At 62.3% G+C, this 54362-nt stretch carries 53 protein-coding genes and 3 pseudogenes; 17 read left to right on the forward strand and 39 right to left on the reverse strand.

Features of this window, described 5'->3' with window-relative positions; all coding sequences use genetic code 11:
- Positions 1-205: 205 nt before the first annotated feature.
- The 11 genes from AruPA_RS17390 to AruPA_RS17440 all read right to left on the reverse strand — a co-directional run bounded on the left by AruPA_RS17390 (position 206) and on the right by AruPA_RS17440 (position 15409).
- Positions 206-565 carry a DUF2726 domain-containing protein gene (locus AruPA_RS17390; protein ID WP_265638025.1) on the reverse strand — a complete coding sequence of 120 codons (360 nt, stop codon included), beginning with the start codon at positions 563-565 and terminating at the stop codon, positions 206-208.
- 71 nt (positions 566-636) lie between these two features.
- Entirely contained in the window at positions 637-1128 is a 492-nt protein-coding gene (locus tag AruPA_RS17395; RefSeq protein ID WP_265638026.1) for a MarR family winged helix-turn-helix transcriptional regulator, read from the reverse strand.
- On the reverse strand, positions 1125-4319 hold the full coding sequence (locus AruPA_RS17400; protein WP_265638027.1) for an efflux RND transporter permease subunit: 3195 nt from the start codon (positions 4317-4319) through the stop codon (positions 1125-1127). Before AruPA_RS17400 ends, AruPA_RS17395 begins: the two co-directional genes overlap by 4 nt.
- Positions 4316-5455 carry an efflux RND transporter periplasmic adaptor subunit gene (locus AruPA_RS17405; protein WP_265638028.1) on the reverse strand — a complete coding sequence of 380 codons (1140 nt, stop codon included), beginning with the start codon at positions 5453-5455 and terminating at the stop codon, positions 4316-4318. Before AruPA_RS17405 ends, AruPA_RS17400 begins: the two co-directional genes overlap by 4 nt.
- Positions 5456-5697: 242 nt before the next feature.
- A complete protein-coding gene (locus tag AruPA_RS17410) occupies positions 5698-6048 on the reverse strand; it encodes a DUF2958 domain-containing protein (RefSeq protein ID WP_265638029.1) in 351 nt (116 codons plus the stop codon).
- A gap of 59 nt (positions 6049-6107) precedes the next feature.
- Positions 6108-7958, reverse strand: coding sequence for a ParB N-terminal domain-containing protein (locus AruPA_RS17415; RefSeq protein ID WP_265638030.1), 1851 nt, complete (start codon positions 7956-7958; stop codon positions 6108-6110).
- A gap of 234 nt (positions 7959-8192) precedes the next feature.
- Entirely contained in the window at positions 8193-8819 is a 627-nt protein-coding gene (locus AruPA_RS17420) for a hypothetical protein (RefSeq protein WP_265638031.1), read from the reverse strand.
- 72 nt (positions 8820-8891) lie between these two features.
- On the reverse strand, positions 8892-14135 hold the full coding sequence (locus AruPA_RS17425) for a helicase-related protein (protein WP_265638032.1): 5244 nt from the start codon (positions 14133-14135) through the stop codon (positions 8892-8894).
- 138 nt (positions 14136-14273) lie between these two features.
- Positions 14274-14609 carry a hypothetical protein gene (locus AruPA_RS17430; RefSeq protein ID WP_265638033.1) on the reverse strand — a complete coding sequence of 112 codons (336 nt, stop codon included), beginning with the start codon at positions 14607-14609 and terminating at the stop codon, positions 14274-14276.
- Complete coding sequence (locus AruPA_RS17435) at positions 14584-15000, reverse strand: hypothetical protein (protein ID WP_265638034.1); 417 nt, start codon at positions 14998-15000, stop codon at positions 14584-14586. Before AruPA_RS17435 ends, AruPA_RS17430 begins: the two co-directional genes overlap by 26 nt.
- A gap of 10 nt (positions 15001-15010) precedes the next feature.
- A complete protein-coding gene (locus AruPA_RS17440) occupies positions 15011-15409 on the reverse strand; it encodes a hypothetical protein (protein WP_265638035.1) in 399 nt (132 codons plus the stop codon).
- A gap of 370 nt (positions 15410-15779) precedes the next feature.
- Here AruPA_RS17440 and AruPA_RS17445 point away from each other — a divergent pair, with 370 nt between their 5' ends.
- From AruPA_RS17445 to AruPA_RS17455, 3 genes are all read left to right on the forward strand, one after another.
- Positions 15780-16055 (forward strand): plasmid mobilization protein, encoded by a 276-nt coding sequence (locus AruPA_RS17445; protein WP_265638036.1) that lies wholly within the window; start codon positions 15780-15782, stop codon positions 16053-16055.
- Positions 16052-16258, forward strand: a complete 207-nt coding sequence (locus AruPA_RS17450; protein ID WP_265638037.1) for a hypothetical protein — start codon at positions 16052-16054, stop codon at positions 16256-16258. The genes AruPA_RS17445 and AruPA_RS17450 overlap by 4 nt, the downstream gene beginning before the upstream one ends.
- A gap of 132 nt (positions 16259-16390) precedes the next feature.
- Positions 16391-16924, forward strand: coding sequence for a hypothetical protein (locus tag AruPA_RS17455; protein WP_265638038.1), 534 nt, complete (start codon positions 16391-16393; stop codon positions 16922-16924).
- A 1079-nt stretch (positions 16925-18003) separates the two neighbouring features.
- Here the strand turns inward: AruPA_RS17455 and AruPA_RS17460 are convergent.
- Together AruPA_RS17460 and AruPA_RS17465 are read right to left on the reverse strand one after the other, a co-directional pair.
- The gene (locus AruPA_RS17460; protein WP_265638039.1) at positions 18004-19053 is read right to left on the reverse strand and encodes a phosphoadenosine phosphosulfate reductase family protein; all 1050 of its coding nucleotides are present in this window, start codon (positions 19051-19053) and stop codon (positions 18004-18006) included.
- 167 nt (positions 19054-19220) lie between these two features.
- A pseudogene (locus tag AruPA_RS17465) lies at positions 19221-19754 on the reverse strand (zincin-like metallopeptidase domain-containing protein).
- A gap of 43 nt (positions 19755-19797) precedes the next feature.
- On the opposite strand from AruPA_RS17465, the pseudogene AruPA_RS21845 reads away from it, so the two are divergent.
- Positions 19798-20046: pseudogene (locus tag AruPA_RS21845) on the forward strand (transposase); the annotation flags it as partial.
- Here the strand turns inward: AruPA_RS21845 and AruPA_RS17470 are convergent.
- Positions 20006-20209: a hypothetical protein gene (locus AruPA_RS17470; protein WP_265638040.1), complete on the reverse strand. Its 204-nt coding sequence runs from the start codon at positions 20207-20209 to the stop codon at positions 20006-20008. The pseudogene AruPA_RS21845 and the gene AruPA_RS17470 overlap by 41 nt on opposite strands.
- A gap of 188 nt (positions 20210-20397) precedes the next feature.
- Between AruPA_RS17470 and AruPA_RS17475 the strand changes: the two genes are divergently transcribed.
- On the forward strand, positions 20398-21216 hold the full coding sequence (locus tag AruPA_RS17475) for a tetratricopeptide repeat protein (RefSeq protein WP_265638041.1): 819 nt from the start codon (positions 20398-20400) through the stop codon (positions 21214-21216).
- A gap of 4 nt (positions 21217-21220) precedes the next feature.
- On the opposite strand, the gene AruPA_RS17480 is transcribed toward AruPA_RS17475, so the two are convergent.
- Positions 21221-22291 (reverse strand): LysM peptidoglycan-binding domain-containing protein, encoded by a 1071-nt coding sequence (locus AruPA_RS17480; protein WP_265638042.1) that lies wholly within the window; start codon positions 22289-22291, stop codon positions 21221-21223.
- A gap of 65 nt (positions 22292-22356) precedes the next feature.
- Between AruPA_RS17480 and AruPA_RS17485 the strand changes: the two genes are divergently transcribed.
- Positions 22357-22575, forward strand: coding sequence for a hypothetical protein (locus tag AruPA_RS17485; protein ID WP_265638043.1), 219 nt, complete (start codon positions 22357-22359; stop codon positions 22573-22575).
- A gap of 51 nt (positions 22576-22626) precedes the next feature.
- Here the strand turns inward: AruPA_RS17485 and AruPA_RS17490 are convergent, their stop codons facing one another.
- The 20 genes from AruPA_RS17490 to AruPA_RS17585 all read right to left on the reverse strand — a co-directional run bounded on the left by AruPA_RS17490 (position 22627) and on the right by AruPA_RS17585 (position 34455).
- Positions 22627-22935 (reverse strand): hypothetical protein, encoded by a 309-nt coding sequence (locus AruPA_RS17490; RefSeq protein ID WP_265638044.1) that lies wholly within the window; start codon positions 22933-22935, stop codon positions 22627-22629.
- Positions 22936-22949: 14 nt separating this feature from the next.
- Positions 22950-23291 carry a hypothetical protein gene (locus tag AruPA_RS17495; protein ID WP_265638045.1) on the reverse strand — a complete coding sequence of 114 codons (342 nt, stop codon included), beginning with the start codon at positions 23289-23291 and terminating at the stop codon, positions 22950-22952.
- A 54-nt stretch (positions 23292-23345) separates the two neighbouring features.
- Positions 23346-24569: a phosphoadenosine phosphosulfate reductase family protein gene (locus tag AruPA_RS17500; RefSeq protein WP_265638046.1), complete on the reverse strand. Its 1224-nt coding sequence runs from the start codon at positions 24567-24569 to the stop codon at positions 23346-23348.
- Positions 24569-25624, reverse strand: a complete 1056-nt coding sequence (locus AruPA_RS17505) for an ArdC family protein (protein WP_265638047.1) — start codon at positions 25622-25624, stop codon at positions 24569-24571. The genes AruPA_RS17500 and AruPA_RS17505 overlap by 1 nt, the downstream gene beginning before the upstream one ends.
- Positions 25625-25843: 219 nt before the next feature.
- Positions 25844-26551 (reverse strand): hypothetical protein, encoded by a 708-nt coding sequence (locus tag AruPA_RS17510; protein ID WP_265638048.1) that lies wholly within the window; start codon positions 26549-26551, stop codon positions 25844-25846.
- A gap of 3 nt (positions 26552-26554) precedes the next feature.
- Positions 26555-27160 (reverse strand): hypothetical protein, encoded by a 606-nt coding sequence (locus tag AruPA_RS17515; RefSeq protein WP_265638049.1) that lies wholly within the window; start codon positions 27158-27160, stop codon positions 26555-26557.
- A 1-nt stretch (position 27161) separates the two neighbouring features.
- Positions 27162-28523 carry a type IV secretory system conjugative DNA transfer family protein gene (locus AruPA_RS17520; protein ID WP_265638050.1) on the reverse strand — a complete coding sequence of 454 codons (1362 nt, stop codon included), beginning with the start codon at positions 28521-28523 and terminating at the stop codon, positions 27162-27164.
- Between the two features lie 155 nt (positions 28524-28678).
- Positions 28679-29173 carry a hypothetical protein gene (locus AruPA_RS17525; RefSeq protein WP_265638051.1) on the reverse strand — a complete coding sequence of 165 codons (495 nt, stop codon included), beginning with the start codon at positions 29171-29173 and terminating at the stop codon, positions 28679-28681.
- Positions 29170-29826, reverse strand: a complete 657-nt coding sequence (locus AruPA_RS17530; RefSeq protein WP_265638052.1) for a hypothetical protein — start codon at positions 29824-29826, stop codon at positions 29170-29172. The genes AruPA_RS17525 and AruPA_RS17530 overlap by 4 nt, the downstream gene beginning before the upstream one ends.
- A 72-nt stretch (positions 29827-29898) precedes the next feature.
- Complete coding sequence (locus AruPA_RS17535) at positions 29899-30171, reverse strand: hypothetical protein (RefSeq protein ID WP_265638053.1); 273 nt, start codon at positions 30169-30171, stop codon at positions 29899-29901.
- On the reverse strand, positions 30168-30527 hold the full coding sequence (locus AruPA_RS17540; protein ID WP_265638054.1) for a DUF6915 family protein: 360 nt from the start codon (positions 30525-30527) through the stop codon (positions 30168-30170). The genes AruPA_RS17535 and AruPA_RS17540 overlap by 4 nt, the downstream gene beginning before the upstream one ends.
- 7 nt (positions 30528-30534) lie before the next feature.
- Positions 30535-31092, reverse strand: a complete 558-nt coding sequence (locus tag AruPA_RS17545) for a DUF6878 family protein (RefSeq protein WP_265638055.1) — start codon at positions 31090-31092, stop codon at positions 30535-30537.
- Positions 31089-31244, reverse strand: a complete 156-nt coding sequence (locus AruPA_RS17550; RefSeq protein WP_156038168.1) for a hypothetical protein — start codon at positions 31242-31244, stop codon at positions 31089-31091. Before AruPA_RS17550 ends, AruPA_RS17545 begins: the two co-directional genes overlap by 4 nt.
- A 207-nt stretch (positions 31245-31451) precedes the next feature.
- Positions 31452-32123, reverse strand: a complete 672-nt coding sequence (locus AruPA_RS17555; protein WP_265638056.1) for a DUF6927 domain-containing protein — start codon at positions 32121-32123, stop codon at positions 31452-31454.
- Positions 32124-32237: 114 nt separating this feature from the next.
- Entirely contained in the window at positions 32238-32633 is a 396-nt protein-coding gene (locus AruPA_RS17560) for a hypothetical protein (RefSeq protein ID WP_029313349.1), read from the reverse strand.
- Positions 32630-32791: a hypothetical protein gene (locus AruPA_RS17565; protein ID WP_265638057.1), complete on the reverse strand. Its 162-nt coding sequence runs from the start codon at positions 32789-32791 to the stop codon at positions 32630-32632. The genes AruPA_RS17560 and AruPA_RS17565 overlap by 4 nt, the downstream gene beginning before the upstream one ends.
- Positions 32792-33057: 266 nt before the next feature.
- Complete coding sequence (locus AruPA_RS17570) at positions 33058-33210, reverse strand: hypothetical protein (RefSeq protein ID WP_265638058.1); 153 nt, start codon at positions 33208-33210, stop codon at positions 33058-33060.
- Between the two features lie 3 nt (positions 33211-33213).
- The gene (locus tag AruPA_RS17575; RefSeq protein WP_265638059.1) at positions 33214-33540 is read right to left on the reverse strand and encodes a hypothetical protein; all 327 of its coding nucleotides are present in this window, start codon (positions 33538-33540) and stop codon (positions 33214-33216) included.
- Between the two features lie 36 nt (positions 33541-33576).
- Complete coding sequence (locus tag AruPA_RS17580; RefSeq protein WP_265638060.1) at positions 33577-33867, reverse strand: hypothetical protein; 291 nt, start codon at positions 33865-33867, stop codon at positions 33577-33579.
- 168 nt (positions 33868-34035) lie between these two features.
- Positions 34036-34455 carry a HEAT repeat domain-containing protein gene (locus AruPA_RS17585; RefSeq protein ID WP_265638061.1) on the reverse strand — a complete coding sequence of 140 codons (420 nt, stop codon included), beginning with the start codon at positions 34453-34455 and terminating at the stop codon, positions 34036-34038.
- A 60-nt stretch (positions 34456-34515) separates the two neighbouring features.
- On the opposite strand from AruPA_RS17585, the gene AruPA_RS17590 reads away from it, so the two are divergent.
- From AruPA_RS17590 to AruPA_RS17605, 4 genes are all read left to right on the forward strand, one after another.
- Complete coding sequence (locus tag AruPA_RS17590) at positions 34516-34707, forward strand: hypothetical protein (protein WP_265638062.1); 192 nt, start codon at positions 34516-34518, stop codon at positions 34705-34707.
- 473 nt (positions 34708-35180) lie between these two features.
- Positions 35181-35516 (forward strand): WGR domain-containing protein, encoded by a 336-nt coding sequence (locus tag AruPA_RS17595; protein WP_265638063.1) that lies wholly within the window; start codon positions 35181-35183, stop codon positions 35514-35516.
- A gap of 8 nt (positions 35517-35524) precedes the next feature.
- On the forward strand, positions 35525-39688 hold the full coding sequence (locus AruPA_RS17600; RefSeq protein WP_265638064.1) for a DEAD/DEAH box helicase: 4164 nt from the start codon (positions 35525-35527) through the stop codon (positions 39686-39688).
- A 259-nt stretch (positions 39689-39947) separates the two neighbouring features.
- A complete protein-coding gene (locus AruPA_RS17605) occupies positions 39948-40886 on the forward strand; it encodes an ISL3 family transposase (RefSeq protein ID WP_408858918.1) in 939 nt (312 codons plus the stop codon).
- A 69-nt stretch (positions 40887-40955) separates the two neighbouring features.
- Here AruPA_RS17605 and AruPA_RS17610 read toward each other — a convergent pair whose 3' ends face one another.
- A complete protein-coding gene (locus AruPA_RS17610) occupies positions 40956-41801 on the reverse strand; it encodes a reverse transcriptase domain-containing protein (RefSeq protein WP_265638065.1) in 846 nt (281 codons plus the stop codon).
- Positions 41802-42137: 336 nt separating this feature from the next.
- Here AruPA_RS17610 and AruPA_RS17615 point away from each other — a divergent pair, with 336 nt between their 5' ends.
- Positions 42138-42308, forward strand: a complete 171-nt coding sequence (locus AruPA_RS17615; RefSeq protein WP_265638066.1) for a hypothetical protein — start codon at positions 42138-42140, stop codon at positions 42306-42308.
- Positions 42301-44508 (forward strand): recombinase family protein, encoded by a 2208-nt coding sequence (locus AruPA_RS17620; protein WP_265638067.1) that lies wholly within the window; start codon positions 42301-42303, stop codon positions 44506-44508. Before AruPA_RS17615 ends, AruPA_RS17620 begins: the two co-directional genes overlap by 8 nt.
- Before the next feature lie 359 nt (positions 44509-44867).
- Here the strand turns inward: AruPA_RS17620 and AruPA_RS17625 are convergent, their stop codons facing one another.
- On the reverse strand, positions 44868-45347 hold the full coding sequence (locus AruPA_RS17625; protein ID WP_265638068.1) for a reverse transcriptase domain-containing protein: 480 nt from the start codon (positions 45345-45347) through the stop codon (positions 44868-44870).
- 687 nt (positions 45348-46034) lie between these two features.
- Here AruPA_RS17625 and AruPA_RS17630 point away from each other — a divergent pair.
- The 3 genes from AruPA_RS17630 (at position 46035) to AruPA_RS17640 (ending at position 48913) form a co-directional block, all read left to right on the forward strand.
- Positions 46035-47243 carry an IS256 family transposase gene (locus AruPA_RS17630; RefSeq protein WP_265638069.1) on the forward strand — a complete coding sequence of 403 codons (1209 nt, stop codon included), beginning with the start codon at positions 46035-46037 and terminating at the stop codon, positions 47241-47243.
- A complete protein-coding gene (locus AruPA_RS17635; RefSeq protein WP_408858920.1) occupies positions 47240-48052 on the forward strand; it encodes a transposase in 813 nt (270 codons plus the stop codon). The genes AruPA_RS17630 and AruPA_RS17635 overlap by 4 nt, the downstream gene beginning before the upstream one ends.
- Positions 48053-48205: 153 nt before the next feature.
- Positions 48206-48913, forward strand: a complete 708-nt coding sequence (locus AruPA_RS17640; protein ID WP_265638070.1) for an MFS transporter — start codon at positions 48206-48208, stop codon at positions 48911-48913.
- On the opposite strand, the gene AruPA_RS17645 is transcribed toward AruPA_RS17640, so the two are convergent.
- Complete coding sequence (locus AruPA_RS17645) at positions 48802-49974, reverse strand: IS4 family transposase (protein WP_265638071.1); 1173 nt, start codon at positions 49972-49974, stop codon at positions 48802-48804. The two genes, AruPA_RS17640 and AruPA_RS17645, sit on opposite strands and share 112 nt — an antisense overlap.
- Positions 49975-50094: 120 nt before the next feature.
- On the opposite strand from AruPA_RS17645, the gene AruPA_RS17650 reads away from it, so the two are divergent.
- Entirely contained in the window at positions 50095-52563 is a 2469-nt protein-coding gene (locus AruPA_RS17650; RefSeq protein WP_265638072.1) for a right-handed parallel beta-helix repeat-containing protein, read from the forward strand.
- Between the two features lie 44 nt (positions 52564-52607).
- Positions 52608-54245 (forward strand): collagen-like protein, encoded by a 1638-nt coding sequence (locus AruPA_RS17655; RefSeq protein ID WP_265638073.1) that lies wholly within the window; start codon positions 52608-52610, stop codon positions 54243-54245.
- On the opposite strand, the pseudogene AruPA_RS17660 reads toward AruPA_RS17655, so the two are convergent.
- Positions 54242-54362: pseudogene (locus AruPA_RS17660) on the reverse strand (IS1595 family transposase); the annotation flags it as partial. The gene AruPA_RS17655 and the pseudogene AruPA_RS17660 sit on opposite strands and share 4 nt — an antisense overlap.

Below are 54362 nucleotides of genomic sequence, written 5' to 3' on the forward strand. Positions count from 1 at the left end.
AGGGGTTCAGACCGGTCGCCCCGCCCAAATCACTACTGGCACTAAAAAATATAGGGGACCGCGCCCGCCGATGGATGAACCGTCGGCTATTCGGTGACTGTCGCGAGAGTGCGGCAGTTCTTGCGACGTGCAAATCAGACGACACTACGTTCGTCAAAATCGTGACCAGCTAAAGATCGCAGAAGATATCTTATGGAAACTCGTATCAATATTCGATGCTATTTTCAGCGTTATTTGCAATATGGGGCATGAGAGCCATCTGTATTTTTGTCTCGATGGCTGGTTTCATATCGTTGGCGTTAATCTCTACCGTCGGTACGCCTGGCTTGCGCAATGCCTCTTTTTTCACTGCGTCGCGCATGGGTGCATTATTCTGATAGTGTCCGTCGCCCTGATACTCGATGGCAAGGATACTCACGCTGACCGCGTCGACGATGAAGATGTCGACCCGCTTGCTGTTAATCGCGCGAAATGCGTTGCGGTCCGGAGACCGCAGCACCTCGCCTAGGCTTGTCTGCGTGCAGACAACACCTCCCCCGCCCTCAGGAGGCTTACGGTGCGCCATCCCGCCTGCGAGATGTCATGAAACCCGACTGGAAAAACCGCCGCATCGTCGCCTCAAGGAACGCGCCAGAGCTAACGCTCGATCTGACGGTCCAACCCCGTCAGATTAGCCCTGATGGTCACCAGCGTGTCGAGAAACTGCTCGGTCGCCGTCTCGGATAACCCACGCACGGCCTCACGGCGCACCGCGCCACGGATCAGGTCGATCGCCTTCAGCACCGGATAAGCCGCCGGGGTCGGCCAGATCGTACGCACCCGCCGGTCGGTCTCGTGGCTGCGCCGCTCGATCAATCCTTGCTGCTGCAAGCTGTCGAGCAGGCGCACCACCATGATCGGTTCGACATCGAGCCGGCCGGCCAGCGTCACCTGATGCAGCCCCGGCTCATGGGCGATATGCACCAGCGTCGTTGCCTCGGACTGGTTGAGCGGCAATCCCGCCTCGCGCGCGAGCTGAATGAACCGGCGCCGCATCAGCCGTGCCGAATCGCGCATCAGAAACCCCAGCCTGCGGCGCAGCGCATCGGCATCCTCCGGCACCACCGCTGGGCTTGGCCGATCGTTCATGCGCCGGCCACCGGCACAGCAACCCGGCGGCGCCACGCGAGCCGATGCGACAGCCGATCCAGATACAGGTAGATCACCGGCGTGGTGTAGAGTGTCAGCACCTGCGAAACGAGCAACCCGCCGACGATCGCGATGCCGAGCGGCTGGCGTAGATCAGACCCGGCGCCCTGCCCCAGCGCCAACGGCAGGCCACCGAAAATCGCCGCCATCGTCGTCATCATGATCGGGCGAAACCGCATCAGACACGCTTCATGGATCGCCTCGAGCGAGGATTTACCGCGCGTGCGCTCGGCCTCCAGCGCGAAGTCGATCATCATGATCGCGTTTTTCTTGACGATGCCGATCAGCAGAATGATGCCGATGATCGCAATCACCGTCAGCTGATCGCCCACCACCATCAGCATGATCAGCGCGCCGACCCCTGCCGATGGCAGCGCTGATAAAATGGTGATCGGGTGGATATAACTCTCATAGAGCATGCCGAGCACGATATAGACCGCCAGAATCGCCGCCCCGATCAGCAGCGGCATCGAGGCCAGCGAGGATTGAAACGCCTGTGCGGTGCCTTGGAAAGAGCCCGCCAATGTGATCGGTGTCCGCATCCGGCTTTGCAACTGATCGATCAGATTGACCGCAGTACCCAGCGACACGCCGGGAGCCAGGTTGAACGACAGGGTGACCGAGGGAAACTGCCCCTGGTGATTGACGGTCAGCGGCTCGACCTTGCTGACGTAATGCGCGACCGCGCTGAGCGGAATCGCCCCGACCGCCGCGGCAGGACTTGAGCTCCCACTGTTACCGCTTGCGGCGCTTATCGTTGCGGCACTGGTACCGTTCGTGGCGCTCGCCCCCGCCGTGCCGGTGCCGGCGGCCGGAATATAGATATCCTGCAACGCCGCCGGCCCGGTCTGGAACTGCGGCTCAACCTCCAGGATAACCTTGTCCTGCGTGGTCGAGGTATACACCGTCGCGATCTGGCGCTCGCCGAACGCATCGTAAATCGTATTGTCGATCGTCGCCATCGACAGACCGAGCCGGTACGCCGCATTCCGGTCGACCTCGATCGCGATATGCGGCGACGCGACCAGCTGATCCGTCGCGACATCCTGCAACTGCGCCAGCTTGCTCATCGCCGCCTGCAAAATCGGCGCCCAGTGGTTCAACTCATCCGAGTTGGGGTCGGTCAGCGTGTATTGATACTGATCCTGCGTCAGCTTGCCGCCGACGCTGATGTCCTGCTGCGCCTGCATGAAGAATTTCGCCCCGACCACCTGCGCCACTTTTGGCCGCAGGCGCTGGATGATCGCCTGGGCCGAGGCGCGCGTGCCGAACGGCTTGAGCTGGATGAACATGCGCGCGGTGTTCTCGCTCGCATTACCCCCGGTCGCACCGGCGAACCCGACCACGCCGGCAACGCCTGGATCGGCCAGCACGATTTTGGAAAATTCCTGTTCGATCTTCGACATCGCCGCGAAGGAAATGCTCTGCTTCGCCTGCGCCTGACCGAACAGAAACCCGGTATCCTGCTCGGGGAAAAACCCTTTCGGAATGATGACATATAAAAACACCGTCACCCCGATCAACCCGAGCGTGGCTGCCAGCATCAGCGGCTGATGGCGAAATACCCAGATCAGTCCACGATCGTACCGCGCGATGACCCGCGCGAAAAATGCCTCCGCAGCCCGGCTGAACCGGCCCGGATTGTCGTGCCGCTCACGGGTCAGAAACTGCGCGCACATCATCGGCGTTAGCGTCAGCGACACGAAGGCCGAAATCACCACCGCAACCGTCACCGTCACCGCGAATTCCTGAAACAGGCGCCCGACGATGCCGCCCATGAACAACAGCGGAATGAACACGGCGATCAGCGAAAACGTGATCGAGACGATGGTAAAGCCGATCTGCCCGGCGCCCTTGATCGCGGCATCATGCGGCGTATCGCCCGCCTCGATATAGCGCACGATATTCTCGATCATCACGATCGCGTCGTCCACCACGAAGCCCACCGCAATGGTCAGCCCCATCAGCGACAAATTATCGATACTGTAGCCGAACAGATACATGATCCCGAACGTGCCGATCAGCGCGAGCGGCACCGTCACGCTCGGAATGATGGTCGCCCACATCCGCCGCAGGAACAAAAAGATCACCATCACCACCAGTGCGATGGTGATCAGCAACGTCAGCGTCACGTCATTGACCGAGGAGCGGATCGCCTGACTGCGATCCGACACCAGCACGACATGTACCGAAGGCGGCAGCGACGCCTGCAGCCCGGGCATCAGTTTCTTGATCTGGTTCACCACATCGATCGTGTTCGCGCCATCCGCCCGCTTGACCAGCAGCAACTCGCCCCGATGATTGTCGAACCAGGCCCCGGTGCGCGGGCTGACCGAAGAATTGATCACGTCGCCGACATCGCCCACCCGGACTGGCGCGCCATTGCGATAGGCGATGATCACCCGGCGGAACGCGCGCGCGCTGAACAACTGGTCGTTGGTATCGAGCGTGGTGGTCTGCTTCGGCCCCTCCAGCGTGCCCTTGGGCGAATCCAGCGTCGCGTTGGTCAACGCGGTATCGACATCGGCAAGCCCGATCCCCTTTGCCGCCAGCAGCAACGGATTGACCTGGACATGCGCCGCATATTGCTGCTGCCCCGCAACGATGACCTGAGAAACCCCGTTCACCTGCGACAGGCGCTGCGCCATCATCGTGTAGGCGTAATTGTCGAGCTGATACAGCGGCATCGCGTTGGAATAGACCGCATAGATCAGGATCGCCCGATCAGCCGGATTATCCTTGCGATAGGTCGGCGGGCTCGGCAGGTCCTTCGGCAGCAGCCCGCTCGCCGCGTTGATGGCGGTCTGCACGTCGCCGGCCGCCCCGTCGATGCTGCGGTTCAGCACGAATTGCAACGTGATATTGGTCGAGCCGAGGCCGCTGGTCGAACTCATCGAGGCAAGCCCCGGGATCGCGGCAAACTGCTGTTCAAGCGGTGCCGCCACCGACGATGCCATCGTATCCGGGCTGGCACCCGGCAGCGAGGCGGTGACCTCGATGGTCGGAAAATCGACATTCGGCAGCGCCGCCACCGGCAGTTTGGTATAGGCGATGATGCCCGCCACCAGAATGCCTGCCATCAGCAGCGAGGTTGCGATCGGCCGACGGATGAACCCTGCCGAAATATTCATGACGCCGGCGCCGGCGTCGGCGAAGGCCTATCGATCCTGACCTTCGCGCCATTAGCCAGGCGGAACTGGCCTTCGCGCACCACACGCTCACCGGCGGCGAGGCCTTTGGCAATGATGGCACGACCATCCTGCAGCCGCGCCACCGTCACCGCCCGCCGCACCACCGTATCATCCGGCTGGATCACATAGGCGTAATAACCGCTCGGCCCCTCCACCACCGCCGTCGCCGGCACCGTCAACGCCCTGGGCTGCACCGACAGCACCAGCCGCGCTGTTACATACTCGCCGGGCCACAATGTCTCGTGGGCATTGTCAAACTGCCCCATCAAACCGATCGTACCGGTGGTGGTGTCAATCAGATTATTGACGAATCGCAGATGCCCGCGGGCCAGCAGCGTGTGCCCGTCCTCGCCATACGCATCCACGGTGAGGCCATTTTGCGTCTGATGGCGCCGGATTGCGGCGAGACTGGCCTGGGTGACCGCGAAACCCACATAGATCGGCTTGGTCTGAGCGATCGTGACCAGCGTCGTTGCCTGCGTCGTCTGCACGACGTTACCGAGATTGACCAGAATGGCCCCGGTCCGCCCAGCGATCGGGGCGCGAATGAGCGTATAGCCCAGGTTGAGCCGGGCGGTTTCGACCGCGGCGGCATCGATCTTCACCGCCGCCTGCAGTTCCGCGACCGTGGCGCGCTGATCCTGATAGATCTTGGCCGAGGTATAATTCTGCCGCACCAGCGGACCATAACGCGCGAGATCACCCTCGGCACCGTTCAGCGTCGCCTGATCCTTCGCTTCTGTCGCAACCGCCTGATCCAGCGCCGCCTGGTACGGCCGTGGATCGATCAAAAACAGCCGCGCCCCGGCCTTCACCGCCTGCCCCTGGGTGAAAAACACCTTGGTGATCTGCCCATCGACCTGCGGCTTGACGGAAACGGTGTTGAACGCCTGCACCGTGCCCAGCCCCTGCACCTCATCGCGCACCGGCCCTGCCGTCACCGTGCTGGCCAGCACCGGCACCATGGCGTGAACCACCGGCCGCGACGCCGCCGCCCGCATCGTCAGGGCCCGCACCCCGAACCCGATCGCCACCAGTGCCGCCAACCCAAGCCCCAGGCGCCCTAGCCGTGCCATCAGGCGTCGCCTGTCCGGATCGATCGAAACAATGTCATATGGAACCCTTATCGTAGATAAACACTACGATAAGCCGCGCCTCGCCGGCCGACAATTCGCGAAAACCGCTCGAAATGTATCCGCCGGCGCGGGCTAACCCGCCAGTTTCCCCGCAATCGCCTCCAGGCACGACATACACGCTCCATTCGATTTGGAATTTCGTTCCTGCGCTGCGCAAAACCGGGACCGCCTCACGCTCGGCGTCACCCTGAAATCCGCTGATTCCGGCGGGCCTCGTCGGCGTATTCAGAGATTGTCATACTCGGCCTGAAAAACCGGTCCCATTCAATCCCGATCCCGCCACGGTTCGGCAGCGTCCTGATCGCCTCCAGTTCAGAGAGCCTGACGCTTCCCAGTTCGGGATACCCCATGCCGAGATCGCACAGTCCCGATGCAATATCTGGCTCGTCGGGATCAAGATCTGTGAGTAGCCAGGTTGCCCCGCCAAGGGGATCGAACAGTTTCACCACTGGCTGCGGGTTGAAATGCGGATTGCGGGCATAGTCGCGGCCGTTGGCGAGCATCGTCGCGCGTTGTTCTTCGGTGACCAGCATCGGTGCCTCCTTGTGCCGGGCTTTGCAGCCCGGCACGATCTCTTGAGAGTGGGTACGGATTATTCCGCTGCGATCTGCTCGAATTCGGCCGGCATTCCGCGCGGCGGTGCCGCCGGCTTGGACAGATCCTCCTCCGGATCGGCAGCGTCGGCGCCTTCGGCCGGATCAGCGTCATCGGGCGATGCATCGTCAGCGCCATGCTCTGTCTCCGCGCCGTTCGGATCATCGTCGCCTGGACCCTGATTGCCGTTGTGCCGGGCGTGGCTTTCGGCGAGCTTCGCGGCCTCGTCCGCCGTCAGCGCGAACGCCGCGCCGGGGTAGATGAACCGCTCCGTCTTGAACCGATCCACCACCGCGGCGCGGGTTGCCTTGCCGGTCTGGCGGGGCAGCACGCCGCTCGCGCTGCCGATCCGCTCGATCTCGGGCTTGGACAGGCAGGAGAGGAATTCCTGCGTGGCCATGTTCGGCAGGAACTGGCGGGCATCGACGGTCGCGCCGGCGATCCGTGCGACCGGCCCCGACTGCATCCCGAAGCCGTCGCGCAGGCAGAGTGCGTGCTTCAGCATCGCCCGCGCTCCGGTGCGGATTGTCTCTGGATCGTAGGTCAGGAGCCCCCCGGAGATCAGCGGATAGGCGATGGCGCTACGTCGGCGGTAGATTTGGCCGGGTTCGATCTTCTCGCCGGTCCGGACCTGGACATTGTCGCCGGCGAAGGCGACCACAAGCAAGGCGATCAGGGTCTGATCGTCGATCTCGACCTTATCCAGCGCCTCATGCAGCGCATCGGTCTGGAAGTCGCCGATCATCTTGAGCCCTTCCTTGGTGACCGGCGGGCGAGAGCTCGCTTGCACGAATTCAGCCGCGGTCTCGATCTCGCCGGTATCACCGGTATCTCTGGCTTCGTCGGTTACACCCCCTGCCCCGGCGCCGGCAGTGGTCGCCGGGTTGCCCTTCGCCTTCGCCTTCGATTTCGCGACCGGCTTGGGTTCGGGCAGGCGGTAGATCACGGTCTCGATCTTGCCCGTGCGCTCATTGATGAAGCGTCCGGCGGTCTCACCCTTCCCCGGCTTCTCGCCATAGACCTTCACCGCCTTGGCGGGCAGCTTCGGTTCGCCATGCTCGTTCACCGGCAGGATGACCTGGCCCTTCGGCAGCTTCTTGCTCAGATACTCGTGCTGGGCGTTGAGATAGGCCTCGGCCTGGGTGGTGTAGCGGTTGTCCACCCCGTCCTGGCCAAACAGATCCTCTTCCCAGATGATGCCGTTCGCCGTGGCGATCTTCGCATCGAACGAGGCATCCCGGGCATAGAACCGGGTTTTGGTCAGCGCCCGCGCCAGATCCCACCACATGACCCGCTCGGTCTTCTTCGGCTTATGCTTCTTCCAGGCTTCCGCCTGATCTTCGCGTGAGGCGCTGGCGATGGTGCGCAGATCACGCTCGTTCGGTTCATCCCCCTTGGCCATCTGGTCGAGGAGGGCGGGATGGATCGAACCGCACAGTTTGAGCCGCTTGATCACGCGGGGTGGCAGCGCGAGCGCGGTGGCGATGCCGTCCTCGGTCCAGCCACCCCCGCAGAGCGCTTCGATGGCGCGCCACATATCGACCGTGCCGAGGCCGGCGCGGACGATGTTCTCGCTGAAGGCGCGCATGCTGTCGTGATTGGCGTCATCGCCGTCAAGCACCAGCACCGGGATGGTGTCGAGCCCGGCTGCGATGCAGGCGCGGGTGCGACGATCACCGGCCTTGATCACCAGTCTGCCGTCGATCTCGCGCACGATCGGTGGCTGGATCAAGCCGATCTCGCGGATGTTAGCCGCAAGCTGGGCCTCGTAGGCTTCGTCCGGTTTGACGCGGCGGGGGTTGGCGGGGTTGGGCACGAGTGTCTTGGGATCAACCTGTCTCAGGTCCATCGGTAGCTCCATTGTGGTTGGGTTGGGTTGGGTTTTGTGTGGTTTGGTTTCCCTTCCAGTTTCTTCTGGAAGTAACTTCCGCGGCGCATGGCGACGGGACCGGCACCATTGCCGGCGAGCCGCCCTGCCCTGCGGCGCGCCGGAACGGCGCCGACGCGGGGCCGGGTGGCGCAGGCGGCAATGGAGCGCAGCGGTGCCGGGCACGACACCATGCGATCGGGAACGGATTACCGGCTACAGACCGGCGAACAGGTCCGGCTGGGCGACCGGGGTCTTGAGCGAGCTCTGGCCGGTCGATGGAACACGTGGTTGCGTAAAGACCCGATCGGCCTGCGTGATCTCCCCCGGAAAACACTCGCACGCGGTAGCTTTTGTGTCCGCCGGATTGGAGATGTTGGTGTCAGTCGGTCTTTGGGAGAATTTCTGGGCCAGTCGCTGGTACTCAGAGCGTTCGCGTGCCTCGCTCTCCTGCGCCAGCAATCGCCGGTGCCAGTCGATCACGCCCGATTGTTTCAACCGGGCGCGGATGACCTGCTCGACGTCGCTGTAGGTCCAGGCGGGGTCACCGTAGCAGGGGTGGCGGATCGTCTGGTCGAGGAAGTCGATCTTCGTGGCGCGGCTCATGAAGAATTCGCTCCAGAAACCATGTCGGTCGTACCAGGCGATATGGCCGAAAGTGTTCGACAGCCGTCCGTAGAATTTCTGGGTGAACATGGTCCCCGGGAAATCCTCCGCGATGAACCGGAGCAGATGGTTGCCGAATTTCGCTTTGGTCGGCGCGTCATCCCATTTCGTGGGGGTGAATTGCTCCGGGGTCAGCAGGGGCAGACGGATGGCGCGGGCGAGCGCGGTGGGGAGCATGGCGATCTCCTTTCGGGTCTCGGTGTCGGTGGAAAGGAATGGGAGGGGCGGGAGGGGGTCGTTCCCCCTCCTTTATTCGTCCTGGTCGGCACCAGACGACGCCGCACCGACATCATCGGTCGGATTGTCATCGAGAGAGGAACGTCGTGCGAACATGGCGGGGAATTCCGGGGGTTGGTCCCCTGCCCCGCTCGCGTTCGGACCCGCGCCGGTGTTGGCCTCGCTCTCCGTGGCGGCCAACGCCTTGTCGATCGCGGCCAGTTCCGCCAGTTTGGCATCGAGTTCGCCTTGCAGCTCGAACGGCACCCCGAGCCGCGACTGGTATTCGCTGATGCGATACTCGGCGTTGTGCAGGTCCTCCGAGGCGCGGTCGCGCTGGAGCTCGAACCGGCTGATCACTGATTCGATTCGGGCGATCACCCCGAGGGCGTTCATCTCATCCGGCATTTCGATCGTGAGGCGCTGGTCGGTCAGATGCAGGATCACCTTCGCGTCGTCGATCCCGCCCTGCCTGGAGCGCATCACCCGCAGGCTGAATTCGAACCCGCCGATCTCACCGGCAATCGCCTCCTTCTGCTCCCACGCGCTCTCCATGATCGTGCGGATCAGCGCCGATCCGGCATGCTTGCGCTCGGTAAACCGGGTCTCGCCAATGGTCATCGCGAAGGCATCGCCGGTGGTGTCGATCCGCCGCGCGATGTCCTTCTCAAACCCCGCGATCCGCTTGGTGGCGGTCTCGATCGACCAGCGTGCCTCGTTCAGCGTCCGGCGGATCGAGATCTGCCCGTCGATATGTGCGTCACTCAGACGACGGAGCCTTGCAAGCTCGGCTTCGAGCCCGGCCTTCTGCATCAGCCGCTGATCGCCCGAGGCAATCGCCTTGGCCATGGCGAACTGGTTGGACTGACTGTCGGCGTCCTCCAGCCGGCGGATCGTGCGATCACCCGACAGCGACGCCTCGATGAACCGCTGCTTGCGTTCGTTGTTCTGCCACATCGTCGCATCCATGCTGGTCTGCGTCGCATAGGCGTAGATCGCGATTTCCTCGTTCTGGTTGCCCTGCCGCTCGATCCGGCCTTCGCGCTGCTCGATGTCCGAGGGCAGCCACGGCACGTCGAGATGGTGCAACGCCACCAGTCGCTTCTGGCCGTTCACGCCGGTGCCCATGGTCTGCGATGATCCGATCAGGATCCGCACCCGCCCGGCGTTGAAGTCGGAGACCACCCGCTGCTTGTCCGCCGCCTTGCGGTAATCCTGCATGAAGGCGATCTCTGCGGCGGGCACGCCGCGGGCGACCAGCTGATCCCTGATCCAGCGATAGGCCGAGAAGCCGCGGGTTTTCTCGACGTTCAGCGTGCCGAGATCGGAGAAGATCATCTGACCCGCGCCGCGATTGGGGTATTCCTCGCCATCAGGCTGGAGGTATCGCCGCTCCGCCGTGTCGCGCCAGGTCTCGAATACCTTGTCGATCAGGGCGTTCAGCTTGCTGTCGGGGTCCGGCATCCCGCCCTGGGTCACCAGCCGCAGATCGATCGCGGCGTGGCGGCCATCGGTGATAACCGAGAGCAGGATGTCATCACCCTTCTGCGGCTTACCCTTACGGGCCTCGATCTCCTTGATCCGCTGGTCGAGGAAGCGCTGGTACATCCGGAAATGTGTGCTGGGTTCGACCGTGACCAACTGGCGCTTGCCGGTGGCGATGCGGGGGAGTTTCAGATACTCGCGCAGATCGGCCTTCTGGACGACGTCGGCAAAGCTGCGGAAGATGTCGATCAGTTCCGGCACGTTGACGAATTCCGAGAACCTGGTGACCGGCTTGTATTGGCCCGACGGCTGGAGTTCGAGATCGGTGCGCGCATCCCCGAAGTTCGCCGCCCAGCCGTCGAAATGCTGCAACCCCATCCGGGTGAGGATGTCTCCGGCAAAGAAGCGCTGCAGCGTGTAGAGTTCACCCATGGTGTTGGTGATCGGCGTGCCGCTCGCCATCAGCAGGGCGCGGCCGGGGTTCTTCTGGTCAACGAACCGGGCTTTGACGAACAGATCCCACGCCCGCTGCGAGCCGTTCGGATCGACGCCCTTCAGGGTCGCCATGTTGGTGGCGAAGCTGAGTTTGCGGAACTCCTGCGCTTCATCGACGATGATCTGGTCGATGCCGATCTCACCGATTGTCAGCAGATCGTCCTTGTCGCTGCCCAGAGCGTCGAGCCGTGCCTCGAACCCCTCCTTGATCCGCTCGATCCGCTTACGGCTGATCCGGTCGTCGCTGTCCACGCTGGTCAGGATCTCTTCCATCGCACTAATCTGGTCCTCGAGCATCGACCGCTCGAAGCTGGCCGGGACGGCGATGAACTTGAATGCGGAGTGGGTGATGATGATGCAGTCCCATTCCCCCGTCGCGGCGCGGGCGAGGAAGCGCTGGCGCTTCGCCTTGGCGAAATTCGTCTCGTCGGCGACCAGAATGCGGGCGGTCGGGTAGAGCAGTAGGAATTCGCGGCTGGCCTGGCCAAGGCAGTGACCGGGGACCACCATCATCGCCTTGGTGATCATACCGAGGCGTTTCTGCTCCATCACCGCTGCGGCCATCGAGAAGGTTTTGCCGGCGCCGACCGCGTGGGCGATGTAGGTCGCGCCATCGGCGATGATCCGCCAGATCACCCGCTTCTGGTGGGGGTAGAAACTGATCACGCTCGATGCACCGGGAAGCGTCAGATGCGAGCCGTCGAAGTGACGGGGCACCAGATTGTTCATCAGATCGTTGTAGATCCGGCAAAGCGTCTCGGCCCGTTCGGCGTCGGTCCAGACCCAGGATTGAAACGCCGTCTTGATTTTGGTCAGCTTCTCCTTGGCGGCCTCGGTCTCGACCACGTTGAGTTCGCGCCGTTCTGATCCGCCCGCATCCCGCCAGACGTCCCAGATCTGCGGGATCTGCGAATTCAGCGCGTCGTCGAGCAATTCGCCTGCATGGCGGCGTTCGGTGCCCCATTCCGTGGTGCAGGCACCGACGCCGGCGAAGGCGTGGGTGTTGATCGTCCAGCTGCCGATCTCACGGACGTGGCTGACCCGGGTGCTGACACCGATGATGTCCGTGCAGAAGCGTTCGATCACATTGGTCGGGATCCAGGTGGCACCGAGGCGAGCGGTGATCTCGGAGGGTTTCAGATCGACCGGCTGGGCGGCTTCGAGGGCGGTGACATTGATCTCGAATCTGGGGTCTTCCAGCGCGGCACTGCGGGCGATCGTGAGCTTGGTCCGCACCGGGCCGGAGAGATAGGCATCGGAGGTTTCCCAGCGGCGGGTCTCCGGGTTGAGGAAGATCGCGTTGGGCAGAAGGGAGATGACGGTCTCGGCGGTGGTGCCGAGCAATTCGGCGATGTAGTCGGGATCGACGCTGCCGCGATCGTGCAGGCAGACCGTCAGCGCGTCGGCCGCGGTCTCGATCATCGGCTCCGCGGGCGGGTGGATCACCCTTCGGTCGAAGATCGCACCGTGACGGCCCTTGTCGCTGTCGAGGTCGTACTCCTCGATCGAGGCAACCAGCCACACATCCGGGTCATCCGCGAAGGGGGCGAGATTGGGTCGGCGGACGATATCGCGGGTCTTGCCGGTTTCCTCATCGGTGATCGTGACCACCTGCGTCCTGTTGATCGCGCCATAGGTCCGCACGAAGCGGCCGTAGACTAGGCGGAGCTTCTGCTGAGCCTGCTGCCAGGGCAGATCGGCTTCCTGGGCGCGCAGCACCTCCCTGACCGCATCGCGGATCGGGATCAACCCGTCGATGATCTGGGCGGAGAGCAGCGGGATGCCGTCGCGCTTGGAATTCTTCTGCTTGACCGGGATCTCGGTCGGGATGCCGTCGACCACCTGATGCAGCCGGTTGCGGATCACGAGGTAACTGCCCTCGCGGATCGTCGCGCCGTCGGCGGCCTGGCCGGTGTAGACCGGCTCGGCGACTTCATCGGGCTTGCGGAACCGGGCGGAGTCCGGGGCGTGAACGCCTGATGGCAGGATGGCGAGCGCCTCGTGGATTGCTGCTTCGAGGCCGGGGCCGGTGTCGCCCTTGCAGGTGTAGACCAGGCCGTAGGGGCTGGTGGTCCGGTCATGGGTGCCGAGGACCTGGGCGGGGTGGTCGAGGAAATACCGGTTGATCGCGATCGCGGCCTCGTTGTCCGTGGTGGGCAGGGCTTCGCCAGTCTCTGTCCAGTTCACGGCGCCGGGGATCTCGTCATCGGCGCGGGCGCGGAAGACCAGCAGGTCGACCACCACGTCGGTGCCGGCATCGGCGCGCATTGCCCCGCCCGGCAGGCGCACCGCGCCGAGTAGATCGGCTCTGGCCGTGATAATCCTGCGGGCGGAATCGTCGATCTTGTCCATGGTCCAGCGGCTGACCACGAAGGCGGCGAGGCCGCCGGGGCGGAGGTGGTAGATCGACCGTGCGATGAAATAATCATGCAGCGACATGGCGGTGGGCGGGGTGATCTCGGTAAGGCGCTGGGTGCGGTCGGAGAACGGCGGGTTGCCGATCGCGAGGTCGAAATCTCCGATGAGTTTCGCCTTGGTGAAATCCTCCCGTCTGATCTGGCTTTCGGGGAACAACAGGCGGGTGATGCGGGCGGTCACCGGGTCGGCCTCGATGCCGGTGAAATGGCTGTTCGCGGCGATGGCTTCGGGCGCGAGGGCGAGGAACAGGCCGGTACCACACCCGGGTTCGAGGACGCGCCCGCCAGCGTAGCCGAGCCGTGCCACCGCGCTCCAGAGCGCCCGGATGATGAATTCCGGGGTGTAGTGGGCGTATTGAGTGGCGCGCATCAATCCCGCCCGTTCGTGCGGGCTGATCAGCGATTCCAGATCGCGGCCGATCTCTGCCCAACCGGCACGGAATCCATCCTCCGCGGATGCGCCATTGCTCGCGGTCGAACCTGACGTGCGGAATGCACCCTGGGCGAGTTCGGTGCTGCTGAAGGCGCAGAACTTGATCAACTGCGCCTGCTCATCCGGGGTTGCCGGACGGTTCTGGGTTTCGATCAGCTGCAACAGGCGGATCGCGGCGAGATTGTCCTGCGCGCGGGCTTTCCATCCGGCCGCGAGGTTCCGCGCACCGTCGAGCCGGAAGTTCGTCCCGCGACGTGCGGCATCGGACCGGGACGAACGACTCCCCTGCCCTGCTGGCGTGTCGGCTTCGTCGGTGTCGTCCACCGGGTTCTCCTTCATCGGGATACGGATCAGGCCGACCGGGTTGAGATCGGCTGGGGTGAGTGCGGTGGTGCCGAACAGGTCGAGACCGAGTTGGCCGCCCTGGTCGAATGGATTGATCGGCATGGCAGGATATCCTCTGGAACGAACGCAGAACGCCGTTCCGGGTTGGAACGGCGTTCTGCGGTGGGCTTGATGGGAAAGGTCAGGTTCGGGCGATCGGGCCGACGTCCGGGCTGGACCGGGTCGGATCGCTGCGGTTTTTCAGGCGGGCGGGTGGATCGCGCTCGCGGGTTCGATCGCTGCGAGCAGATCCGGGTGTTCCTGCGCGAACCGGCCGCGCTGGTAGGGTCGGCCGCGTTCGGTTTCGACGATCAGGCGTTTGAACCGCTCGACGTCGTTGATCCGGATGTAGCCGTGCCGGACGCACCAGGCTCCGTTCTCGTATTCATCGGAAAGGTCGGGGTGGAGCGGCGGAAGCGGCTTGCCGGTGACTTGATCGAGCGCACCGCGCAGCCACCAGGCATGCAGGCGGTATTTATCGGTAACCCGCCCGTGTTGCTTGATCAGTCGTTCACGTCGGGAGCGATAGCGTGTCATCGCCAGCCTCCTGCGGTACGGGGATGTTGTGGATCTCGGCACCGGCGCGGCGATAGTGCGCCGCAACGATCTCCAGTCTTTCGTAGGACAAGGCTTTGCAGATGATGAAACGCGGTTCCTCGCCGACCGCGATCATCGGCCCGTTGAAAGCCAGGTGAAGCACCTGATCGGGATCGGCCTGACGAACATCGATGACGGCACCTCCCGCGGCGAGCACCCGGGCCTTCATCGCATCGAGGTCATAGCCCGAGATGCTGCGCCCCCAACTGACGTAGAGCGTCCATTGCGAGGGGTTGATCCAGAGGTGGCCGCCTGTGGTCGCACATGACTGCGCGATGAGGTCATCGAGGAACGCCTGGTTGCCGCTGCGCGGCTGGGAAGGATTGCTCATCGGTGCCTCCTCAGATCATGCCGAGGGCGAGCAGCCAGGACGGTGCACCGTCCCGCGAGTGACCGTCGGGTTCGACCTCCTCGCCATCGGTGGCTTCGACCACGCTGTCGGTGGACCAGCGCTCGATCTCGGTCATCGTGGGTAGGTCGGTGATCGACCGGGCCCAGGCCGGGAGATTGGTGATCGCCAGTGCTGCCCGCTCGAACCGCTCGGCCTTGATCGCATCGGTATCGGCAGGTGCACGGGTGCGTACCCAATCCGAGCACACATCACGGACATAGACGGCACCGTCTTCGCGGTAGGAGATGAGGCGGTGGAGTTTGACGCTGAAAAACCGGTAGCGTTCGGGTTCCGCGCCGCTCGGCTGGGATGGCGCGTTGTTATGCAGGATTTCCGGGGAGGCTGACATGGGAGGAATCTCCTTCGATGGGTGTGATCCGATCGAAATCCTTCGTTTTTCTTTGGATTTCTCGAATCTACCCATCGCGCGACCGCAGCTCGGCGACGGCAGGCAAGGGCGCGGGGCGGGCGCCTTCGCCCGACCCGCGGGAAACGCAGCCAGGCGCAACCGGCGCTTGCGCCGGTGAGCATGGCGAGGCCCCACCCCTTGCCGGCCAAGACGGGTGCGGTAGCCGATTTTCTGTTCCCTCTGTTCAACGCCACTCTCTTCAACGGATCCCGAGCGGTGCCGGCCGCAGATCGGATGATCACCAGCTATTCTGACTTGCACATGTCCATGTGTATGGGCATAATGTGTGTCTATTCGAAGGAAATCGATCATGAGCGCCGTCGTCAACGACCCGTCACCCTCGCGAACCACTCGCATGTCAGCCCTGGTCAGCGATTTCGAGGCCGCGGAGATTGCCCGGCGGGCGAGTGCTGCCGGACTCTCGGTCAGCGCCTACTTGCGCGAACGAGCCTTGGACCTGGGCAACAACGCCGGAGATGCCGATGCGCTGCGGCAAGTCGATCGCATGATCGATAAAATGACGGCTGACGTCGACAATGCGATCGGCGTTCTCGCGACAACTTTGCGGCGAATGAAAAAGGCATGACCGATTGGTTCGATCGCATTGCCCGGCTTGCGGCCCTTGGAGAACGCATCGCCGTTCTCGCCGATGGTGTGAAGACGATTGTCGCGAAGGTAGAGGATCATGAAGCGCGTTTGGTCCGGCTGGAAACCATCGTGGAAATCGCACGACCGGACGGCAGCGTCTTGCGCATCGCGCCGCAGACGCGTTCGAAAAAACTGCGCTAACACGTTATTTTTCGGATTTCGCCGTTTTACAGTCAGTTTTTGAGCGAATGCGCTTGACCTTTCGGATTTTTTCTCAAATTGCTGCTCCTGGTCATGAATTGTGACCGATTGTACAATCATCAAGGAATAGCCATGCCTCGCGGTATCAAAGGATCCTCCAAACTTAACCCTACTCCTGCTGAAAAGCCCAAGCCCGCTGCGGCTAAATCAGCGGCCGCCAAAGTGACCAAAGTGGCCAAGCCGGCGATACCCGCCGCTACCTCTGCGCCTTCATCAAAAGCCATGACCAAGCCTGCGAACAAACCAACATCGAAAACACCGATAAAATCGACAAAGTCCGCGCCCATCAAATCCCTCACCAAACCCGGGCCGAAAAAAACGAGTGCAGCCAAGGCACCAGCGCCGAAATCATCGCCGGCCAAGGTCGCGTTGAAAACGGCGGGACCAGCAGCGGCCGTTGGAAAAATGCCGATCGGCGAACTGCGCATCAAGCTCGAGAAGCTTGAAACCGAAAACGCGAAACTGCGTACTGAGAAAAAAGATCTTCGTGCGCAACTGAGAAACCTGAGTAAGGAACTTGCCGCATCTAAGATTGTGAGCAGCGACAAGCCAGTCGTTGTATCCGCGCCCACCCCGGCTGCAACAACAGATGACGAAACACTCTGAATAGCACCCCGCTTTCGACAACCCGTCTCAGACGGGTTGTCGCTGCTGAAACATCAATTCGGCAGGAAAATCTGTTAAACGCTGGTCTGCGCAGATCAATTTAGCAAAAGCACACGTCGCCCGTGAACCGCCGCGGATCAGAACCTGGTTATGATCGGCAGTTGGTCCGCGCCGCGAGAGACGGCTTTGCCAAGTCCCATGTTCCATATCGAAATGTTACCGAAATCGGGTGTTGCGCCGTAAGGCCATCGCTAGCCGGAAATTGTAAGCTGCTGATCTTTGCCAACAATCGCTCGTTGAGTGCGACCAGACTCGGTTTCAACAGGCGCACATTTGTAACACGGCCATCAGGCGCGATCTGGAACCGCACAACGGCCGGCCCCTCGCAATACAGATTACGCCCCTTGCCACCGTGGCCAAACGTATCGAACAATTCTTGTTCCACCAAGCGTCGATAATGCTTAGATGGCGCTGGGACCATCACTGTGTTGGCGTACCACTCATTCGGCGTTACCGCGGTTTGGCTGGCTGCGAGAGCCATCGGCGGCGCAAGAGCCAATAATCCCAAGCCCAAAACGATGGGCCGTGAAAGTCTGGAAACTACCCTCATGACAAACCTCGCTTGCAACTACGCTTTAGGATAAGGCGACGCCCCACGAAATTTCAATTATGGAATTATCCTGGCCGAACTCGGATTGTCAGCCTAGCGCCAGGATGCGTTGATCAGCATGCTCCTGGTGCCGGCCGGCGCCTGGATGCCGTGCATCGGCTGGGCGAATTCGATACGCCCTGACAGACCGACTGATCTTTATCCGTCGCTCAACTAAACTGACGCCCTGCGCTGAGAATAACGCCTATGATTCGCGCGGATGGGCGCCGGCAAGGACACATTTGGTTGCACTGCCGCTTCGCGGGTTAGCGATCTCCGTCCAGAGGACGATGAGCGGGTGACCTTTCGTTGATATCTTTGTCGCACATGTGGCTTCTGTTCGTCGGCGAACATCGCCGCAAGGATCATATCGTCATTGATGCACCGGTCGTGGTGGAATTCTTCTCAGCCTCTGGTCCGATGCAAAAAGTTACGAGAAACTGGCATTGCGACGACGTGTACCAAAGAGTTCTTCATAGCGATCGCGGACGGCGGGGCCGGTCAGATAGTCAGCATCGATGCCAAGCAGGGCGCTGATCCTGCGGCGGATGCTTGCGAGCATCTCCGCGTCTTCACGGGTCGGCACGATGGTCGGCAAGCCTTTCACGTAGAGCAGATGACGGGGCAGCCGTGCCTCCAATTGCATCCGCTCGTGGGCAGCGAGCCGGGCCCGCGTCACCGCACGTCGCATATCAGCGTCGAGCAGATGCGGCGCGGTGTCGGCAAGCCAGCGGTTTCCCTGAAACGCAAAGGTCGATCGGGCTTCGAGATCGACCATGGCGCGGTAGATGTCATGGTTATCCGGGCAGGAGGCGGCGGCCCGGAGATCACCGATCGAACTCATGATGCAGAACACGCACGACACGCGGGTCGAGCCGTAGACCGCATAGGCTTCATGGGTCAGACTGGCCGCCACGATGGTCCGCCAGACGTGCTCGATCGGCCATTCGATGATCGGGTTCCAGACCAGGGCCTCGCGGCGTCTCGTGGCGAGGTTGCTATCGATTGCGCAGACCGGCTTGGCCCGGCGGGTGGCGCTTTCTTCTCGCCTGATCCCGGTCACGTTCAGGATCGGGCGACCGGGGAAACGTTTGGCCAGCGCCGAAGCGATCACCTTGGTTTTTGCCTCCGAAGTACAGAACCGCATCGACGGCGTGCTCCAGGGCAGGATCACCTGCACACATTCGAGGGCGGCATAGCGGGCGACGTTGTTGGCCCAGCGCCCATTCCACCGGTGCAGCAGATCCCCGGCCTGTCGGCGCACGATGACAAGTTCCCAGCCGATTCGCTCGGCAAGGCGCTGGCAGGACGGGAGACTGTCGCGCCACTCCATCCGGCCAAGATCGGCATGGATCAGGATGCGCGGTCCGGTATGGCCGATCACGCTCAGGTGCCGATCCACCGCGATGGCGACCGCGCAGGAATCCTTGCCGCCACTCACCCCGATTGCGACGGCAGCTTCGTTAGCCAGCAGACGCATGACCTCTGATGTGAGCGCAATCGGCGGGAACGCCGCGTCCAAACCAGCGCCCGCGTTGCCGTCGATATCGAGGGCCATAATCCCTTGCCGGCGTCTGGTGGGCAGGGGAACGCATCGTTTGCTGTCTCCCCTGCCCTGCTCCGCGCTTGCGGAGCAAAACGCGTCCATCACGCAGCCGTCGCAACAGATGAGGCCTCGTCGCCGGCGTCGTCCACCGCCTCTCCCGGATCGACGTCGTTGTCATCGTCTCCCGCGCCCGGTCCCACTGCCGCTGCCGCTCGCACCGCAGCGGCGTAGTCGGGATGAAAGCCGAGGATATAATCGGCCGCGCGCGGTGCATCGGCCGCCGCGCGGAAGATCGCCTTCCTGTCGGACCTGATGACGGTCATCCAATCGGCAAGGTAGCTGGCAGTATTCTCGATCTCGGCCTGCACGCCGACCACGGTGCAGATGTTCACCGAGGCGATCTAGACCATGAGTTCCTCGAACGCATAGGCCGCCGAGCCAAATCGCCCGCTTTGGCTCAGGTCGAGCCGGGGTACCGCGTATACATAATGGGCGAGTTCGTGGAACGCAGTATCGGCGAACGCCGCATCACTCCTGAACGCACCTTTCGGTGGCAGGTAGACGCAGTTCCGTGACGGGACGAAACAGGCTTGCGAGCCGCCGTAGACGCCGTCATGGCGCTCGCCCCGATCCAACCGTCACGGCAGACGATCACGCCGACGATACGGCAAGGTTCGTGATCATCTGTTCCCCTTTCTCGACCACCCCGCGGTCGCTGCCGACAACAACGGATCGGAACGCGAACTTCGGCCCACCGCGACATATCGCAAGGTCACCGGAGGGTTCCGGTCCAACTGGGGCGCCGATTTCCTCGCCAACGTCCGATCCGTCGTCGGCACCGCCGCACGGCACGGCGTTGATGCCTATACCGCCATCAAAAACGCCGTCACCGGAGCATCGATGCCGATCGACCTCCTGCCGGATTGAGCGGATACCAGGAGGCGAATTCGCGGGGGATGAGGAGGCGGAGGAAGGCGTGGTGCTGGTCCCACGGCGCCGGGGTTTCGGGTGGGGTGGGGAAGAGTAAGGGACGTGAGGCGCGCGCGGGTGCGGGCGGGGAGCCTGATCTGGTTGCCGCGTTGGCAGCCATCGGACCTGAGGCCGCAGATGATGGCGGCGAGGCGGTCGGTCAGAGATGGGCGAGGCGATGCTTCTGGCAGGGGAGAATATCAGCATGGGGGGTGGGGCGTGAGAAAGGGGGCTTGTCGTTCGATTGGTGATTTTCGGATTTTCGGGGTGGGTGTAAGAGTGACGGGGCCGAATTCGGCTCTTTTGTGGATGGATGTGATGATGAAGCCCTTGGCGTTCGGCGGTGCGGCGGTGGGGATAGTGGTTTTGGCGGCAATCGGGGCCGGTTGGGCGTCGGCGGATAATGGCAGTCTGCCGACGACCGATCTGAAGCGCGAGGCGGCTTCGGGGCAGGCGGGGGCGGCTTATACGCTGGGGATGCGGTATTACGACGTCGACGGGCACAAGCCGGATTATAAGAAGGCGGCGCACTGGCTTACGGTCGCCGCCAAGGCGGGGGATGCGCGGGCGCAGGCGCAGCTCGCTTACTTGTATCAGGAAGGATATGGGGTTTCGCGCGATTATGCGTTTGCGCGGCATTGGGCCGGACAGGCGGCGGCGCAGGGTGATGGCTCGGCGATGGATTTACTTGGCGATCTTTACCTGCATGGGCTGGGGGTGAAACGGGATTACGTCACCGCACGTTCATGGTTCGAGAAAAGCGCGGCTAAGGGCAATTCAGCGGGGCAGGCCAATCTCGGATGGATATATTTCTACGGTCTCGGCGTTCCGAAGGACTGCAAGAGGGCCGTAGGCGACTACCGCGACTCGATCCGACAGAGCGATCCTTCTGGCGAGAATAACCTGGCCGTCGCATATTTCTTCGGATGCGGAGTACCGCAGAACAATACGGCCTCGCTGAAATGGGCGCTGATCGCCGACCGGTCGATCACCGCTAAACCAGGACTGTTGACCGAAGGAAACAAGGCGCGGATCGCGCGAAACATTGTTAATCTCGAGCAGCGGATGACGGCGTCGGAGATCGCGACGGCGAAGGACGAGGCGGCAAAGTGGAAGCCCGGCGACTAGACGGCTAGGCTACCACCGCCAGAGCCAGCCATTCGGGGTTGGCGATGATGAATGCCAATATTCCGCCGATCATGGTTCCTCCGACGAGCGGAGCTACGCCGCTTGGCTTGACTTTCGGCCAGCTGAAATGGTGCGGGTTAGATGCGATCAGCGAATGTCTCTGGCGGGGAATCATCCCTACGCTGCGAGGTGCCGCGCTTGCGATCGTTGTCGTCGGTTTGGATGGGATGGAGCCAACGTTTCTGGAGATTGGGCTATTTGTCGAGTTAGGGGTTCCGCCTGTCTCTTTCGGTTTGATGGTGATTTCGGCGCTGGCGGAGGCGACGAAATCGTAGCCTTGGAAGCAGCCGTGGATGAGTTTCCAGGTGAGGACGAATTTGGGGCCTTCGGCGTCGTTTTCGACGGCGATTTCGGGGATGGGGCCGTGGCCGGCTCGGGTGAGGTCGCAGGCGAAGGCGGGGTGTTTGTCGCCGGGTTTCCAGGCGACGGAGGGTTTGGTGGCGAAATCGCCGAAGGCGTTGTTTGCCTTGAACTCGTGGGCGAGCATGGCGCCGTGGTTGCTGAGGGTGATCAGGGCGGTATCGTGAACGGGCTGCATGATCGCGTTGCCGGACCATTTGATTTCGGCGGTGAAGCCCGGGGCGACGTAGGTGGTGGGGGGCAGGTCGTCGAAATCGTATTCGAAGGCGAGGAAGGGTTTGAAGCCGAGATAGGCGGCGGGGTTGGCGCGTTTGTTGCGCGCGACCTGGGCGGGTGACAGGACGAGAGGTTCGGCGGTGAAGGCGGGGGTGGCGGGTTTGCCGGCGGCGCGGGCATCGGCGCGGCGGATGGCGGCGGCGAGTTTCGGGGCGTTGAGGATGGGACGCAGCAGCGTCACGTCGAGGTCGGGCAGAAGGATTTTCTGGCCCGGGTAGATCAGGTTGGGGTCGGTGATGAAGCCCGCGTGCTGGATGTGGTTGGCGGCCGCCCAGTTGTTGAAGCTGTAGAGGCTGGGCCAGAACAGGGCATCGTCATAGCGGGATCTGGCGATGTTCCACAGACAGTCGCCCTTTTTGACCGTATAGGTTTCGAACATGGTGTGCTCCGCCGCTGACGGCGGGAATGTCTCATTATTGGTCGGGATTGTCGATGGTGGGGGTTATGGACATCGAGGATTGGGTTGCGGCTTCGGTTGCGTATCTGGCGTCGGGGACGGCGATGGAAGCGCTGGCGATGAGTCCGTATCGTCAGGTTGAATTGGAACAATCAAGAGCCGCGCTGCCTGTCAGCGAAGCGGTGCCGACTCCTGCAGATGATCCTGCCGCCCCTGCGATCGCGGCAAAGACCGCAGCTAAACCTGAGGCCAAGGCAGAGCTGTAGAAAAAGCCGATCATCAAGCAGGGTAAAGTCAAGATCTGACCCGTCGTCGTCTTATCGGATTTCCTCGGTTTCGGATTGTCCTTCGGCAAGCCATTCCTTGACCTTGAGGTCCGTGTCGATCAGGGCGAACGGCCCCCCATCATCTGCGGTATCGACCGTGGCCCGGAAAGCCACGGTCCATTGCGGCAGGTCCTCCGCCGGCGTCATCACCGCACCGACAGCAAGGCAATGATAGGCCCCGATCGCTTCGGCGATCGTGTCGAGAAACATTCGGTAGCGTGGTTCCTCGTGCTGCGGGGCGTCTGTCACAATGCCGGTGATGATGGCTGCGAGTTCAACGTCGGTTGCGATTTTTGCCATGTCGGGATTTCCTTTCAGGAACCGATTTCGATGATGTTCTGCTCCGTGATCCGGATGCGTGGTGCTCGGTCGGGCCGGGGACGCTTCACCGGGTGGGTTCGGAACTCCCGGACCGACCAGGTAATCGCGGTGCGGTTCTCGACCAGGCTCGCACCCAATCGCGAGAGATACTCTTGCGCTCCCGCCAGATTGGCGCAGGCCCGGATGCACCGGATTGTGTAGCCGGAGCGGGGTTTCGGAATCTCTGCCCACACGCCTATCAGCGGCAGACCTTTGGCGGGGCGACGTGTTCGGACCTGCGGTTTGAGATTCTCGATGTCAGAGACGCCGAGGTCGTCGTCATCGGTGCCGGTCATGGCCGGAGTTCCTTTCGATCAGAGGGTTGATGTGGATCCTGAAGCCGGTGGTGGTCAGGTTCCGGCGGGCCGATCGGGCTTCGCGGCAATCAGGTCGCCATACCGGTCGCGGACGGCGGAGCCGGTCAGGTAGTCGGCGTCGATGTCGAGCAGCGTGCTGATCCTGCGGCGGATGCTTGCGAGCATCTCCGCGTCTTCATGGGACGGCACGGTGGTCGGCCAGCCTTTGACGTAGAGGAGATAACGGGGCAGCCGTGCTTCGATGCGCATCCGCTCGTGGGCAGCGAGCCGGGCCCGCATCACCGCACGTCGCATATCGGCGTCGAGCAGATGCGGCGCGGTATCGGCCAGCCAGCGGCTTCCCTGAAAAGCAAAGGTCGAGCGGGCTTCGAGATCGACCATGGCGCGATAGATTTCGTGGTTCTCCGGGCAGGAGGCGGCGGCCCGGAGATCACCGATCGAACTCATGTTGCAGAACACGCACGACACGCGGGTCGAGCCGTACACGGCATAGGCCTCGTGGGTCAGACCGGCCTCGCTGATGGTCCGCCAGATCTGCTCGATCGGCCATTCGATGATCGGGTTCCAGACGAAAACCTCGCGGGTTCGGGTCGTGAGGTTGGTATCGATCGCGCTGATTGGCTTGCCGCGCCGGTTTGCACTCTCCTGCCGTCTGATCCCGGTGATGTTGAGGATCGGGCGATCGGGGAAGCGTTTGGCCAGCGCCGAAGCGATGATCCTTGTTTTCATTTCGGAGGTGCAGAACCGCATCGAGGGTGTGCTCCAGGGAAGGATCACCTGCACGCATTCGAGCGCGGCATAGCGGGCGACGTTGTTGGCCCAACGCCCGTTCCACCGGTGCAGCAGATCCCCGGCCTGTCGGCGTACGATAACCAGTTCCCAGCCGACCCGCTCGGCGAGGCGCTGGCAGGCGGCGAGACTGTCGCGCCATTCCACCCGGCCGAGATCGGCGTGGATCAGGATGCGCGGACCCGCGTGGCCGATCGCTTCCAGATGACGATCTACCGCGATGGCGACCGCGCAGGAATCCTTGCCACCGCTCACGCCGATTGCAACGGCGGCATCAGCGGCCAGCAGACGCGCGACTTCCGGGGTCAACGCGATCGGCGGGCATTCGGAATCGCAGCCGGTGCCGGCGGAAGTGTTGGCAACGGTGTCGAGCGGGAGCGTCCCTTGCCGGCTTTTGGTGAGCGGGAGGGCGGATCGTCCGCTGTCCCCCCTGCCCGGCTCCGCGCTTGCGGAGTACGGCAGATCCATCACGAAGCGGTGGCGAGAGGTTCGGAAACAGGCCTAGCCTGGTCGTCGAACTCGTCGAGCGTGTCTCCCGGATCGCCGTCGCCGTCCTGCTCTCCCGCGCCGGCTTCGTTGGCCGCTCGCACCGCAGCCGCAAGGTCGGGATGAAAGCCGAGGATGTAATCGGCCACGCGCTGTGCATCGGCCGCCGCGCGGAAGATCGCCTTCCTATCGGACCTGATGACGGTCATCCAGTCGGCCAGGTAGCTCGCGGTGTTCTCGATCTCGGCTTCGACGCCGACTACGGTGCAGATGTTCACCGAGGCGATCGACACCACCAGTTCCTCGAACGCATAAGCCGCTGAGCCGAACCGACCACCCTGGCTGAGGTTCAGCCGAGGTGCCGCATAGGCATAATGGGAGAGTTCATGCAGCGCCGTATATGAGAAGGCTGCATCGCTGCGGAACGCGCCCTTGGGCGGCAGGTAGATGCAGTCCCGTGATGGCACGAAGCACGCTTGCGAGCCGCCGTAGTGGATGGTGGCACCGCTGTTGTCGAGGATCGTCTGGACCGCCTCCGGCGTGCGCCACGGCTCGGCTGCGATTCCCGGTGGGTTATAGACGGGAATGCCGTCGATCTGGGTCGCATGAAAGACGGTGGAGGCGCGCAGCATGAAGAACGGTCGTGCCCCCTCCCCTGCGGTCTCAGGAGAAACGAGACCCGTCTCCCCGTCCTCGCCGCCCCGCCGCTGGAGCTTGCGGTAGAACACGACGGTGGTGCCGCGTTCGCCCTTGCGGACCTGCCAGCCACGGGCTTGCGCCTGCCGATATGAGCACCAGCGTGGATCGCCGTTGAACGCCGCGTCTTGCATCATGCCGAGCAGGAGGGTGTTGATCCCGCGATAGGCCCGCCCCGTCGTCGGGTTCATCGGCGCGCCGGCGAGGCCCTGATCCCAGCCGCGTTGCCACGGCAGCACGCCGCGTTCCAGAGCAGCGAGGATCTTGTCGGTCACCTCCTGGTAGATGTCGCGGGGATTGGGATTGGGTTTGCCGGAGCGCCGCCATTTTGGTTTGTTCATCGGTGTTTCTCCTTTCCTGAAACACCGTTCGCCGGCCGCGTCGGGGCGGGCGGGGCAAGGGCGCGGGACGGGCCGCTTGGCCCGTCCCGCGGGAAACGCAGCCACGCGCAGCCGGCTCTGGCGCCGGCGAGCATGGCGAGGCCCTACCCCTTGCGGCGCGCGACCCGCATGCGGCATTGCTTCCCGCTCGCGGCGGAGATCGCTTTCATGTCTGCTGTCTCAATCGTGACCGAAGACCCGAACCACCTTGAACGATTGCCAGGGGTCACCCGCCGGGCCGGTCGGCGCGGCCAGCGCGAGGATCGCGGCACGGTCGAGCACCGGCCGATCGGCGCGAAGATTACGCGGGGCTGCGTGATCGCGCTGGGAGAACGGTAAGCCGAGCTTGATCGCCCGCTTCGAGACGATCGTTGGATCGCGCCGCATCACCTTGGCAAGATCGATTATCGAGACGCCTGCCGCATGGGCGATGCGGATCAGGAGATCTTCATCCGGGGTCCAGTCCCGGCAGTAGCCATGATCCAATCCGAGGGTGAAGGCGCGGTTGTAGACGGCGGATTTCGGCCGATCGAGCAGGCCTGCGAGTTCGCCCGTCTTCATCCGGCCTCTGCCGTAATTCGCCCGGAGCATTTCATCGTCTGCCTCGCTCCAGGGGCGGCCCTGGCGTGCGCCGTTGGGCTTTGGGTGGGTGCCTGACAGGTTGAGTTCTGCGGCTTTCCAGCGGATCGAATGACGCGATCGGCCGAGCCGGTGACTGAGCGCCACCAGATTGTCGCCGGTCTGATAGGCTTGGCGCAGGAGATCGCATTCCTCCTCGATCCAGGGTCGACCCCAACCCCGGTGATAGCCGCTCGCGGCGATGAACGCCTGAAAACTGCTTTCCGCGCGAAAGGGGAATCCCTTGGCGGCGAGCTTGCGGCGGATCACCGGTTAGAGATACCCCTCCTCGGCAAGTTTGAGCGCAAGGGCCTGTTCATCGGGATGCCAGGGCTTTGGTCCTTCTGGCCGCCGCAGACCGAGATGCGACGCCCGACTGATCACCCCGGAGCCAGGGCGGCCGAGACGCGAGGCGATCTCGGCAATCGTCGCATCTGTCGTGTAGACCGCTCGAAGAACGGCATCTTCGGCTTCCGACCACAGCGGAGGTGCCGCCTTCGTCAGACCGAGAAGCCCGGCGCGGACGTAAACAGCCGGCAGACCACGTTCAAGGCGGAGCGCAAGTGTTGCAGTCGGCACGCTGCCGTAGTCCGTGATCAGGACACGGTCCTCATCTTCGGTCCATGGCCGAAAGTTCGGGCGATAGAGGCCCAGTTCCCAGGCTTTGTCTTTCACCGTCTCGATCGTGCGACGGACGGCAATCGCGATCTCCTCCCAGGACGCATCTGCGCCGAGCATATCCCGGAGCGTATCGAGTTCCGCCGGCATCCAACCTCGCGTGTGGTATCTGATCTCTCGCACCAGGATCATCTCTGCCGGTGTGGTTAGCACCCGGTCCGCAGTCGCGGGATCGAGCGCCACGATCTCGTAATCGCCCATGTCAGGACAAGCCCACGATGGGTGTATCGGCGATCAGGGTGCGCAGCGCCGCAGCCAGGCGCACGACGCGGCAGTCGTCGCGCGGCAGCGCGTCGATCATTCGCTCCCCGATCAGCAGATCGATCGCCTGATCGAGGATTGCCGGTTCGATCGCGAGCTTGGCGGCGATCTCCGTGGTGGTCGTGGCATTGGGAGAGATCCGCTTCAGGGTTTGGACGATCGTGCCCGCAACCGGCGCGAGGTCGTTGAGCAGGAACAGGCTGAGCGCCAGTCTGCCTCTGCGGTCGGGACGATGGTCGCTGGCCGCCGCGGCGGGCAGGCGATCGAGATCGAGCCGGTCGCGGGCGTCGGCGTCACTCATCCGTGCCCCAGGCATCGGTGTGGGTGTCGCGCCGACATGCGGGGTGGACCCGATCGCGACGTCGACCGTGACCGCCTCCCGTGCGAAGGCCGGGCCGATCGCGAAGAACCGTCCTGCCGGCAGTGTGCGCAATTGGCAGGCTTTCTGGTAGGGGAACCCGAGGAGATCACCGGCGCGCGCGACGTCCCGGTCGTAGACGTTCAGGCCGAGCAGGTGATTGTGGCATTCGCTGACCACGGAACTCGCGAGCTTCGCCAAACGCTGTGTTGCGATCACCGGTCCAAGGCCACGCTTGCGGCCCCGCGCACAGAGTTCGGTGAGGGTGGCGATCCCGAGGCGGCGGATCTCGGCGTCGCGCCCCGAAGCCGCAAGATGCGGGGCGATCAGATGGGCCTCGTCGATCGCGACCAGCATCGTGTGCGGCCAGTGTTCCCTGGGTGCGGTCAGCAGGCCGTTCAGGAAGGCGGAGGCACGGACGATCCGTTCGTCGGGTGAGAGATCGCTCAGGTCGAGATGCACCGAGAGCCGGTGCCGCCGGGCATTGAGTGCCACGATCGCGAGCCCATCCGCAGCGACGACGGCCGCCCGGATCGTGGGAGCGCCGATATGAGAGGCCAGGTTGGCGAACTCGGCTTCCGGATCGAGCAAGGCGATCGCCGTATGAGGATGTGCCTGCTCGATGATATGGCGGAGCGCCATGGACTTGCCGGCGCCGGCCGATCCCTGGATCAGGCATTTGTAAGCGATCAACCGGGAGAGATCGACGTCGAGTGTCCCGCGCGGCGTCTTGCCGAGGGTGAATCGCGGCCCTTTCAGGCTCGGTGCTGGCGATGAACCGGCACGCGCGATCGTTGCGGGTGGTGGATCGGGTTCTTCGATCATGCCGCGGTCGCGCAGCAGGGTGCGAAGCGCCGGGGTGGTCGGGAAATTATCATCGTCGGGGCGGACGATGCGCGGCCGTTCGAGCGCCTTGTCGGGCGCAGGATGTAATCTTGCGGGCATGTGATGTCTCCGGGACAGCGCCGAGGAAGGATGCGGCATGTTGAAACGCCAACGCGCCCTCGTGGGGCGCGCTGGCAGGGTTGAATTCGTCGGAGTAATTCGGATCAGGACCGGAACGTCGCGTTCACAATGACGTCGTGGTCACAATGACGCGGTCAGGGAGCGGTTGTGTCTCGATCTCGCCGTTCACGCTCATCGCGCCAATGCTGTTCGAGCGCACGGGCGATTTCGGCACGGGGTTGAACTGCGCGGAACAACGCGAAGGCTGGTGCGCCGGCGACTGCGTTTTGGTCGAGCGCTTCGAGGCTGGCTGTCACGCCGCGGTTCGGGTGTCCAGTCTCGTCGTTGTAGTCGGTAACCAGCTGACGGAAACCCGGATGGTCACGATATTCCTGCTCGAGCCGGGCGATCCGGGCGGCGTGGTTCGGCAAGGTCTTGTCGACCGTCTCGGTCGCCGTGGCAGGCAGGTTGGGTTTCTGCGCCTGCGTTGCCTGTCGAGCCTGCGCTTTAGCCGCACGACGATCGGCAGTCTGAACCAGTTGGGTGATATCCGGCCGTGCGGTGGTCCGGCCCGATGGCGCGCGCTCACGACCATAGAGGAAGACGACAGCGCAAAGGCCAAGCCCGAGAATGAGGGTGGAACGCTTCATGGCACGGTGCCTATTTTCGGCCGATCGGCATCGGCTGGCAAATGAATTTCCGAACCCGGCGTTCCATCTCCGTCGATGTCGACCCAGTCCGCGTCATTGCCAAGGCTGGCTGGCAAGCAGAATATCCTGCGCTCAGACCAGTTGAAGATCGTCGCGCTGCCCAGATCCACCCAGCCGTCATCGTTGGACCAGTAGCCACCTCCCTGCCCCATCTGACTCTCGTTCGGTGAATAGATCATGAAGCGCTTGCCGGCCTGGATCATCTCGTCGATCCAGTCGCCGCAGTGAAAATCGCCGATAACCTCGCCGGCGCCGAGATCGAGGACGCAGGCCCCGCCACTGAAGGCGTCGAGGACTGGCCGCGAGCAGACATAGGCCCAGCTAAACCCCCAGCGACCGCGGAGCTTGAAGCGCTTGGCGCAGGCAAGAACGTAATTGATGACATGATCGGGATCGCCCATGCCATCACCGTCGTGGATCCAGACGCCGCACGGTGAATCCTCCATCGGGTCGGCTGCCACCTCGAAGCAGACGATATCGCCGTGTCGCGCCATCAGACGCTCATAGGCGGCAAACAGTCGCACGGAGCGGGCGGCATTGCCGGTCGAGCCGGTATCGAGCCGGCAGGAAAATCGTGTGGAATAGTCGGCCATGAGAAAAAGCTCCGTGAATGAAAAAGCCCGGTGCGAGATCGGGCTTTTCGGAATGAGAGGGAAAGCTGACGATCAGCCGCCGGGTTGGGGATGGATGCGGTCATCGTCGAACGGGACGGCCTCGATGACCTGTTCCCTGCGGCGGGCAGTGACCCGGTCGATGTAGGCGATGATCCCTTCGCGCCGATCGTCGGTGTCGATGTGTTCGGGTTGACTGGCTGATTCCATTGCGTGTTTGGCCGCGACCTTCGCCGCCTCGATGGCCGCGGCATCGCTGTTCGCCTCGATCGCGATGCTGTCGTAGGCGCGTAGCCAGAAGCCGAGCTTCACGATGTATTCGGTCATGATCCGGTTCCTTCCAGAATGTCGCGGCCCAGCGTGCTGCGCGGTCCCATCCAGGCTTCCGGCCGGATTGCGCGCACCCAGTCCGCGAAACTTGGAATGCGACCGAGGTCTTCTTTCACGTGCTGTTCGGCGATCAGCCGGACCGGAACGATCCGGCCTGCGCTGTTGGTCAGAACGTGACCGAACACGCGCTCGGTGATGTAGATGCCGTTCGAGTGGTGGAGTGCAGCGCGGTGCCGAAAGTCGGCGACTGCTGCCTTGCTGGAATCGAGGAAGTCATGGATCGCTTGGTAGTCGTCGGGTGAGCCGCCCCACTGACGGGCGGATGACACCGCATGGTGGTACGGGTGTGCCACGGGGCCCTCACATCTCGTGTTCATAGTAATTTGTTTCGGTGTAGCGTTCGTTCATCTCCAGCCGGATCGTCTCGCTCTCGACATCGAATCCGCACTCACCGAATCCGCCGTCGTTGTTCTCCCATCCGTCGTGCTTTGCGCCGATGAAGTCCCAGAAGATCTCCTCGATGATGTCCTGGATCAGGGATGATTTTTCGATTTCCTGGACTTCATAGCCGGCGCAGCGCTGCCCGCTCGGTGTCTCCGAACAGGGTTCATATCGTTCTTTCATCGTAGCGAACGGATAGGGGATAGGTTCCGCCGGCAGATCGATCGGCTTTTTCTCCGCGTCGTAAGCCTCGACCGATTCGATCTGGCCGCTGTCGCCGTACCCATCGAACGTCACGGTGACGCGCGTGATCCCGGCAGCTTTCAAGGCGCCGAACAGGATCGGTTTGGCTTTTCGCAGGATCGAGCTTTGCAGTTTCTGGAACTCGGTATGTGCCGCCGTGTAGTCAGCAATCACCGCGGTCGCGGTGGCAACCGATGCCGGTTCGACCGTCGGTGTGGTGGAATGATCGCTCATGGGGTGGTCTCCGTCTGATGGGTATGGGGGAAGAGAACGATGGTGGAGCTGCTCGCGCTGAGCAGGCCCGGCGCGATGGCGGCAGCGAGCAGGATCGCGAGAACGATCAGGAATTCGAGCGTGCCGCGCAGGGTTGTCTTGATGAGTTTCATGGATTTTCCTTTCATCTTCTTCGTGAAGATGTCCGGATCGCGGCCACGGCGGTGCCGGGCGGGACAAGGCTGCGCAAGGGTGCGGAGCGCCCGCAGCGCAGGACCAGAGCCACGCACAGCCTGCCCTCCGGGGCAGGCGAGCATGGCGAGGACCCACGCCTTGCCCCGCACGGACCGACCGTGGCAGCCGGGCCTACACCGATCGGTTCAGGCGACGGTTTGATCCACCCTCATCAACGTTGGCGTCGCTGACGTCGTGCGTTCAGCGGTTTCGATTTCAGCCGTTGCGAGCACACGTCCGCCGATCCGGTATCGGCCGCCAAGCGGATGGTCTCCGGCATCGACCGGCCGGAAAGCGAGGATCATTCGTCCCCGCCATGACATAGCTTCAGCGATGAACCTGTCGTAGCTGGCCCCATCGGTAAACCGGAGCGGGGTTGCGAACCGGATGCGGGTACCGCTGACGATGCGCGCTTGCTGCCGCCGCACGCCGGCTTTGCGCTCCCGAGCGGCAGCAACCCGTGCCCGCCAGTCCGCCGCATATCCCGCGCCGGGCAGTTGATCGATCGGGGTCAGCAAATTCATGATCCCGACCGGGCAATCGACCTCGCAGGGACCAACCGACTCGTCCATCGACTTGTAACCGAAATCGCCATCGCGGCCCATTTGCGTCAGGTACACATAGGCCACGGTGTATGGCGTCTGATCGGGAATGCTGATCAGCACCGCCGCATACCAGGTCGAACCGACGAAGGCGGATTTGACCACCTTGATCTCGGCTTTTCCCGGCTTGTCGGCGATCTGCTCGATTTCGCTGCGCAAAAACGCATCCTTGTCGGCGGTGCTACGACCACCGATCGGTTGATAAAACCATCCCATGACGGGACTCCTTTGAGAGGGGTTAAAGCAATCCCCCACCCCGAAAACGCAAAGCCCGCCGATAAGGGCGGGCCTGGCGGTTCGAGGGTGGGCAGGTGGCTGCGGATACGTGGCCTATTCGTATGAGGGCCGTATCCTCGGGAAATGCGTCGGCATGCTCTGGGCGCGCATGACCCGGACATCGTATTGCCCAACCGAGTTGGTCTGCGAGATGTCAGGACGGGCTTGGTTCACCTCGGGTAGTTTCATCCGCATTTGCTGCGCGTGGACGTTGGCCGCAGCGATGGTGCAGAAGCCCGCCGGGGCGGCCCCAAGGGTTTCATAGACCCACGGGTCGATCGCGAGGATGCCGGTTTGATACCACCATCCTCCTTCCTCGGGGCCGCCGTAACTCAGGTCAATCAGGAAAACCGCAACCCAGTAGAGGCCGGCCCCTTGATCATCGTCGGGACCGGACTCGTAATCGGTAGCCGTGGCCGGTGGCGCTTCGACATCAATGGTATCGATCATCGCACTACCTTCCCACTCGGCAGGGTGACCGCCGGTGCGGGCAAGAGCGTGATTTCCGGCTTCGCGAGGATGACGGCGAGCAGGACGCCCCCCGTCAGAAACAAGATCACTGCGGCGAGACGTCGCATATCCAGCGATGAGATTGATTTTGATTTCATCTGACTTTCCTTCAGTCTTCTCCTTGAAGACCCCCTCCTCCGGCCGCATCGGGGAGACCGGGGCAAGGGCGCGCCAGGGCGCCTGCGCCCGCAGCGCGGGAGCGCAGCGACATCCCCTTGCGGCGGTCACCCCGCATGCGGCACGAGGATTCCCATCTTGTATTTAGCCCTTGGTGCTCGGTTTTTGGTTCGGTCGTTGCTTCTATTTCCATCGGCACCGGGTCGCGGCGCACATGAACACCGTTGCCGGCGATGAGGTATCCGCTCTACCGGAGCAGGCCGCCGGGCCGTCGGCGCGCACGGCGGGCTTTCCATGCCAGAAATGCGTGTTTCACCCGATGGATCTGCGGTGCGAAAATATAGCCGAACGCTGCTCCGATCATCACGACCGCCACGAGATTTCTAAAATAGTTGCTCATCGCCTACCCCGCCGCTTCAGACTGATTATACTCCAAATCATCGGCGGGTTGCGACATTTCACGGCGGGCGCGGAGCAGGTCACGCAACGCTTCTTCGAACCGTTCGACCGCCAGATGCGCTGGCCAGGGCTCCCATGGCGCCATGCCTGGCGGGATCGTGAGAGGATCTCGGTCGAGCGGTTTGAGCGTGATGCCTAGATCGCGCCGCAGCGCCGCCTTGCGCCAGCCAACGACATGGAGCGCCTCGCTCGCGGCTGCGAGATGATCGGAATGTTTGTGGAGTTGATGGCTGGCCACCGTCCAGGGCGGCAGATCGTAGCGCTGGTTCAATGCCGCCTGGAGACGCCGGTTGATCTGGAGATAGCCCTATCCAAGATGCGGCTTCAGCGGGGTGATCGGATCGAACCCGCCGATCAACGCCTCGGTTCCATCGTGAAGCAATTCGCGCAGCGCCTCACCCGGCGATAGTGGCGATGGCGCCAACAGCTTGCGTATCGCCAGCACGGAGAGACTGTGTTGGGCAACAGACAGCGGCAGATCCCAGCAGGAATGCCCGCCCCAGCGATAGGTGCGCGACAGACCGGTCGCTAGATCGGCGTCGGTCCATGCATTCGGCGCTGGATCGAGCAGATTGAGGCAGTTGCCGGATCGGAACATGATCCACGCTCGGAATGAGGATCTCCGCCCCCACAAAAATACCCAAACTGGGGAGCATTTATGTGAGGCAACAGGTCACGCTTCGGGAGCTTTTCAGGCGAGGCAATGCGACCGTGTCATCGCCGGCCAACGCACAAGGAACCGTGTTGTGTGTCGCCGTCCGTTTGATCAGCTCCCGTCCGTGACGATCATCAGCTGATCAGGGTCGATGCGACGAAGCAACGTGATGGCGAGTTTGTGGTCACTGGCAGCCAGCGCGCGGATAACCAGGTGGCGCAGATCGGTCCACACATCGGCAACGCGTCCCAATGCCACGAAGCATTCATCGGTACCCACCGTCACCAACGCTTCGATGACCTCATTCGTCGGCTCATGCATAACGAGCCCCACGAGAAAAGGCACGGCCTCGCATCGCCCCAAAACACCGAGGACGATCGCGGCTTCACGCGCGACGTCGTGATGCAGATCTTCGAGCAATTCGATCAGGCGGGGAACCGCCGCGGGCCAAAAGCGCGCACACCGACAGGCGCTGGCACGGAGATCGGGCTCGCGCGCGTTCAGCGCGTCGTGCACGATGGTCGGTGGCACCCGTACCCTGAGCCTCGCGGCCGCATTCAGGGCAAATGATAGACCGGGTTCCGCAACGACATGATCAGTGAGCAATCGTTGCACCGTTGCGGCTGCCTCGGGGCCACCAATCGCCGCCAATCCCGCCAAGGCTACGGTTTGCTCGCGAACCGGATGGGACATCCCGAACCCTTTGAACCGCCGGCACAACGCATCGAGCGCCGGAACGGCCCCGGCGACCTGACGGCGGACGGCCTCATCCACGTAGGCTGAACAATCCGCCGACCCCATGAGCGGCAGTCTCTCCAGCAAGAGCCTGTCATCGACGCTTCGCGGATCGATTGGCCCTGAGACCCGCGGTGCCGTCGCTGCACGCACCGGTGCATCCCAGCCACCTCCGGCGAATAGGTCGCCCTGTCCAGGCAAAGCTGATCCCGGCAAGGCTAACTCATGCTTCGGTTGGTTGAGGCATGACCCGTAATAATCGAACGCTCCACGGGATTCCACAGCTTTCTGATGGCGGTGCGCAACGATCGGCCTCGGCGCAGATCCAGTATCCTTCCGCCACTCAGGCAATTCCAAAAAGCGACCACCGGCAGCGTCGCCCCACCCAGCGCCTTAACGCGGTTCGCGAACCGTCATGCGCTCCACCGGCCATCCAGCCTGCCAACCTCAGGAGTGTCGATCATATTATCTGAATCGGGGGGATTCTCATCAGATTCGACACCGCCTAGACTCACACCATCATGATCGATACCCCTGCCATGGCTGGCGTCATGCTCGAATTGCGCGCCTGCGCTCCGGAAAAGAACCGGTTCCGCAGTTGGCGGATCGAAATCGATCGCGATCTGTTTGGCGTGCTCAATGCAAGGATTACGTTCGGCCGGATCGGCACCACCGGACGAACCCGGCGATGGGATTTCGCGACAGACGCAGAGGCGGCCCGCTTCCTGCGCGCCAAACTGCGCCGCCGGGCCAGCGGGACGCGACGACGCGGCGCCGTCTATCGCGTGATCGACGCCAGCGCGATCGCAATGCCTTTCATCGGGACGCTGTTGCCGGTAGATAATTCGTCGGAATGAGCGGCACCATGAACCCCATGCCAAAGTCCGATTTGTGGCAGGCCTACTGCGATCTGCCGATCGATCAGAAGACGATCGTGCGGATCGCAAGCCTGACCATGCCGCCGTTCGAGCGCTATTCGCTCCAGACCCATCTGCCACGCACTGCACTACCCGGACCAAACGGAAAGACCTGGTCATATAACACGGTCCGCACCACGCTCGACGCGCTGACCCGAAAAGGGCTGCTCACCCAGCAATCCGGCTGCGTCGCGGCACTGCTGCATCCGGTCGCGATCGATGCGATCGCCGCGTCCGATGGCGAGCAGATCGTCGCCATGATCCACGCGGCGTATCCCGCGGGCTGTGCGCTCGATACCGGCAACCGGGGCCGCTATCATGGTGATTACGACACGCTGCTCCGGCAGATTCGCCTCGCGATCTACACGAATGATATCGAGCGGTTTTCAGTCCTGCGTGACTTTCATGACAAACGCTGCGCACCCAATCAAACGATCGACTTGTTTGTCCAGCTCTATTTTGGCGTCCAGCTCGAGATCGGATGGCTGAACAGCCGGCACCCCATTATCCAGATCGCCCTGTTGCAAGCGAAGCTTGCCGGCCTGGTCGGCCTTGGCGTGTCACCCCCCGATTTGGCGGCGCTGGAGACGCATTTCCGGGGTGTGCAGGATCAAGAACCATTCGCAGCCGTGCTTCCTTTGCTGCTCAATTATGACCTGCTCGCCGGTCGCCTTGCCGATGTCAGAGACCGGTTGCCGCGCCTGCCGGATCCAGCCGGCGCCCAAAGCCTCTGCATCACTGCGGCACTCGATCTTTTGACCGGCCAGGCCGAGGCGGCGCGCCAGGGATATCGCGCTGCACTGAAAGGCCTACGTAAGAACCTTGGCCGGCGCAAAGTCTTTCTCGATGGCATCCACGGCATACTATTTCTGCTGACCATGCTGCAAGCCAACGATGCCACCTTGCACCCAGAGATCACCGGCTATCTGGACAACGTCCTCGCCGAGCCATTGCGCGCGAACGGTGCTTACTGGAGCGTGCAGGCCCTGCTCTGGCTGAGCCAGGGTTTTGACGGCAAAATCGGTGCGTTCGTCAAATCGGATCACCGGGGCCTTGCCTCATCCCCGATTGATGTCGCCTTCATGGCACTGGCCGAGTATGCCTACGACCCGGCTTTAGCGCGGAAAAACCAAGACAAGCTGATCAATCAGTTTCACCAGCTGAAAGATCGGATCCCGTTGCTCGCCCGGATCCATGCCGAGATCCTGGCCGAAGTCGCGCAGGATACGACGCCGTACCGCGCATACCTCATCGAGGGCGGAGGAGGCAGCGAGATCGGCCTGCGCTTCACTCGACTTATCACGATGCAGGAGCCATGGGAGCGGGCACTTGGCAGTCTCGATGTATTGCTGGGGTCGCAGGCTGCTCCATCCGGGATTACCGCACCGGCAGCGGCACCGACCAAGCGGCTCGCATGGTTCATCGATCCCGACAGCAAGGCGATCGACGTCGTCGAACAATCGGCGAAAGGAACTGGCTGGTCGGACGGGCGCCCGATCGCGCTGAAGCGGCTGTATGAGCGGGATCCCCGGCTGACTTATCTCACGCCCGAGGATCGCGCCGGCTTGGCTGGTCTGCGGCGGGAGACGAGCGGATGGAACGCGAACGAGGCCTTCGAGTTCGATCCTGTTCGTGCGCTACCGGCACTGGTCGGTCATCCTGCGGTGTTCGATGCGCGCCACCGGGCACGCCGGATCGAACTCGTGAACTATCCGCTGGAACTGATCATCGCCAAGAAGGGAAAGGAATTCCGCCTCACCCTCTCGCACACCGCGGATCAACCGGCTGTCTTCCTCGAGGCGGAAACACCGGCCCGCTACCGGGTAATCGAGTTCCCGAAGCGTCTGCTGCCGATCCAGGAGGTCCTGGGGCGCCGTGGCCTGACCGTGCCGGCGCGGGCGCGCGATCAGGTCATCGCACTGGTGCGCAAAACCAATCCGACGCTGCCGATCCGCTCCGAAATCGAGGATATCGAACAGGAGGTGCAAGAGGGTGTGGCCGCACCGGTCGTCCAGATCATTCCACAACATGAAGGGTTGAAGCTGAACCTGATGGTCCGGCCGTTCGGCCCGGAGGGACCAGCCTATGTGGCTGGACTCGGCGGACGGTCGCTGCTGGCGACAATCGCGGGCCAGCAGGTGCGCGTCAACCGCGATCTGGCGGAGGAGGTCGCGGCGCGCCACGCTCTGGTCGACGCCTGCCCGACGCTGCGCGACCGGGGCGGTACGGACGTCCATGAGCTTGTGCTCGACGATCTGGAGGGCAGCCTGGAGCTACTGCTCGAATTGCAAACCTATGGCGGGCCATTATCAATCGAGTGGCCGGAAGGTCAGCGGATGCGGGTCAGTCGTGCCGCGTCGGATCGGCTGAGAGTGCAGGTAACCCGCGATCGCGATTGGTTCAATGTCGCGGGGACCATCGACCTCGACGAGGATCGCGTTCTGGAAATGCGCTTCCTGCTCGAGCGGCTCGGCCGCGCGCGGGGCCGATTCGTGCCGCTGGAGGACGGCAGTTTCGTCGCCCTCACCCATCAGTTGCAGACCCAGTTACAGAAACTGACGGCGGTATCGGAAGTCCATCGCGCCGGGCACCGGGTACATGCCCTTGGCGCGCCGGCACTGGAGGCAGCCCTGTCGGAGAGCGGCACGATCGAGGCCGATGCCGCATGGAAGCGCCACGTCGCGCGGATCAATGCGGCCGAACGTTGGACACCGCAGCCTCCCGTCAACCTGCAGGCCGAATTGCGCGACTACCAGATGGAGGGTTTTGTCTGGCTTTCGCGCCTCGCCCGCTGGGGCGCCGGTGCCTGTCTGGCCGACGACATGGGACTCGGCAAGACCGTCCAGACGATCGCCGTCCTGCTCGACCGTGCCCTCGATGGACCCTGTCTGGTGGTTGCTCCGACCTCGGTTTGCCCCAACTGGACCTCGGAAATTCGCCGCTTTGCCCCGACCTTAACCGTGCATCGGCTGTCCACGAGCAGCGATCGCGCCGGATCGATCGCAAGGCTGAGTAAGAACGACGTCTTGATCTGCAGCTACGGGCTCCTCCATCAGGAAAGCGACGCCCTTGCCGCCGTGGCTTGGTCGATGGTCGTGCTCGACGAAGCGCAGGCGATCAAGAATGCCGACACCAAACGTGCCCAGGCGAGCCTGTCGCTTCAGGCGGATTTCCGGGTGGTGCTGACCGGAACCCCCGTCGAGAATTACCTTGATGAACTCTGGAGCCTGTTCAACTTCCTCAATCCCGGCCTGCTGGGGTCGCGCGAGGGGTTTCAGAAGCGGTTTGCCATCCCGATCGAACGGGACCGGAACCCGCAGGCGCGTCATGCGTTGCGGACTCTGATCCGGCCATTCCTGCTGCGGCGTACCAAAGCCGCGGTATTGAGCGAATTACCCCCTCGCACCGAACAGACCGTCGTGGTCGAAATGAACGAGGCTGAGCGCGCGTTCTACGAAGCATTGCGCCAGCAGGCGCTGGACAACCTGGAGAACTTGGACACCCAAGCCGGCAAGCGCAAAATCCATATCCTGGCCGAGATCACCAGACTGCGGCGGGCCTGCTGCAATCCCGCCTTGATCGATCCGAGCGCAGGCGTGCCAAGTAGCAAGCTGGAAACCTTCCTCGGGCTGGTCTCAGAACTGATCCGCAATCGGCATCGGGCTCTGGTGTTCAGCCAGTTCGTCGGTCATCTGGCCTTGATCCGCGCCGCCCTTGATGAGCGCGGCATCGCCTATGAATACCTCGATGGCAGCACGCCATCCGCCGATCGCGAGCGGCGGGTCGCCGCGTTTCAGGCGGGGACATCGGACCTGTTCTTGATCAGCCTGCGGGCCGGTGGCACCGGGCTGAACCTGACGGCTGCGGATTATGTCGTTCATCTCGATCCGTGGTGGAATCCTGCGGTCGAGGATCAGGCGTCGGACCGCGCCCATCGCATCGGCCAGGAGCGGCCGGTCACGATCTACCGCCTGATCATGGAGGGTAGCATTGAAGAGCGCATCCTCGCCCTCCATCGAGACAAGCGCGATCTGGCGTCGGAACTGCTCGAAGGCGGCGAAGTCGCCGCCCGACTAACCGAGGACGAATTGATCGATCTCATCCGGGTGTAGCAAGCCATGGGCCGTCCGGGAGTTCGCGAGGTCCGTCATATCGGGCGTCTGATGTCGCAACAATGATTCTCGATGATCCGGGCTGAACCGCTATCGCCGGATTGGCCTTGGATATCGGCATAGCCTGGCCAAGCGGAAGCGCGAGATGCAGCGGACCGTGCGATAGCGGCAGCTGGCCACAGACCCAATATGGCTCTGCCTCAATTCGTGTGATCGTGGTGCTGCTTGACGGCTGGAACGGAGACTGGGCTGATGTGGCATGATCAAAAATACAAAATGGGCGCTTGGATCTGGCCTCGAGCTCTTGGGGTCGGAGTGCCGCGACGGGCGCTGGACGGTCTCGGCCGTGGGACGGGGAAGCGCTCGTTGTCCCGGATGTGATGTGCGATCTAGCCGGCGTCACGGTTGGCAGGTTCGCCTTCTGCAGGACCTGCCGGCTCAGGGGACGCCGGTTACGCTACGCGTGCGCCTTTCACGATGGCGATGTCAGAAACAAGGGTGTGCGCGCAAGACGTTCAGCGATCGGCTTCCCACAATCGCCGTACCGTCTGCTCGAAGGACCTGCCGGGTGGCCGATTTGACCAGGCTTTTCGGCCATGCCGCCGGCGGTCGTCCGGCAGAGCGCCTGATGGCTAGCCTGGGGCTGCCACAGAGTGATGACACGATTTTGCGCCATCTCAAGCGCCATGCTGGCGGGCCCGCCGAGGCAGCAACGGTGCGGGTGGTCGGGGTAGATGACTGGGCTTGGCAGAAGGGGTTCCGCTACGGGACGATCATGGTCGACCTTGAACGGCGCGAGGTGGTTGACGTGCTGCCTGACCGTTCGGCAGAGGCCACCGGCCATTGGCTGGCGCAGCATCCCGGTATTGAGATCGTCAGCCGAGATCGCGCCGGTCTCTACGCGGAAGGCGCGCGCCGGGGCGCGCCGCAGGCCAAGCAGGTGGCTGATCGCTTCCACTTGCCGCAGAACTTCCAGAAGGCGATCGAGCAGCAGTTGAGCCGCGCGCCTCGGCCCAACAGCCAACCCTCGCCGTCGCTTACCGAGGCCGAGCCCGTGATCCTCGCTGAATGGATTGGTCACGGGCGGCAGCCAGCGTTGGTAGAACATCGGCAACTGGGTTCAATAGGCCGCAGGGCCGTTAATACGGACAAGTTCAACCAGGTCAAAGCTTTGCAACTTTCGCTAGTGGTCGAGTAGCTCGGCCATTCGGCTTCGCCCTCACGGATCCGGGCAGGCGGCTTTCCCGCACCCGGCTCTTCCTGGAAGTCACCGGCTGCGAGCCGTTCGTGGCGTCCATGGATGAGTGATTCGAGGTTGTGGCAAGGGCAAGCTTGAAGTCACAGCCTCGAACCAATCCCAGCCCATCCGTCGGTTCTTCTGGCTCCGCCGCCTGAGGCAGTTGAACCATATCCGCCGGACATCTTGCAGGAATCCGTTGAGGGAGCGCCAGTTATGCGGCATGCCATAGTAGCCGTAATGGCCTCGCAGCACGCTGGCGTACCAGTTGTGCTGCTCCGCCAGAGGAGCATGCATGTGCCGCCGCGCGTCCTGGCGCAACGCTGTCAGCTTTCGTGACAAGCGCTTGCTCTGTGTCTTGTGCTTGACGATGAACCGACCGTCCCGGGTCCACCCGCAATAGTGGGTGAACCCAAGGAAGGCAAAGGTTTCCGGACGCCGCTCGCCGCGCTGTTTCCGGGTTAAGGCCGGTAGACGGCCAAACTCGATCAGGCGCGTCTTGTCCTCGTGGAGAGACAGGCCGAACTTGGCCAGCCGGTCCTTGAGGTCGGCCAGCATCCGCCGTGCGTCCGCCGCGCTCTCGAAGCCCATGACGAAGTCATCGGCGTAGCGTACGATCGAGACACGACCGCGTGCGTTCCGACGGCGCCACTGGTGGACCCAGAGATCGAGGACGTAATGCAGGAAGATGTTGGCCAGCAGCGGGCTGATGCCCGCTCCTTGCGGCGTTCCCCTGTCAGTCTCGCGCCACTCATCGCTCTCCAGAATACCGGCCTCGAGCCACATCCGGACCAGCCGGAGGATTCGAGGATCGGCTATTCTATGCGCCAGCATTCGCAACAGCCACTCGTGGTCAACCGAGTCAAACGAAGACACGACAGACTACCCATCACCAAGACGGTACGGATTCGATCGTCGTCACTCGTAAACGGCATGTATTTGAAGGGCGTCAGCTCTTTGTCATCCGGAGCCTCATAAGACGGGGTGTCCCTGAGTTTCTTGTGATTTTGCCTGACGGGAGCCGCACTTTGATTCCCGCAGCATGGACGGACCGGAATGGCGGCTTGAACAGCAAGCCTTCGGACCCGCTGGCCGCAAGTGCAGATGGTCCCGAAAATCTTTGCTTGATCGGCGATTTGCTCAAGGTGCGCGTCGTCGTCGACGCTCTTTTGAGCCGACTCGCCGAGTCGGCCCCCGAACAGGAGGGCGACCATGCAGTTGGAGTTGGCATTTCCCGAGATTGCAGTGAAGCCGGACGAACCATCAAAGGGGCCTTGGGAACAGATCGATCCCGGGGCTCAGGGTGCCGCGCTGGCACTTCTCTCACGGCTGATTGCGCAAATGTTGGTCGCAAGAGCGGCCCCGGAGGGCGGCGATGAGTGATGCCATGAAGATAACGTCGAGCCATCTGGCTCGTGTGGCCATCGTCTACCTGCGCCAGTCCAGCGCCGCTCAGGTTGAGAATAACCGCGAGTCGACCGACCGACAGTATGCCTTGGTGAATAAGGCCACCGATCTCGGATGGGCTGGAGAAGATGTCCTTGTCATCGACGAAGATCTTGGCCTCTCAGGGTCCGGAGCCGTAGCGCGATCCGGTTTCGCCCGCTTGACCGCGGAGGTCGCGCTCGGACACGTGGGTATTGTTCTGGGGCTTGAGGTCTCGCGATTGGCCCGCAACAATGCTGACTGGTATCGACTCATCGATCTGTGCGGTCTGTCCAATACGCTGATCGGCGACGCCGACGGGATTTATCACCCCGCGTTGTTCAATGATCGCCTCCTGCTCGGACTGAAGGGCACGATGAGCGAAGCGGAACTCTATGTCCTTCGAGCGCGTCTCAACGGCGGGATCCGCAATAAGGCGGCCCGAGGCGAGTTGCGGCGCGGCCTGCCCGTCGGGCTGGTCTGGGGCGAGGCTGACGGCGAAGTCAGGTTTCATCCCGATGAAGCCGTCAGGACCACGATCGCCAGGATCTTTTCCCGCTTCGCCGAGACGGGCTCGGCTCGCCGCGTTTGGTTGTGGTTCCGATCCGAAGGGCTGCGCATACCGCTTCGGATGCACCAGGGGTGGGAGATCCTTTGGGTGGACGCCAGTTACCACGCGATCCATCAGGTTTTGAGCAACCCCGCCTACGCGGGCGCTTACGCTTATGGACGAACGCGTCGGGAGACCAAGCTCGACGGATCTGGCGTTCCCCAAAAACGCATGCGACACTTGCCGCAGTCTGAATGGCAAGTGCTGATCAAGGAGCACCATGAAGGCTACATCGACTGGCGAACCTTTGAAGCCAACCGGGTCCGGCTGGCGGGCAACACGCGCCCAGCGCCGCACAAGGCGGGCGGCGCCGTGAGGGAAGGGTCTGCGCTTTTACAGAGCCTGGGCACATGCGGACATTGTGGCCGGCGCTTGAAGACTCATTATAGCGGGCGCACCGCCGCCCCCGGCTATCACTGCGCCGGGAAGATCATCGTCGAGGGTCGGGGAAGCTACTGCCTCACCGTTGGCGGCGTGCAGATTGACCAAGCGTTCGCCAAGACCTTTCTCGCCGCGATCGAGCCCGCCAAGCTCGCGGCCACGCTCGCCGCCGCTGAGAGACTCGAGGCTGACAACGAGGCGACACTCAAGCAATGGCGGCAAGCCGCAGAGCGGGCCGCCTATGAGGCCAAGCGCGCGGAGCGGCGCTATCGCGCCGTTGATCCCGACAACCGACTTGTCGCCCGCGGGCTCGAACGCGAATGGGAGCAACGCTTAGCCGACCTGGAAAAAGCGAACGAAGACCTCGCCCGCCTGCTCGAGCAAAGGCCCCGCGTTCTCAGCCAAGAAGAACGGGGACGCCTCCTCGCCGTTGGAGCCGACCTTGCTTCGGTCTGGGACGCGCCGACAACGACGCCGCGCGATCGAAAGGAACTCCTGCGGGCACTCGTCGAGGAGGTGATTGTCTCGGTGGATCGCAACGAACCGGCCGCCCACCTCACTGTGCGCTGGAAGGGCGGCGCAATCACCGATGTGGACGTGCCCTTGCCGCGGTCTAGACCTGCGACCATCAAAACCGATGAGGAAACAGTCGACCTCGTCCGCCGCTTGGCCTTGCTCTATCCGGACACTGTCATCGCAGGCATACTCAATCGACAGGGCCGAACAACGGCGCGCGGCCTTCGGTTCGAAGCCAACAGGGTCAGCAGTCTCAGGACCCACTGGCGCATCCCCTGCTTTGAACCCAAGTCGGATGCCGGCGTCGGCGAGGTCATGACGATCGCGGCAGCGGCGACCGAGTTGAACGTTGCGCCCTCGACCCTGCATCGTTGGCTGAATGAAGGCATGATCGCCGGCGAGCAGGTGACCCCGGGGGCACCGTGGCGAATCCGACTGACCGAGGCACTGAAGGCACGCTTCACCGCCTCGGCCGGCGACGGATTCATCACCATGCAAGAGGCCACCCGTGCTCTTGGCGTCACCCGTCAGACGGTGTTGCAGCGTGTAAAGCGCGGCGAGATTCAAGCCGCCCACGTCACCAAGGGCGGAAAAGTCGGATTGAGACTAAAGCTTCCAGATCGCCAACCAACCCTCTTTGAACCCGCCTGAGGGCCCAATCGCGAGACAAAGCCAGCCATGAAGCCAGGACCAAAGCCCCTATCGAGAAGAACTATGAACCACACGGAGCGGCAAGCCCACTACAGAGCCAAGCTGGCCGCCCCAAAAAGCCGACTTCAGCGTCGGCGTGACGGCCGACGCCTTGCGCGAGATCTGCGATTTCGACCCATTCGAGCTGGAGAATGGGATCCCGCATCGAGGATTTCGGGCGCGACCGATCTCTTGCACGATGTAACGCGAAATACGAGCCTCGACGGATTTAACATCCGCCACCTCATATTCACCATAATAAACAATGAGATAAATAGCTTACTCAACCCGTGCCGAGCTATTTAAAAACCCTGAGGGCATTATGAAACAGCATCCAAGAAGCTGCGTATGTCGGCATCGAGCACCCAGTTCACGCGCTGGCTCATGATCGCCGTGTGTAACGACGCCAGAGCCTGGTGCGGGTTGCGCCCCGGCCGGAAGCCGTAGGAGAACCCCAGGAAGTCGACTTCGTAAATGGCGCTCAGCACCTCGGCTACCGCACTCTGGACGATCTTGTCTTCCAGGGTTGGGACACCGAGAGGTCGCCGGCCGCCATCTGCTTTCGGGATATAGACGCGCCGGACCGGCTGCGGCCGGTAGCGCCCAGTATGGACTCGTGAGCAGAGGTCCCGGAGATTTGTCTCCAGGTTCTGCTCGTAGTCCGATACCGTTATCCCATCGACTCCCGCACTGGCCTGCCGCTTCTGACGCCGGAATGCCCGTTCGAGCGCTTCGATGTCAATGTGATGCAACAGGGCCGTGAATCGGGTCTGGACGGCCGAACGGGCCGCCGCGTTCACCCTTGCGAGGTGGGATGGCATGGCGACCCGGCTCTGTGTCCGGACCCTGCTCCCCTCGCGCGGGTTCCTTCCAGGCTGGCCCCTTCCCTCGGCGCATCTCGTTTCCTTCGACGGCGTCATTGGTACTATGAACCAGTCCGACTCCCGACCTCAGCTCGAAGGGAGGCTCTGGTTTTCCCTCGCCTCCCTCCCCCGCCAGAGACCAATCTGGCGGACCCGGTCGGGCCTCTCATGTTCCGATGAATGCTTTCCATGCGTGATACGGCCTTCGACCCCGGCGAAGCGACGTTGTCTCGCGTAGCGACAACGCACGTACTGCCTTCGTGAGCTGGAACACACTCGGCCTTCGCGATCTTCCACATTTCGAGGCTCAATCCCGCACCCCACATGGCTCCTGTCTACACTTCAGACCCCGCGTTACCGCGACGCCCGCAAGACTCGGTCCCGGCCTGCCCGCTACGGCTCTAGCCGGATGAGACTTTCACTCACAGGCATTCATCAGCTTGGCATGACGTACTCCGCGCTCGTGGTGGAAATTGTTTGAATGATGCGGGTGGGGTTGGGCCTGGAGGTCGGCGTAGCCGGCCGGAAGGGCCAACCCCACCCGCAGACCGGGTTGAGGTGGCCATCGGATCGTTCGGCTAAGGTGGAGTTGCGAAGCTTCAACCCGAACCGAATGAGGACCCGATGACCGACGACAGATTACCCCTGGCCGAGCTTCTTTCCAAAGCTGGCGATGGCGATTTCCTGCGCAGTGTGGCGGAGGCGGTGGTGCAACTGTTGATGGAGTCCGATGTGGAAGGTGTGATCGGCGCCGGGCGGCATGAACGCTCCGGTGAGCGCACCACCTATCGCAATGGCTATCGCGACCGTACCCTCGATACCCGCCTCGGCAGCCTGCAACTCCGCATCCCAAAGCTTCGGCAAGGCAGCTACTTTCCGCCGTTCCTCGAACCCCGCAAAACTTCCGAGAAAGCGCTCGTTGCGGTGATCCAAGAAGCCTGGGTGAGCGGCGTGTCCACCCGGCGCGTCGATGATCTGGTGCAAGCCATGGGGCTCACTGGGATCAGCAAGAGCACCGTCAGCAAGCTCTGCAAAGATATCGACGACCGCGTCAACGCCTTCCTCGACCGCCCCCTTATCGGCGACTGGCCCTATCTCTGGCTCGATGCCACCTATCTCAAGCAACGCGAAGGGGGTCGCATCGTCTCAGTCGCGGCAATAATCGCTGTGGCCGCCAATACCGATGGCAAGCGCGAGATCGTCGGCCTGCACATCGGACCGTCCGAAGCCGAAACCTTCTGGGCAACCTTCCTCAAGAGCTTGGTGCGCCGCGGTCTGCGTGGCATCAAGCTCGTCATCTCCGATGCGCATGAAGGCCTCAAAGCCGCGATCCGCCGCGTCATGGGAGCATCCTGGCAGCGCTGCCGCGTCCACTGGATGCGCAACGCCCAATCCTATGTCGGCAAGGGCCAGCAGAGCATGGTCTGCGCCGCCCTGCGCCAGGCGTTCATCCAGCCGGACCGCGCCAGCGCCAGCCAGACGCTTCGCCACACCGCTGACCAGCTCCGCGCCAAATGGCCAAAACTCGCCGCCTTCATTGACGACAGCGAAACCGACGTCCTCGCGCACATGGACTTCCCCGCACAACACAGGGTCAAGATCCACAGCACCAACCCGATCGAACGGCTGAACAAGGAGGTAAAGCGACGCGCCGACGTCGTTGGCATCTTCCCCAACGAGGCGTCGATCATCCGCCTCGTCGGCGCCGTTCTGCTCGAACAAAACGACGAGTGGCAAACCCAACACCGCTACATGCAGACCGAAGCCATGGCAGAGCTCGCGCCGCCAACCGTCGAAATAATGCCACCCCAGATCGCCACCGCAGCAGAATGATCCAAGGCCACCTTATCCCACAACCAAATTACACCACGTTGACGGACGTGATCCAACTTTCCGGTCACCGCATCACCGCGATTGTCCGCCAGACGAAGTTCAGTCGGCGCACCGTTACGAAATGGGTGCAACTCGATGCGCTGCCAGAGCGCAACGTGATGGCGCCGAAGCCAAACACACCAAGCGGTTTTCACGACCATCTTGCTCGACGCTGGGCCGAGGGTTGCACGTCCGGGCGGGTCTTGCTGCTGGAGATCAGAGACCTTGGCTACACCGGCAGCCTATCTCATCTGGGTCGGCTTCTGGCGGGTTGGCACCGTGCCGGGCGCCCAGTCACTGTCGATGCCGCCACGGCTGCAACGCCCAATTTGATCGATCCATTGACCGGACATCTGGTCTCGCCGATCGTGGCCGCTGCATTGTGTGTCAAGCCACGCGGCTTGCTGACGGACGCCCAGGCGGCAAAAGTGGATGCGTTCAAGACAATATCTCCCGCATTCGCCACGATGAGAGCATTGGCCATGCGCTTCCGGGGCATTCTGCGCGGCGGCGACGTCGAAAAGCTCTCCGTCTGGCTGCATGACGCCGACCGCTCAACACTTTATGGTATTCGCCGCTTCGTCCATACGTTGCGCCAAGATTTGGCGGCGGTTGGCAATGCAATAACCGAAACCTGGAGCAACGGTCAGACTGAAGGTCAGATCAACCGACTGAAGACGCTGAAACGGGCGATGTACGGCCGTGCGGGCGTCGATTTGCTCCGCGCGCGAATGATGCCCTTCAGAGTCGAGCCGAATCACACGAATTGAGGCAGAGCCCTTTAAGGGAAACTGACAAGAGTCGACCCAAATCACACGAATTGAGGCAGAGCCCTTTAAGGGAAACTGACAAGTGCCGAGGCGCTCGCGGCCAAGCCGGCCGGCACGGCCGCCACGCCGCCGCCCGGATGGGGCCGCGTGTTCATGCTGGTGTCGTTCCGCGACAGGCAGTATCGCGCTCTGTGCCAGGGCGGTGTTGCAAACAAGATCGCCGACACGCTGGTCTGGGCCTTGTTTCCGATCTTCTATCGCATACAGGGGCTGAAACTTGCCAAAATCGGCCGGATTACCGGGCTGTATGCGATGGTCTGGGGCTTGTCACAGCTCTGGACCGGGCATCTGGCCGACCGGATCGGCCGCAAACCAACGATCGTTGCGGGGTTCCTGCTCCTCGCAGGCGGCATCGCCGTGACCGCACTCGGCACTGTGCCGATCGTCTGGTTTGTCGCCGCCGCAATCATGGGGCTCGGCATGGCGCTGCTCTACCCCAACCTGATCGCCGCGATGTCGGACCTGACGCCACCGCTCTGGCGCGGCAAGGCGCTCGGCACCTATCGGTACTGGCGCGACACCGGCTATGCGATCGGCGCCCTCCTGCTCGGCCTCGTGGCCCAGGTTTCGGATGCGGTTCGGCCGGCGATGTGGCTGACGGCGATGCTCGTCGCCGGGTCCGGCCTGTGGATCGCGTTCGGGGTCAAGGATCCGAAATCCAGGGACGCGCGAGCTCACTCATCCCCTCATTACGTAGCCGGCATGGAATTGCCGAATATGCCGCTGCTGCGCAGCATTTCCGTGAACCGCCGCATCAGGGGCAGTAGCCGGTGCTTCGGCATGTTCGGGATCAATTCATAGAGCATGCACCCCTGACGGAACAACGAGTGTGAGCGGGTCTTCGAAGTGTTGGACTTGAGCTGTCGATCCATTCCCAGGCTCTCGCCTGCCGTCCCGAGCATGGTCAGCAGCGCCATCGCAAACGCGCTGATGAGCAGCAGCCGATCGCGCCGCTCTGGTTCGGCGATGCGGATCTCAGCCATCCCCATCCCAAAACGCAAATCCTTGACGTCCCTGAAGCTGGGTTCGATCGTCCAGCGCCGGGAATATTGCTTGATCAATGTCCCTGCAGACGCCGCGGCGTCACTGCTCGCAAGGCACCATGGCTCCTTCATGTCACGGGCGTGTACGCACACCACGGCACCGACCTGATAGGCGTGCGAGGCGGTGACGCGTGCACCGCGCAGTTTGCGCGCCCGGCCCGATTTGCCGACCCAGTCCGCCGCGGTTCGCGTCTCGCCTGCGGCATCGGTGACATGGATGTTGCCACGAAAGCGAATGACATAGGCAAAGCCAAGCTCCGTAAGATACGCGAACAGCTTGTGGTCACCGAAGCCGCGGTCGGCCAGGATGGTCACGCGGCAGCCGGGCGGGACAACCTCCGACAGGCGGCGCAGGCAAGTATCCTCGATGGCGTTGCGCTGATCTTTCAATTCCTCTTTCCACATCGACAGCCACAACAGAGGCATCGCCCGGCCATGCTTGCTCACCAGGTTGAGCGCCAACGTTGCCTGATCGTCGCCGTCGAAATCCGTCCAGTCCATGGCAACGACGATGTCGGTCTGCGAACCCACCAGATGCGGTACCCAACGGGCGAAGCTTTCCCAGACGTCGATACTCTCGTTACTGAGCATGCGATCAACCTGCTTGATCGCGTGCTTGGTCACCAGCCCGCGCGCCTGTGCCAACGCCTGACCGATCATCGCGACGGCGAGCGACGCGCCGGTCATCACGCCCAGTGTCGCAGCAGACAGGGAGTCAACGCGTTTGGCGTGGAGATCGTGGGCATACAACTCGTCAATGAATGCGCGGATGTCCTTCAACCGCCCACCATCACGCTTTTTCGATGCTGCAATTCCCATGATCCACCCTCATCCATGCATTCCAACGCTTGGTAGAGAATCGCAGCGAATCGGCGCAATACCTAGACCTATGGAAAATGGGGGGATTCCTGAGATGAATTACCGATCTTTCAAAACGGTGTGACCGTCGCTGCAACGCGGGCGCAGATTTTGGCGGGGATGCAGCAGGCACTTGCATTGCCGCAAGGCAGCTTGCTCGGCGGTGTGGGTCCAGGCGTTGCAAGCCCGGTTCCAATTAGCATCGGGGCTAATCTGACCTTAAACGGCACAGTTCTCTCAGCTGCGGCCGCGCCTTTTGCGATCTCCGGGCTACCTGAGGGTGTGACGCCCAGTGCGAATGATCTGGTCCCGCTCGCACAAAGCGGTACGAATAAGGCATTGCCATACGCGGCATTCATGCAGGGGCTGGCCGATGTGCCCGGGATTCAAGCTGGTGGGCTGGAGGCGATTGCGGCAGGTGCTTCTGCGTTGCGGACCTTGGCAGCGATAGGTGCCAACGCCGTCGCGATCGAGGATTTTGGCGCCGTGGGTGACGGAGTGACCAATGACGCCGCGGCGCTGATTGCTGCGCTGGCATCGGGTAACCCGGTCCGATTGGGGCCGAAGACGTACAGAATCGATGGTGAATGCGATATCGGTGGCGCCAGCGCCGTGTTGCTGGGCGTTCCTGGCTCAACGGTCCTGACCCGGGGTGCGCAGAGTGCGGCTGGAACATCGAGCAATCCTGCCTGGATCAGTGTCGCGGCCATTCAATTCTTTGCCGACGGAATCGTTTTTGATGCCAATCGGGCGGTGACAGCTGACACCTGGGGCGTGGTGGTGCAGGCTTCATGTACAAACGCCAACATCACACGTTCGTTGTTTCGCAATGCCATGGGATCCATTTACGGCTGGGGGCTCGCGATTGCGCCCAGTGACCCGACACTGACCCGCCACCATATCCATGACTGCGAATTTACCGCCAACGCGGTAGATGGCATGTGGGTAGCCGCTTGCGATTCGGTCGCAGTGACCACATGTCGTGCCCATGGCAATGCGCGTAACGGGATATATGTCGATAGCCAGGATCCGACGTTTGTTTTGAAAATCAGGGATGTTCAGATCGTCGGCAATACATGCTGGAACAATCAGACGGGAATATCAGTCGGTAACTTCAATGCGACGAACACCGAGCCTGGCGTTTACGGCAATGCCAACCCCGATGTTCTTGGCGGACTCGTTGCGAATAACTGTGTATTTGACAACACAAATTATGGAATTTCGATATCCGGAAGAAATATTCTCGTATCAGGGAATTTGATTGTCAATAATGGGCCGGCCGGTGGCGGCATGCTAGCCAACACCGGTTACTGCCGGATTGCCGACAACATGATCACGGGTTCCGGCGGTTTTGGGATCGATGCGGGTGGGTCGATCTATGTCGAACTGACCGGTAACTATATCGATGGACCGACCATTGGGATCGGTATCGGTGGATCTCAAAACTGTGTGGTTCGGGGCAATTACGTTCAGGATTGCGTTGCGGGCATCATGGCCCTGAATGTTGAATCTGACGGACGGGGTAATAATTTTGGAATAAGCTGTAATAATTTATCAATTCAAGGTAATTATGTATGCTATGGCGCGGGGGGATCCGGGATCGTGTTGCGCGATGCACCCCAGCGTGTCGTAGTCGCGGATAACATCGTGTCGTCGGGTACAACGGGTAGTCCACTTAATGCGTTGCTCCCTTATACTGATTCTCTGCTTCTACATGGCAACATACTAAATTATGCTAACTCGTTCGCAGTGAACCCTACAAATGTGGGTGGCATAAATACCCTGGTATTTCCCGATCTGATCGATCGTATCACGGTATCACAAAGTATAGGTCTCGTTGAAAGTATACTGAGTGCGACGGCAGTTATGACGTCGGGACAGATTAGTTTTATCAAGGTAAATAACGGTGGATCAAATTACAGTAATGCAACGGTATTGATTACAGGAACTGGTAGCGGAGCTAGTGCTCAGGCGTGGATCGCCGGTGGTGTAATCATTGGGGTCACTATTACGAATGCGGGTAGTGGTTATGGCGCGGGCACTGCAGCGGTGATCAGCGGCGATGGCAGCGGAGCGACAATATCGGTTCAAGTTGGCTTGCCGGTGGTGCAGGGTCGGCGGCTAGCGGCTCATTGCATCGCGCCGATTGGATTTGCTGCAGCCGGTAGCGCACCGGCCCAGGAGAATTGGACGGGCGCCCCGATTACGGTGCCAACTGGTGCGACGATCGAATGGGCAGGGGAAGCTGGCGCATGGCAGGCCACGCGGTTCATGCAATCGGATTACGTTTCGCCGGACGGCGATGGCAGCGTGACGTTTCAGAGTCGGGCTGGTGATGTGAAGCTTTGTCCGGCCGCAGGTGGCGGGGTACGCTTAATTTCGACCACCGAGCCGACCGGATGCGTGACCTTGATCGGGCGTGGCTCGCCGGCCGGCGTTGTCTCGGCTGCACCAGGCTCCAGCTACAGGAATCTGGATGGCGGCATAAACGCGACGTTTTGGATTAAACAGACTGCGACAGATACTACCGGGTGGGTAGCGGTCGCTTAAGCTTTCGGCCGATTGGTTCCGAACCGTCGACAAGGATTTTTCCTATGACCACGATACCACAGCTTCCTACAGCCACTACCGTTGGGCTTACCGATCTCTTGCCGTTATCTCAAGATGGCACGCTCTATGCTGCATCGGTCGATCAGATCACCGCGGGTCTGCAGACCGAGATTGTGCTGCCGACCGGCGACGTGCTGGGTAGGGCGAGCGCCGGCACTGGGATGCCGGAGGCCCTTTCGCTGGGTGCGGGACTGGCGCTAGCGGCTACTACGCTCCAGGCGAACGGGACAGATCATTTGGGTTTCGGCTTGCTCGGTAGTTTCTCGACCGACGCCGAAGTCGTTGTAAACGCCGCGGGAGCGCCAAGTCGTCTGCCAATGAGCTTGTTGCGCGGTTTGTTCAGCGCAGGTGCCGGGATTGCTCTCGATTCCAACGGGACTTTTAGCGTGACCGCAGGCGAGATTGCGGGGCCAGCCGGGCCTCAGGGACCTGCTGGGGCGGCTGGACCACAAGGTGTTGCGGGGCCGGTAGGACCGTCGGGCGCCGGGCTACTCGCTCCGGGCAGCAATAACGCCGCCAGCACCATCGCGGGCAGTGATTACATCGCAATCTGGCAGAATGGTGCCAACGCATGGATTACCTATCAGCAGTTGATCGGTGGACAGACGATCGATCAGTTGCCTGCAGCTGGACCGGCTTCGGATTCAGATCAGCTGCTGGTCGCCCAGGGTGGTAACGCACTCGCGAGTCAGAGTTTTGCGGCGATCTGGACTTACGTGGGCAAGAAAATTCCGACCATGCGGGCGGGAGTGGTCGAGTTGACCTCAAACACCGTGCTCGATGCGACGAACCATAACCAGCGCGTGCTGGTGGTGAGTCAACCCCTTGTCTTATCCGCGAATTTCACAAATATGGGCAGTGGTTTCTCGTGCCGGGTGATCAATCTTTCCGGGGGCATTGTGACGATGGGTGTCGGCATTGTTTCTGGCACAGGTAGCAGCGTGCTGCCGCCCGGCGCGAGTGCTAATATTGTCGGCCTGACCTACTCCGGAGGCTCGATCGTTTGGTGGAACGGTGTGGCGCCGACGTCGCCGACGATTACGGTTGCGGCGATCTCCGCGCCAGCGCCGAATACAGCGTTTACTGTGAGTGGCGGTTTGTTCGATGATACTCCGGCTGCGCTTGATTATTCATTTGACGGAAGCCATTGGACGGCAGCGGTCACGCCGACGATCGATGCGACGTCGTATAGCTTCCAGGTCCCGGGAGTGGCTGCCGGGACATATACCATCATGGTACGCGATCACGCGAACACTGCAGTGGTTGGCACAAGTCCCCCGTTTACTATTACGGCAGCGGCGATCACAGTCGGAACCTTAGCGACATCCGTGACGGTTGGTAGCGCGATTTCTGTGACCGGAACAGTGGCGCCGTCTGGTGTGGCGGTGCAGGTCGGATTGTCTACGAGCAGGACCGTTGCGCCGACAGCGTACGTATCGGCAAACGTAAGCGGCGCAAGTTGGAGTGCGTCTCTGCCGACGGGTTCTACTGCCGGAACATATTATGTTTGGGCGGAACAGACAAATGATATAAGTATTCAGGTGGTATCGGGCGCAATTGTGGTCTCAGCCAGTGCTGCCTCGATCAATTACTCGATCAATCAACCGTGCCTATCCGGTTAAGTCAGACACCCACTACATGTGGGGTGGACCCATGCTCCCGAATAAAGCTGGGCATAGGTTGGCGCCTCGGCGCCGCCCGCGATGCCGAGCAACGAGCGGAAGGCGTTGAACGGATAA

Origin of the sequence: Acidiphilium sp. PA (assembly GCF_026191915.1) — a bacterium.
Classification (GTDB): domain Bacteria; phylum Pseudomonadota; class Alphaproteobacteria; order Acetobacterales; family Acetobacteraceae; genus Acidiphilium.

What these genes read in the sequence shown, in the direction of transcription:
- AruPA_RS17435 (WP_265638034.1), bottom strand. Translation starts at nt 15,000, where the DNA reads ATGAGCAATCCTTCCCAGCCGCGCAGCGGCAACCAGGCGTTCCTCGAT.
- AruPA_RS17445 (WP_265638036.1), top strand. Translation starts at nt 15,780, where the DNA reads ATGAGCGCCGTCGTCAACGACCCGTCACCCTCGCGAACCACTCGCATG.
- AruPA_RS17400 (WP_265638027.1), bottom strand. Translation starts at nt 4,319, where the DNA reads ATGAATATTTCGGCAGGGTTCATCCGTCGGCCGATCGCAACCTCGCTG.
- AruPA_RS17425 (WP_265638032.1), bottom strand. Translation starts at nt 14,135, where the DNA reads ATGCCGATCAATCCATTCGACCAGGGCGGCCAACTCGGTCTCGACCTG.
- AruPA_RS17555 (WP_265638056.1), bottom strand. Translation starts at nt 32,123, where the DNA reads ATGGGATGGTTTTATCAACCGATCGGTGGTCGTAGCACCGCCGACAAG.
- AruPA_RS17645 (WP_265638071.1), bottom strand. Translation starts at nt 49,974, where the DNA reads ATGGGAATTGCAGCATCGAAAAAGCGTGATGGTGGGCGGTTGAAGGAC.
- AruPA_RS17470 (WP_265638040.1), bottom strand. Translation starts at nt 20,209, where the DNA reads ATGGCTGCCAACGCGGCAACCAGATCAGGCTCCCCGCCCGCACCCGCG.
- AruPA_RS17520 (WP_265638050.1), bottom strand. Translation starts at nt 28,523, where the DNA reads ATGCCCGCAAGATTACATCCTGCGCCCGACAAGGCGCTCGAACGGCCG.
- AruPA_RS17615 (WP_265638066.1), top strand. Translation starts at nt 42,138, where the DNA reads ATGCAGTTGGAGTTGGCATTTCCCGAGATTGCAGTGAAGCCGGACGAA.
- AruPA_RS17605 (WP_408858918.1), top strand. Translation starts at nt 39,948, where the DNA reads ATGATCAAAAATACAAAATGGGCGCTTGGATCTGGCCTCGAGCTCTTG.
- AruPA_RS17455 (WP_265638038.1), top strand. Translation starts at nt 16,391, where the DNA reads ATGCCTCGCGGTATCAAAGGATCCTCCAAACTTAACCCTACTCCTGCT.
- AruPA_RS17500 (WP_265638046.1), bottom strand. Translation starts at nt 24,569, where the DNA reads ATGGATCTGCCGTACTCCGCAAGCGCGGAGCCGGGCAGGGGGGACAGC.
- AruPA_RS17595 (WP_265638063.1), top strand. Translation starts at nt 35,181, where the DNA reads ATGATCGATACCCCTGCCATGGCTGGCGTCATGCTCGAATTGCGCGCC.
- AruPA_RS17495 (WP_265638045.1), bottom strand. Translation starts at nt 23,291, where the DNA reads ATGACCGGCACCGATGACGACGACCTCGGCGTCTCTGACATCGAGAAT.
- AruPA_RS17545 (WP_265638055.1), bottom strand. Translation starts at nt 31,092, where the DNA reads ATGAGCGATCATTCCACCACACCGACGGTCGAACCGGCATCGGTTGCC.
- AruPA_RS17550 (WP_156038168.1), bottom strand. Translation starts at nt 31,244, where the DNA reads ATGAAACTCATCAAGACAACCCTGCGCGGCACGCTCGAATTCCTGATC.
- AruPA_RS17410 (WP_265638029.1), bottom strand. Translation starts at nt 6,048, where the DNA reads ATGCTGGTCACCGAAGAACAACGCGCGACGATGCTCGCCAACGGCCGC.
- AruPA_RS17525 (WP_265638051.1), bottom strand. Translation starts at nt 29,173, where the DNA reads ATGAAGCGTTCCACCCTCATTCTCGGGCTTGGCCTTTGCGCTGTCGTC.
- AruPA_RS17390 (WP_265638025.1), bottom strand. Translation starts at nt 565, where the DNA reads ATGGCGCACCGTAAGCCTCCTGAGGGCGGGGGAGGTGTTGTCTGCACG.
- AruPA_RS17450 (WP_265638037.1), top strand. Translation starts at nt 16,052, where the DNA reads ATGACCGATTGGTTCGATCGCATTGCCCGGCTTGCGGCCCTTGGAGAA.
- AruPA_RS17570 (WP_265638058.1), bottom strand. Translation starts at nt 33,210, where the DNA reads ATGAGCAACTATTTTAGAAATCTCGTGGCGGTCGTGATGATCGGAGCA.
- AruPA_RS17430 (WP_265638033.1), bottom strand. Translation starts at nt 14,609, where the DNA reads ATGACACGCTATCGCTCCCGACGTGAACGACTGATCAAGCAACACGGG.
- AruPA_RS17630 (WP_265638069.1), top strand. Translation starts at nt 46,035, where the DNA reads ATGACCGACGACAGATTACCCCTGGCCGAGCTTCTTTCCAAAGCTGGC.
- AruPA_RS17440 (WP_265638035.1), bottom strand. Translation starts at nt 15,409, where the DNA reads ATGTCAGCCTCCCCGGAAATCCTGCATAACAACGCGCCATCCCAGCCG.
- AruPA_RS17480 (WP_265638042.1), bottom strand. Translation starts at nt 22,291, where the DNA reads ATGTTCGAAACCTATACGGTCAAAAAGGGCGACTGTCTGTGGAACATC.
- AruPA_RS17475 (WP_265638041.1), top strand. Translation starts at nt 20,398, where the DNA reads ATGGATGTGATGATGAAGCCCTTGGCGTTCGGCGGTGCGGCGGTGGGG.
- AruPA_RS17655 (WP_265638073.1), top strand. Translation starts at nt 52,608, where the DNA reads ATGACCACGATACCACAGCTTCCTACAGCCACTACCGTTGGGCTTACC.
- AruPA_RS17600 (WP_265638064.1), top strand. Translation starts at nt 35,525, where the DNA reads ATGAACCCCATGCCAAAGTCCGATTTGTGGCAGGCCTACTGCGATCTG.
- AruPA_RS17505 (WP_265638047.1), bottom strand. Translation starts at nt 25,624, where the DNA reads ATGAACAAACCAAAATGGCGGCGCTCCGGCAAACCCAATCCCAATCCC.
- AruPA_RS17490 (WP_265638044.1), bottom strand. Translation starts at nt 22,935, where the DNA reads ATGGCAAAAATCGCAACCGACGTTGAACTCGCAGCCATCATCACCGGC.
- AruPA_RS17535 (WP_265638053.1), bottom strand. Translation starts at nt 30,171, where the DNA reads ATGACCGAATACATCGTGAAGCTCGGCTTCTGGCTACGCGCCTACGAC.
- AruPA_RS17530 (WP_265638052.1), bottom strand. Translation starts at nt 29,826, where the DNA reads ATGGCCGACTATTCCACACGATTTTCCTGCCGGCTCGATACCGGCTCG.
- AruPA_RS17620 (WP_265638067.1), top strand. Translation starts at nt 42,301, where the DNA reads ATGAGTGATGCCATGAAGATAACGTCGAGCCATCTGGCTCGTGTGGCC.
- AruPA_RS17565 (WP_265638057.1), bottom strand. Translation starts at nt 32,791, where the DNA reads ATGAAATCAAAATCAATCTCATCGCTGGATATGCGACGTCTCGCCGCA.
- AruPA_RS17515 (WP_265638049.1), bottom strand. Translation starts at nt 27,160, where the DNA reads ATGGGCGATTACGAGATCGTGGCGCTCGATCCCGCGACTGCGGACCGG.
- AruPA_RS17395 (WP_265638026.1), bottom strand. Translation starts at nt 1,128, where the DNA reads ATGAACGATCGGCCAAGCCCAGCGGTGGTGCCGGAGGATGCCGATGCG.
- AruPA_RS17420 (WP_265638031.1), bottom strand. Translation starts at nt 8,819, where the DNA reads ATGCTCCCCACCGCGCTCGCCCGCGCCATCCGTCTGCCCCTGCTGACC.
- AruPA_RS17485 (WP_265638043.1), top strand. Translation starts at nt 22,357, where the DNA reads ATGGACATCGAGGATTGGGTTGCGGCTTCGGTTGCGTATCTGGCGTCG.
- AruPA_RS17415 (WP_265638030.1), bottom strand. Translation starts at nt 7,958, where the DNA reads ATGGACCTGAGACAGGTTGATCCCAAGACACTCGTGCCCAACCCCGCC.
- AruPA_RS17460 (WP_265638039.1), bottom strand. Translation starts at nt 19,053, where the DNA reads ATGCGTCTGCTGGCTAACGAAGCTGCCGTCGCAATCGGGGTGAGTGGC.
- AruPA_RS17590 (WP_265638062.1), top strand. Translation starts at nt 34,516, where the DNA reads ATGATCAGTGAGCAATCGTTGCACCGTTGCGGCTGCCTCGGGGCCACC.
- AruPA_RS17560 (WP_029313349.1), bottom strand. Translation starts at nt 32,633, where the DNA reads ATGATCGATACCATTGATGTCGAAGCGCCACCGGCCACGGCTACCGAT.
- AruPA_RS17580 (WP_265638060.1), bottom strand. Translation starts at nt 33,867, where the DNA reads ATGTTCCGATCCGGCAACTGCCTCAATCTGCTCGATCCAGCGCCGAAT.
- AruPA_RS17640 (WP_265638070.1), top strand. Translation starts at nt 48,206, where the DNA reads ATGCTGGTGTCGTTCCGCGACAGGCAGTATCGCGCTCTGTGCCAGGGC.
- AruPA_RS17405 (WP_265638028.1), bottom strand. Translation starts at nt 5,455, where the DNA reads ATGGCACGGCTAGGGCGCCTGGGGCTTGGGTTGGCGGCACTGGTGGCG.
- AruPA_RS17635 (WP_408858920.1), top strand. Translation starts at nt 47,240, where the DNA reads ATGATCCAAGGCCACCTTATCCCACAACCAAATTACACCACGTTGACG.